The organism is Jeotgalibacillus soli (assembly GCF_000829435.1).
GTDB classification, from domain to species: Bacteria; Bacillota; Bacilli; order Bacillales; family Jeotgalibacillaceae; genus Jeotgalibacillus; species Jeotgalibacillus soli.
On sequence record NZ_JXRP01000019.1, the window covers coordinates 1 to 57,671 of the forward strand.

At 37.7% G+C, this 57,671-nt stretch carries 58 protein-coding genes, 1 other RNA gene and 1 pseudogene (1 of these 60 running past the window's edge); 10 read left to right on the forward strand and 50 right to left on the reverse strand.

Features of this window, described 5'->3' with window-relative positions:
* Nucleotides 1–1,643: 1,643 nt before the first annotated feature.
* Entirely contained in the window at nt 1,644–1,880 is a 237-nt protein-coding gene (locus KP78_RS14160; RefSeq protein ID WP_041090020.1) for a hypothetical protein, read from the reverse strand.
* Between the two features lie 828 nt (nt 1,881–2,708).
* On the reverse strand, nt 2,709–2,942 hold the full coding sequence (locus tag KP78_RS19380) for an HIT family protein (RefSeq protein ID WP_084220091.1): 234 nt from the start codon (nt 2,940–2,942) through the stop codon (nt 2,709–2,711).
* A gap of 265 nt (nt 2,943–3,207) precedes the next feature.
* On the opposite strand from KP78_RS19380, the gene KP78_RS14170 reads away from it, so the two are divergent.
* Nucleotides 3,208–3,609 carry a hypothetical protein gene (locus tag KP78_RS14170; protein WP_235420950.1) on the forward strand — a complete coding sequence of 134 codons (402 nt, stop codon included), beginning with the start codon at nt 3,208–3,210 and terminating at the stop codon, nt 3,607–3,609.
* Nucleotides 3,610–3,741: 132 nt separating this feature from the next.
* Here the strand turns inward: KP78_RS14170 and KP78_RS14175 are convergent, their stop codons facing one another.
* Together KP78_RS14175 and KP78_RS14180 are read right to left on the reverse strand one after the other, a co-directional pair.
* The gene (locus KP78_RS14175; protein ID WP_041090022.1) at nt 3,742–3,978 is read right to left on the reverse strand and encodes a hypothetical protein; all 237 of its coding nucleotides are present in this window, start codon (nt 3,976–3,978) and stop codon (nt 3,742–3,744) included.
* A 424-nt stretch (nt 3,979–4,402) separates the two neighbouring features.
* Nucleotides 4,403–5,374, reverse strand: a complete 972-nt coding sequence (locus KP78_RS14180) for an agmatinase family protein (protein ID WP_041090023.1) — start codon at nt 5,372–5,374, stop codon at nt 4,403–4,405.
* 257 nt (nt 5,375–5,631) lie between these two features.
* On the opposite strand from KP78_RS14180, the gene KP78_RS14185 reads away from it, so the two are divergent.
* The gene (locus KP78_RS14185; RefSeq protein WP_041090024.1) at nt 5,632–5,811 is read left to right on the forward strand and encodes a hypothetical protein; all 180 of its coding nucleotides are present in this window, start codon (nt 5,632–5,634) and stop codon (nt 5,809–5,811) included.
* Between the two features lie 199 nt (nt 5,812–6,010).
* On the opposite strand, the gene KP78_RS14190 is transcribed toward KP78_RS14185, so the two are convergent.
* Entirely contained in the window at nt 6,011–6,886 is an 876-nt protein-coding gene (locus tag KP78_RS14190) for a GAF domain-containing protein (RefSeq protein ID WP_041090025.1), read from the reverse strand.
* 185 nt (nt 6,887–7,071) lie between these two features.
* Here KP78_RS14190 and KP78_RS14195 point away from each other — a divergent pair.
* From KP78_RS14195 to KP78_RS14205, 3 genes and pseudogenes are all read left to right on the forward strand, one after another.
* Nucleotides 7,072–7,296: pseudogene (locus KP78_RS14195) on the forward strand (transposase); the annotation flags it as partial.
* Nucleotides 7,297–7,657: 361 nt separating this feature from the next.
* Nucleotides 7,658–8,788, forward strand: a complete 1,131-nt coding sequence (locus tag KP78_RS14200; protein WP_041090026.1) for an amidohydrolase — start codon at nt 7,658–7,660, stop codon at nt 8,786–8,788.
* A 297-nt stretch (nt 8,789–9,085) separates the two neighbouring features.
* Nucleotides 9,086–9,640, forward strand: coding sequence for a GNAT family N-acetyltransferase (locus tag KP78_RS14205; protein WP_041090027.1), 555 nt, complete (start codon nt 9,086–9,088; stop codon nt 9,638–9,640).
* Between the two features lie 61 nt (nt 9,641–9,701).
* On the opposite strand, the gene KP78_RS14210 is transcribed toward KP78_RS14205, so the two are convergent.
* Together KP78_RS14210 and KP78_RS19785 are read right to left on the reverse strand one after the other, a co-directional pair.
* Nucleotides 9,702–10,775, reverse strand: a complete 1,074-nt coding sequence (locus KP78_RS14210; protein WP_041090028.1) for an undecaprenyldiphospho-muramoylpentapeptide beta-N-acetylglucosaminyltransferase — start codon at nt 10,773–10,775, stop codon at nt 9,702–9,704.
* A 660-nt stretch (nt 10,776–11,435) separates the two neighbouring features.
* Entirely contained in the window at nt 11,436–11,600 is a 165-nt protein-coding gene (locus KP78_RS19785) for a hypothetical protein (RefSeq protein WP_157841509.1), read from the reverse strand.
* A 711-nt stretch (nt 11,601–12,311) separates the two neighbouring features.
* Here KP78_RS19785 and KP78_RS14220 point away from each other — a divergent pair.
* Entirely contained in the window at nt 12,312–13,676 is a 1,365-nt protein-coding gene (locus KP78_RS14220; protein WP_041090030.1) for an MATE family efflux transporter, read from the forward strand.
* 49 nt (nt 13,677–13,725) lie between these two features.
* Here the strand turns inward: KP78_RS14220 and KP78_RS14225 are convergent, their stop codons facing one another.
* Complete coding sequence (locus tag KP78_RS14225) at nt 13,726–14,508, reverse strand: SDR family oxidoreductase (protein WP_106388578.1); 783 nt, start codon at nt 14,506–14,508, stop codon at nt 13,726–13,728.
* Nucleotides 14,509–14,775: 267 nt separating this feature from the next.
* On the opposite strand from KP78_RS14225, the gene KP78_RS14230 reads away from it, so the two are divergent.
* The gene (locus KP78_RS14230; protein ID WP_041090032.1) at nt 14,776–15,402 is read left to right on the forward strand and encodes a glycerol-3-phosphate acyltransferase; all 627 of its coding nucleotides are present in this window, start codon (nt 14,776–14,778) and stop codon (nt 15,400–15,402) included.
* A gap of 40 nt (nt 15,403–15,442) precedes the next feature.
* On the opposite strand, the gene KP78_RS14235 is transcribed toward KP78_RS14230, so the two are convergent.
* The 13 genes from KP78_RS14235 to KP78_RS14295 form a co-directional block, all read right to left on the reverse strand.
* Nucleotides 15,443–16,225, reverse strand: a complete 783-nt coding sequence (locus tag KP78_RS14235) for a CAP domain-containing protein (RefSeq protein ID WP_041090033.1) — start codon at nt 16,223–16,225, stop codon at nt 15,443–15,445.
* A 323-nt stretch (nt 16,226–16,548) separates the two neighbouring features.
* The gene (locus tag KP78_RS14240) at nt 16,549–16,812 is read right to left on the reverse strand and encodes a hypothetical protein (RefSeq protein WP_041090034.1); all 264 of its coding nucleotides are present in this window, start codon (nt 16,810–16,812) and stop codon (nt 16,549–16,551) included.
* The gene (locus KP78_RS14245; RefSeq protein ID WP_041090035.1) at nt 16,812–17,759 is read right to left on the reverse strand and encodes a CobW family GTP-binding protein; all 948 of its coding nucleotides are present in this window, start codon (nt 17,757–17,759) and stop codon (nt 16,812–16,814) included. Before KP78_RS14245 ends, KP78_RS14240 begins: the two co-directional genes overlap by 1 nt.
* A 135-nt stretch (nt 17,760–17,894) precedes the next feature.
* Nucleotides 17,895–19,448, reverse strand: a complete 1,554-nt coding sequence (locus KP78_RS14250) for a lmo1851 family serine protease (protein WP_200889235.1) — start codon at nt 19,446–19,448, stop codon at nt 17,895–17,897.
* A 132-nt stretch (nt 19,449–19,580) separates the two neighbouring features.
* On the reverse strand, nt 19,581–20,285 hold the full coding sequence (deoD, locus tag KP78_RS14255) for a purine-nucleoside phosphorylase (protein ID WP_041090036.1): 705 nt from the start codon (nt 20,283–20,285) through the stop codon (nt 19,581–19,583).
* Between the two features lie 91 nt (nt 20,286–20,376).
* Entirely contained in the window at nt 20,377–21,150 is a 774-nt protein-coding gene (locus tag KP78_RS14260) for a sporulation protein (protein ID WP_041090037.1), read from the reverse strand.
* A 117-nt stretch (nt 21,151–21,267) separates the two neighbouring features.
* Nucleotides 21,268–21,501 carry a YozE family protein gene (locus KP78_RS14265; protein WP_084220092.1) on the reverse strand — a complete coding sequence of 78 codons (234 nt, stop codon included), beginning with the start codon at nt 21,499–21,501 and terminating at the stop codon, nt 21,268–21,270.
* Nucleotides 21,502–21,883: 382 nt separating this feature from the next.
* Complete coding sequence (locus tag KP78_RS14270; protein WP_041090038.1) at nt 21,884–22,387, reverse strand: PTS sugar transporter subunit IIA; 504 nt, start codon at nt 22,385–22,387, stop codon at nt 21,884–21,886.
* 92 nt (nt 22,388–22,479) lie between these two features.
* Complete coding sequence (msrB, locus tag KP78_RS14275) at nt 22,480–22,911, reverse strand: peptide-methionine (R)-S-oxide reductase MsrB (protein WP_041090039.1); 432 nt, start codon at nt 22,909–22,911, stop codon at nt 22,480–22,482.
* A 1-nt stretch (nt 22,912) separates the two neighbouring features.
* The gene (gene msrA / locus KP78_RS14280) at nt 22,913–23,452 is read right to left on the reverse strand and encodes a peptide-methionine (S)-S-oxide reductase MsrA (protein ID WP_041090040.1); all 540 of its coding nucleotides are present in this window, start codon (nt 23,450–23,452) and stop codon (nt 22,913–22,915) included.
* A gap of 21 nt (nt 23,453–23,473) precedes the next feature.
* Nucleotides 23,474–24,052, reverse strand: coding sequence for a YpmS family protein (locus tag KP78_RS14285; protein WP_041090041.1), 579 nt, complete (start codon nt 24,050–24,052; stop codon nt 23,474–23,476).
* Between the two features lie 22 nt (nt 24,053–24,074).
* Nucleotides 24,075–24,866, reverse strand: coding sequence for an SGNH/GDSL hydrolase family protein (locus KP78_RS14290; RefSeq protein WP_052474852.1), 792 nt, complete (start codon nt 24,864–24,866; stop codon nt 24,075–24,077).
* A 170-nt stretch (nt 24,867–25,036) separates the two neighbouring features.
* Nucleotides 25,037–25,879 (reverse strand): DegV family protein, encoded by an 843-nt coding sequence (locus KP78_RS14295; RefSeq protein WP_041090042.1) that lies wholly within the window; start codon nt 25,877–25,879, stop codon nt 25,037–25,039.
* Nucleotides 25,880–26,236: 357 nt separating this feature from the next.
* Between KP78_RS14295 and trhA the strand changes: the two genes are divergently transcribed.
* Nucleotides 26,237–26,872: a PAQR family membrane homeostasis protein TrhA gene (gene trhA / locus KP78_RS14300; protein ID WP_041090043.1), complete on the forward strand. Its 636-nt coding sequence runs from the start codon at nt 26,237–26,239 to the stop codon at nt 26,870–26,872.
* Nucleotides 26,873–26,903: 31 nt separating this feature from the next.
* On the opposite strand, the gene KP78_RS14305 is transcribed toward trhA, so the two are convergent.
* From KP78_RS14305 to KP78_RS14375, 16 genes are all read right to left on the reverse strand, one after another.
* Nucleotides 26,904–27,401, reverse strand: coding sequence for a dihydrofolate reductase (locus KP78_RS14305; RefSeq protein ID WP_041090044.1), 498 nt, complete (start codon nt 27,399–27,401; stop codon nt 26,904–26,906).
* Between the two features lie 14 nt (nt 27,402–27,415).
* Nucleotides 27,416–28,360 carry a thymidylate synthase gene (locus KP78_RS14310; protein WP_041090045.1) on the reverse strand — a complete coding sequence of 315 codons (945 nt, stop codon included), beginning with the start codon at nt 28,358–28,360 and terminating at the stop codon, nt 27,416–27,418.
* Nucleotides 28,361–28,464: 104 nt separating this feature from the next.
* A complete protein-coding gene (locus KP78_RS14315) occupies nt 28,465–29,061 on the reverse strand; it encodes a YpjP family protein (protein ID WP_041090046.1) in 597 nt (198 codons plus the stop codon).
* 253 nt (nt 29,062–29,314) lie between these two features.
* Nucleotides 29,315–30,097, reverse strand: coding sequence for a class I SAM-dependent methyltransferase (locus tag KP78_RS14320; protein ID WP_041090047.1), 783 nt, complete (start codon nt 30,095–30,097; stop codon nt 29,315–29,317).
* Between the two features lie 52 nt (nt 30,098–30,149).
* Complete coding sequence (locus KP78_RS14325; protein ID WP_041090048.1) at nt 30,150–30,584, reverse strand: BrxA/BrxB family bacilliredoxin; 435 nt, start codon at nt 30,582–30,584, stop codon at nt 30,150–30,152.
* A 12-nt stretch (nt 30,585–30,596) separates the two neighbouring features.
* Complete coding sequence (locus KP78_RS14330) at nt 30,597–31,730, reverse strand: conserved virulence factor C family protein (RefSeq protein ID WP_041090049.1); 1,134 nt, start codon at nt 31,728–31,730, stop codon at nt 30,597–30,599.
* A gap of 71 nt (nt 31,731–31,801) precedes the next feature.
* Nucleotides 31,802–33,682 carry an ABC-F family ATP-binding cassette domain-containing protein gene (locus KP78_RS14335; protein WP_041090050.1) on the reverse strand — a complete coding sequence of 627 codons (1,881 nt, stop codon included), beginning with the start codon at nt 33,680–33,682 and terminating at the stop codon, nt 31,802–31,804.
* The gene (locus KP78_RS14340; RefSeq protein ID WP_041090051.1) at nt 33,679–34,335 is read right to left on the reverse strand and encodes an HD domain-containing protein; all 657 of its coding nucleotides are present in this window, start codon (nt 34,333–34,335) and stop codon (nt 33,679–33,681) included. Before KP78_RS14340 ends, KP78_RS14335 begins: the two co-directional genes overlap by 4 nt.
* On the reverse strand, nt 34,332–34,868 hold the full coding sequence (locus KP78_RS14345) for a hypothetical protein (RefSeq protein ID WP_131272631.1): 537 nt from the start codon (nt 34,866–34,868) through the stop codon (nt 34,332–34,334). The genes KP78_RS14340 and KP78_RS14345 overlap by 4 nt, the downstream gene beginning before the upstream one ends.
* Nucleotides 34,869–34,949: 81 nt before the next feature.
* Nucleotides 34,950–35,096, reverse strand: a complete 147-nt coding sequence (locus tag KP78_RS20815) for a hypothetical protein (RefSeq protein ID WP_235420951.1) — start codon at nt 35,094–35,096, stop codon at nt 34,950–34,952.
* A gap of 18 nt (nt 35,097–35,114) precedes the next feature.
* On the reverse strand, nt 35,115–36,800 hold the full coding sequence (locus KP78_RS14350) for a formate--tetrahydrofolate ligase (protein ID WP_041090053.1): 1,686 nt from the start codon (nt 36,798–36,800) through the stop codon (nt 35,115–35,117).
* A 338-nt stretch (nt 36,801–37,138) separates the two neighbouring features.
* The gene (mntR, locus tag KP78_RS14355) at nt 37,139–37,558 is read right to left on the reverse strand and encodes a transcriptional regulator MntR (protein WP_041090054.1); all 420 of its coding nucleotides are present in this window, start codon (nt 37,556–37,558) and stop codon (nt 37,139–37,141) included.
* A gap of 88 nt (nt 37,559–37,646) precedes the next feature.
* Complete coding sequence (locus KP78_RS14360) at nt 37,647–38,519, reverse strand: metal ABC transporter permease (protein WP_041090055.1); 873 nt, start codon at nt 38,517–38,519, stop codon at nt 37,647–37,649.
* Nucleotides 38,520–38,521: 2 nt separating this feature from the next.
* Nucleotides 38,522–39,424, reverse strand: coding sequence for a metal ABC transporter permease (locus KP78_RS14365; RefSeq protein WP_041090056.1), 903 nt, complete (start codon nt 39,422–39,424; stop codon nt 38,522–38,524).
* A complete protein-coding gene (locus tag KP78_RS14370; RefSeq protein ID WP_041090057.1) occupies nt 39,399–40,154 on the reverse strand; it encodes a metal ABC transporter ATP-binding protein in 756 nt (251 codons plus the stop codon). The genes KP78_RS14365 and KP78_RS14370 overlap by 26 nt, the downstream gene beginning before the upstream one ends.
* A complete protein-coding gene (locus KP78_RS14375) occupies nt 40,155–41,099 on the reverse strand; it encodes a metal ABC transporter solute-binding protein, Zn/Mn family (protein WP_041090058.1) in 945 nt (314 codons plus the stop codon).
* Between the two features lie 355 nt (nt 41,100–41,454).
* Between KP78_RS14375 and cspD the strand changes: the two genes are divergently transcribed.
* Nucleotides 41,455–41,655, forward strand: coding sequence for a cold-shock protein CspD (gene cspD / locus KP78_RS14380; RefSeq protein ID WP_041090059.1), 201 nt, complete (start codon nt 41,455–41,457; stop codon nt 41,653–41,655).
* A 76-nt stretch (nt 41,656–41,731) separates the two neighbouring features.
* Here cspD and KP78_RS19385 read toward each other — a convergent pair whose 3' ends face one another.
* Nucleotides 41,732–41,908 (reverse strand): zinc-finger domain-containing protein, encoded by a 177-nt coding sequence (locus tag KP78_RS19385; RefSeq protein WP_084220093.1) that lies wholly within the window; start codon nt 41,906–41,908, stop codon nt 41,732–41,734.
* Nucleotides 41,909–41,931: 23 nt separating this feature from the next.
* The gene (locus KP78_RS14385) at nt 41,932–42,585 is read right to left on the reverse strand and encodes a reverse transcriptase-like protein (protein WP_041090060.1); all 654 of its coding nucleotides are present in this window, start codon (nt 42,583–42,585) and stop codon (nt 41,932–41,934) included.
* 330 nt (nt 42,586–42,915) lie between these two features.
* Between KP78_RS14385 and KP78_RS14390 the strand changes: the two genes are divergently transcribed.
* A complete protein-coding gene (locus tag KP78_RS14390; RefSeq protein ID WP_041090061.1) occupies nt 42,916–43,302 on the forward strand; it encodes a reverse transcriptase-like protein in 387 nt (128 codons plus the stop codon).
* A gap of 40 nt (nt 43,303–43,342) precedes the next feature.
* On the opposite strand, the gene KP78_RS14395 is transcribed toward KP78_RS14390, so the two are convergent.
* The 11 genes from KP78_RS14395 to KP78_RS14440 all read right to left on the reverse strand — a co-directional run.
* A complete protein-coding gene (locus KP78_RS14395; protein ID WP_041090062.1) occupies nt 43,343–43,615 on the reverse strand; it encodes a DUF6123 family protein in 273 nt (90 codons plus the stop codon).
* Nucleotides 43,612–44,511, reverse strand: coding sequence for a 5'-3' exonuclease (locus KP78_RS14400; protein ID WP_041090063.1), 900 nt, complete (start codon nt 44,509–44,511; stop codon nt 43,612–43,614). The genes KP78_RS14395 and KP78_RS14400 overlap by 4 nt, the downstream gene beginning before the upstream one ends.
* 16 nt (nt 44,512–44,527) lie before the next feature.
* Nucleotides 44,528–45,385: a sulfurtransferase gene (locus tag KP78_RS14405; protein WP_041090064.1), complete on the reverse strand. Its 858-nt coding sequence runs from the start codon at nt 45,383–45,385 to the stop codon at nt 44,528–44,530.
* A gap of 176 nt (nt 45,386–45,561) precedes the next feature.
* Nucleotides 45,562–49,188 carry a dynamin family protein gene (locus KP78_RS14410; RefSeq protein WP_041090065.1) on the reverse strand — a complete coding sequence of 1,209 codons (3,627 nt, stop codon included), beginning with the start codon at nt 49,186–49,188 and terminating at the stop codon, nt 45,562–45,564.
* 394 nt (nt 49,189–49,582) lie between these two features.
* Nucleotides 49,583–50,356: an SDR family NAD(P)-dependent oxidoreductase gene (locus tag KP78_RS14415; protein ID WP_041090066.1), complete on the reverse strand. Its 774-nt coding sequence runs from the start codon at nt 50,354–50,356 to the stop codon at nt 49,583–49,585.
* Nucleotides 50,357–50,780: 424 nt separating this feature from the next.
* Nucleotides 50,781–52,292 carry a carboxypeptidase M32 gene (locus KP78_RS14420; protein WP_041090067.1) on the reverse strand — a complete coding sequence of 504 codons (1,512 nt, stop codon included), beginning with the start codon at nt 52,290–52,292 and terminating at the stop codon, nt 50,781–50,783.
* 661 nt (nt 52,293–52,953) lie between these two features.
* Entirely contained in the window at nt 52,954–54,879 is a 1,926-nt protein-coding gene (locus KP78_RS14425; RefSeq protein WP_041090068.1) for an ATP-dependent DNA helicase, read from the reverse strand.
* Nucleotides 54,880–54,978: 99 nt separating this feature from the next.
* Nucleotides 54,979–56,115: a THUMP domain-containing class I SAM-dependent RNA methyltransferase gene (locus KP78_RS14430; RefSeq protein ID WP_041090069.1), complete on the reverse strand. Its 1,137-nt coding sequence runs from the start codon at nt 56,113–56,115 to the stop codon at nt 54,979–54,981.
* Between the two features lie 180 nt (nt 56,116–56,295).
* Nucleotides 56,296–56,688: RNase P RNA component class B (gene rnpB / locus KP78_RS19390), an RNA gene on the reverse strand.
* A gap of 116 nt (nt 56,689–56,804) precedes the next feature.
* A complete protein-coding gene (gene gpsB / locus KP78_RS14435) occupies nt 56,805–57,119 on the reverse strand; it encodes a cell division regulator GpsB (RefSeq protein WP_041090070.1) in 315 nt (104 codons plus the stop codon).
* Nucleotides 57,120–57,178: 59 nt separating this feature from the next.
* Nucleotides 57,179–57,671, reverse strand: partial view of an SLOG family protein gene (locus KP78_RS14440; protein ID WP_041090071.1) — the 3' portion only. Its footprint extends 74 nt past the window's final position; the window shows 493 of its 567 coding nt (coding positions 75–567); the start codon falls outside the window, past its right edge — the gene reads right to left on this strand; its stop codon occupies nt 57,179–57,181.

Below are 57,671 nucleotides of genomic sequence, written 5' to 3' on the forward strand. Positions count from 1 at the left end.
CTTAAATGTTACTTAAATCAAGAATTAACGTTGACGTTTTAGGTTGTTTAGTTTTCAAGGTTCAAGGTGTTTCTTGCGTGTCACTCTCTCAATTAACTATATAAGTATAACATTCTTTCGAATATTATGTCAACAACATTTAATTATTTTTCTCTGTTGTTTTACTATTTTCAATTGTTCTTCAGGAGCAAGGTATTCAATATAACATGCTAAACAATAGATTGCAACTATTTTATGAAAATATTATAAAACATATTAACAACATCACTTTCTCTGTTAACTCCTCTCAATAACTTGAATGACCAAACCTGACTATAATTGCACCTCAAGAGCGTTACTCTATCCAAATCCAGAACACGAGAAGGCACAAGAAGCTGCTGAACAACTGGATGAACAATTATTTTGCACTACTCATCTCTAGATCAGAATTTAGCGAAAGTAAATTCTCCCTTCTTACAAATACACTGCAATATATAGCCTTTGAAAAATTGGTACTTTACTGAACGATAAATTATATAGAAAATGTGCTGTAGAATCTCGACATACTTTTACCCTGATTAGAAGTAATGAGGTTCAAAAATCGAATAAGGAGAGTTTTTCATGTAATGTTTCAGTTTTTTTCTGTGAGTTTATGCTTGTTTGTTCTATAGAAGCTTCCACTTTTTCTATTACATTAGCATGGAATGAATGTTCCAAATTGCAAACTGGACATTTGTAAATCATATTAGGCAATCGAGATTGTGCCAACTTAAGCCGCTCCTCCAATGTCATCTCTTTATCTTTTGAACATGATCCACATATTTTCTCCATCTTTCAACCCCGCTTTTAATTTATAACTTCTGTTTAATATCAAAATCTCACGTCAAATGAAATTATAAAAATTCCTCAATTTTAATAATAACAGATGTAAAAGAAATTAGCTTTTTTATGACTAATAGCTCTTGTTAAATACCTTTGTCGGCATAAAAAATATTCCCTCCCTTATTTTCACAACCGTCATCACTGTCTCATAGGGGGAGGTTCTCTATATCATTTGTAGGTGACTCATAATCTCTTCAAACTACATAAGCAATTTGTTCGCAACTAGTTTATAAAGTTTTAGTTCGCACATAATTTCCACACGTTAGATAGCAGCATAAAAATAATTTAAAACGCAAGGCAGCAACTCCGGCTATAATAAAAAAATATCTTAAAATTTTTTTGCTGCTTTAAACCATAATCACCCTCTAAATATACTTATTTTTTAATATACTCACCATACGCTCATCTTATTGTAATAGAGGACTAAAATATAGCACCCAGCATCAGAAAATTACCATTACTTATTTGTTTCTATGCGATCAATACTATTTTTTCTTTTTTGCTTTTCAAAATAGTTTGACGCTACCTCAACCTAAAAAATGACCTCCATAATATTTATTGCTAACTTATCGTGTGCTCCATAATCGCCCAAATACACCTTGGGCAGTATTTTTCCTATGTTCAATTATTGATTTCATCTAATAATCGTATGATAAAAAGCCCAAGCTTTATACTCAGGCTTCACGAATAAGCCTGAGCAACGAGGAAGTTTTACTACTCGTCGAACCTGCCTATAAATTTAAAAGAAATATTACATTTAAATCCATTTGAAAGTCCGGAATCTATTCGAACGTCGGATCTTCTACGTCAGATAAGTTGATTAGAACACCTAAAATAAACACCCTTTGTGTAGCCTCTTCCGACAACTCATCGTATTCAGCATGCACTTTGTAATGATTTATTGTATCTTTATCATTTTTCAATTCTTCAAGATGCTCAGGGTTAATTTTTAATATGTTCGGTTCATATCCTTTTTCACTAAGGAAATCATCTTTTTTTCTTATTAATTCATCTATCATTTTACCGCCTCCATATTTCCCTTATACCGCAACTTTGTCATTATCAAACTTCATTCAGTGCGTAATATGGTCATATATCTCGAAATTTCATCAGATTTTGGAAGATGTTCTCGGTCGTTTTTTAAGCATAAAATCCTCATAGTGACCTTTAGGTTGATCGTTTAGAAGTGGTTACAAAAACGAGGTGCAGAAAGTGAAATAACTGAGTTTATAGGCTTTCTTATAAAATAGTGGTATTTCATTTATCTTAAATTGTTTTATTTACTTTAATCTATAATTGTTTTCTGTTTCGGAGTTGCTACTTTGTAGTATTAATTCTTCTTTCTAAGTTAGTTAATTCACCTCACCTAATAGCGCTATTTAAGAATACTGCTTCTTATCCTTTGTAATAATTTACCTTATCCTCTAATTAATTGATTAAAAAGAACGTTTTCATATTTTTTATTTCAATGCCTTTGGCAATAGTAGCTTGATAGGCGCCCTCCTAACATATATTAATTGAATAAAAGAACACCATTCTTTATTTAGAATAGTGTTTTTATTAATTGATTGAATGGTATTTACTTATATTATATTCTCATAAATTAAACACATATAAATTGATTCAAATACGCAAAATGACTATTTAGTTCACTTTTTAAAGCATTAATACTGTCTAATACCTTCATTTTCTGTATTCATTTCATTTTTGCATGAAGTCGCATTGGCCTAACATACTCTATTGAACGTCCAAAGTGGGACGTTCAGTCATAGCGTGGGACTATCCATGTATGAAAATTATAGGAAGTATCTTTATATTTCTCTCTGTGTTTTTCTGATTTTTGTTATTTAATTAATATAGTCAACTTTCTCTATATCACTTAATTCATCCATAGATTTGATGTGACGTTTCGAAGCCAAAATAATTAAACCTTCTATTGGATAGGCAGCATCCTGGTGGGCATGAAAGTATTCTGTTTCGGTAATAACCCCTCCGTTGGATTGAATGATCCCGCTTGTCAACGGACAGCTTAAGCATTTAACTGTAACCGTGTCACCATTTGAAAATAAAATAGTTCTCATGTTGCCTCCCAAATGATCATCATTGACATTAACCTGAATCGTTCATTGATCTCGTAAAAAATGGCTTTCGCAGCTTACAATTATTCGGACATTTTTTTATTCTTTCCGATCATAACGAAATGCTTGTCTTTAGCTTTTTAGGAATAATAATTTCCCAATGTAACGAATACAATAACATAGGAAGAGTTAAAAGCATAAAGGAGTTTTTACTATGCGTATAAAGCATCCTTTAAAAAAATATCTTCTCCTCTTATTAATTATATTAATGACTATATTGATTCTTTTTATATTACTGCCCTCTGACGCAGAAGAAGCTTTGGAAACAGTCGATTTATTTTACAGACTGGAACAAGAAGCTGACTTCTCAACATCCTGGGAATTGTTTCATTCTGAAATGAAGAATCGATTTCCAAAAGCCGGATATATTCAAGATCGGGCTCATGTCTTTATGAATCATTTTGGTGTAAATACGTATACGTATACATTAAGCGAGCCTGAAGAAATTGAAGATTGGAAAATGGATATTGATACTGAGTCGATATTTGTATACGAAATTATCGTCACACAAAGCTATATTGGTAAATACGGTCGTTTTGACTTTATTCAATATGTATACGTTTCGTTGGAAGAGGATGAATGGAAAATACTTTGGGATTACAATGAATAAAGTATAAGGCTGTTTTTCCTAGTTTTCCATTGATACGGGTGAGATTAGCAAATTCTTCTATAATCATTATCTCCCTATGAAGACGATCCTCTCAGTCACTAAGACCCCCTTTACTAATCTCCCCCCAAGCAATTACGCACTGATTTCGTTTTCAATGTCAATTTCAATGAATAATCCATTATTCATTGGGCTGGTTTTATCTATATTAGTCGAAGACAGTACTACTAATTGAATATATTCGCGTGTCAATGTGTACATTGGAGCTTGGATTCCCTGCATTATTCTCTCTCTTGCTATCTTTGCACAAATAATTTCTCCATCGTGTACAACAAGGTCTTTATCTTCCAACTCTGAGAATTTGATTGTCATTTTTCGCACCTCCAGAATATGATTGATCCAATATAGTCTATTACTAAAAAATTTATTTGACACTCCGTTAACCATTTATTTCAATACCATGTATAAAGTTTTCCCCATAAAATGCGCTTTTCAGTCATGATTATTAAAACATCTACATATTTTATCAATAAAGATGTATTATTCTATCTATTATGACTTTTTTTTTAAGAACGTTCAAGCAGTAATGATGGTTTTTATCTTATTGTAAGACCATTCGTTCCTTCAACTTCAGATATTCAGATCGTTGAGTCTTTTTTCATTTAGCTGCGAGAATAATAGAAAATAAATAAAAACGCATCAAACCATTTCATGGTTTGATGCGTTTTTTGTACACAATATAAGTTAACTGTTTCCTTTAATAGATCTTCCATTCTATACTTTCGTAAAGCGATTATTAGTTAGTGGGTTCTGAGTTTTTTTGTTGGTTTTCTACCAATCCAGCTAATACATATAGGACAATGGTGGAAGCAATATGAGATGAAAAATCATTTGTATCCTGCTGAGGGTATACTTCAACAAAATCCATTCCTACAACCCCTTTTTTAGAGAATTCGTGAATAAGCGTTAATAATTCGAAAGTGTTTAGACCATTTCCATCCACAGGACCGCCTGGATTAAATGCGTAGTCAAGAACGTCACTGCAAATCGTTAAATAAACTGCGTCCGCACCATCACTTGCTTGATGATAGATTTCATCCGCTATTTGGAGTAAATCCTTTGATTTTCTAATATCATTGATTGTAATGGTTTGAGCACCAGCTTCATTCGCGTATTTTCCACTTTCTGGTTTGTTGCGAGGGCCATGAATCCCGGTATGAATAATATTTTCATTCCTTACCCCTTCTAATTCATATAGTCTGGCAAAAGGAGTAGATCTTGCATACATATCACCATTATGTGTTGGCATGTTATCATAATGGGCATCCAAATGAATAATACCAAGCTTTTTTCCTTTAAACTCCTCTGATTCCGTCAATCCCTTAACAATTGGATAGGTAATTCCATGATCTCCCCCAAGGGCCACTGAAAATTTACCTGAATTCCAAATTCTCATCGAAAATTCTTTGATTCGCTCCATCGTTTTTACTACATCTGCCGGAATCACTTCTACATCTCCTGCATCACCCATTTTCAAGTGTTCAAACACATCGATATGATTCAGTTCTGGTAAATATCCACTATATCTAGCTGATGATAACCTCATTACCTTCGGACCAAGTTCACAGCCCGTATAATCACCCCAAGTTACAGCACCTTCCCACGGAACCCCATAAACAATTACGTCTGATTCCTCGATACCGCTCCCATCTGATGCATTAACCGCTCCTAAAAAGCATGGTGTATTCCCATAGATTTTTTCCGTCATCCTATCCACTCCAATATTTTAATTTTTGTTTTTTCTTCAACAAATAAAAACAAAGAATATTAATATTTCTTATACCAATTCTATTACCCTAAAAGTAATCCATTATGCGACTCTTTCTAATTCACCTTGGCTCCAATAATTTGAAGGAAGTTTCTTATTTTATTTACTTTCCCATTAATAAAGCGTTGTCTATTACACATTTATCACAACCAGTTTATTAATACGTACATATACTAAATTAGAAAGGAGGGAATTTAATGGGTGTAGCATTTTTGTACCTAGCAAGTATTTTAGCTGGATTTGCACTATTAAACGTACCTTTAGAATCATACCTTGGACCTCTAGATCCAATTCTTACATTTATCGGCATGTCAGCTGTTGTCTTATTCTCACTCGTTTTGATTTTTAAAGGGTTAGTCGCATTATTTGATAAATAGCGATTGTCCCATAGAGATTTAAACAAAAAATAAATAAGCCCCCTACCATAATATACATGGTATGAGGCTTATCAATTTGCTTTTTCCATACCTTTCTGTCACGCAATTTTTTATGACAATCATTTTTGAAACAAGCACGCATATTTTTTAGATCAAAAAAGCGACACGCAACAAGCGGCCGCCAAGAGACTTTCTCTAATTAGTTTATTACTGTCACTTCTTGCTCCGTAAAATACAGCCCGATACGTTTTAGTGCTCTTTCCAACGTCGACTCAATGATTAAATCATTGAAGCTCTTCACACTCATCTCAGTAACTTTCATCGCAAGATCGGGTCTTATACCGGTCAAAACTGGCGTGGTCCCAATGAGCTGAAGCATGTTAACAATATTTTCAATGAAGGAGCCGATCCTGTCGTTAATTCTTAATATGCCAGATAAATCGATAACTAAATAACTTAAATCCATTCTTTCACTGCTCATTAATGCCATTTTTGTAATAATTTCATATCGTTCCTGTGTAATATCTCCAATAATTGGAAGTATCGCTATCCCCTTGGTAATCGGTACAATTGGAGCAGAAAGATTTTGAATTTGATTATTTGCTTGCTCAAGCTCCAGAACAAAAGTTAATAGAGATGAAATCGTTGTAAATAACTCAATATGCTTCTCTGTAAATTCAAATGGTTTATTATCAAGCCCACAGATTGTTCCGTAATTCTTTCCATTTTCATAGTAGATAGGGATCCCTATAAAGGAACCTCCACCAAGATTCTCCGTAACCTTCATTCCGCTTGTTAGCTCATACTCAGTGATGTCCGGAATAACGAGAATTTCTCTTCCTTGATCAACACTTAAACGGCAGAAGGTTTCCTTAAAAGGCAGCTGAGATCCTTCCTTTAATAATACCTGATCCTGATTATATACTTTAACAATCGTATTTGTTTGCAAATCATTTTTTGCAATAAACAGTGTATTAATGTGTATGAATTGGCTCATTAGCTTTAATACATTCTCTGCTGCATCGTTAAAGTCACGATACGATTTAAGCATTGGAGGATCATTCTCGTTTTTCATGATCATACGCCTCTATCCCTTTCAAATACAAATATGTACATTCTATTATATTCCCTAATATAGGTCTAAGGAAACATAAAGAGTATAAAATATTTTGTGTAAATAACTAAAGACATAGAAAAAGGAAGATCTTTTCTTGCTAGAATTAAGTCACCACAACCAATCCTAGAAAAGAGGTCTTCCCTATGAATCAGTTTACAACAGAAAATGTCCAAACTCTAGCCCACAAACAAGATATTACAGAAGTTGTTCGTGCGCATTTAAAAATACCTGTGAATACGCTGCTGGAAACAGAACGAACAGAATTTCTAGACGATGAAAAATATGACCGCATCGGTTTTAACTCAGGCAATGCGTCTTATTCACGCACATTTCATACGGAATACGGCAATTTGAACATCCAAGCCCCATAGAATCGATTGAGTTAAGATCACCTCGTTCGAAAGTGAAGTAAGTGATGAGGGCAGCCATTTTATCGGTGAAGAAAAGAGAGTCGAAAGCATCAAAAAAATAAGGACTAAGCCTATAGAAATAAATACAGCAACATTGGGTGCTTTTGAAGATGTGCTTGTAATAATTATATAGGAAAAATTATTACCCAATCGATTTCGTTAAGTTGTTGTAACTGCTGCTCCATTTTAAATCCCTCCCTTTTTATAGGACGTATAAGAAGAAAATTTCGTTCGTTATTTTTTACTCTTTTCTAAGACAAGTGCATAAAATAGAATATATAAAACAAACAGCTATTACTTCTTGAAAACAGGTGAAAGAATGACTACACTCTTATTAAAAAATTCCATTGTCTACCCAATCACTTCTCCAATGATAAAGCAAGGGGATATTCTTATTCAAAATGGGCTGATCAAAGAGATGGCACCTTCAATTAAAAAACCTTCGTTATCTACAGAAGTGATTGATTGCAAGGGTATGCACTTATTTCCTGGCATGATTGATGTGCATACACACCTTGGATTATATGATGAAGGAACAGGGTGGGCTGGAAATGATGCTAATGAATCCATTGAACCTGCCACCCCTCATATCCGAGCAATTGACGGTGTATATCCTTTAGATGAAGGTTTTTTAAATGCACGTGCTCACGGGATAACAACGGTCAATGTTTTACCGGGCAGCGGAAATGTAATTGGCGGTGTAAGCACGGTTATAAAAACGTATGGGAAAACCATTCCATCCATGATTGTAAAGGAAGCATCCGGATTAAAAATCGCTTTAGGTGAAAATCCTAAAAGAATCCATTCCAATGGTAATAACGATTCCATTACCAGAATGGGTATTATGGGAATGCTCCGTGAAGCATTTTACCGGGCATCCTATTGCGATCAACTAGAGGATTTGCGTGTCGTACCTATCATTAAAGCCTTAAACAAAGAAATCCCCGTCCGAATACACGCTCATCGTGCCGATGATATTATGTCTGCCGTTCGCTTTGCAGAGGAATTTGATCTCGATTTAAGGATTGAACATTGTACAGAAGGTCATCTTATCGCGGATGAGCTTCAAAACAGAAATTTAAAAGTAAGCATCGGACCTACTTTAACTCGAAAATCCAAGGTGGAGCTAAAAAATAAATCATGGAAGACGTACCAGGAACTATCGAAAAGAGGGATTGATGTTTCAATTACAACTGATCATCCTTATACGCCAATACAGTATTTAAACGTATGCGCGGCTATCGCTGTTCGTGAAGGCTTACCTGTTGAAAATGCACTCGAAGGTATAACGATAGCTCCAGCAAGAAACTTAGGGATAGATGACAAAATCGGGAGTATTGAGGTAGGAAAAGAAGCGGATTTAGTCCTTTGGAACGAACACCCACTTCACTTTATGGCAAAACCCATTTTCACCATGATCAGTGGAAAAATCGTCTACAAAATTCAGTAATAAATTTTACACATTTCATACAAAAAATAGTTCAAAAAACTATTTTCAAATCATATTTTTTTTTGTATGATTACTTAGCAACTGTGTAGAACAAACTAGCTATAGTTTTAATACTATGATGCCATGGGACTGCTGTGACGGTCTTTAATGGAGGGAAGGCAAATGGTGCGCCACCAGTTTCTTGACTGGTTCTAGTGGGTTCGATTCCCACCCCGAAATTTTTTATGAACGCTATGAAAAATTTCGAGGGTAGTATCGAATCCTACTAGGATACTGCCCTTTTATGGAGGGAAAACCATGATCAAGAAACGAGAAATTACTGAAAGCCATATTCTTTTCGACTTAATGACGCACCCAGATGTCTTTCCTTTTGTTCGTCAAAAAGCATATTCTGCCGAAGAGCTCATATTTGTAACAAGACAAACCCTGGAAGCGGAAGAACGCGGTGAATTGATCTCTCGGACCATTACCGATGAGTGGGGAAATCCGATCGGTACCATCAACTTATTTGACATTAAGGATGGAGCTGGATTTTTAGGCACCTGGATCGGAAAACCGTATCACGGTAAAGGCTATAATCAATTAGCTAAAGAGGCATTTTTCCAGGAGCTTTTTTATGAACTAGAGATTGAAACCATTTATATGCGGATCCGGAAGGAAAACATCCGCTCTCAAAAAGCAGCTGAAAAGCTTCCATATGTAGTAAACGCAAACGAAACGAAAAAACACATATATGATCAGCTAAACAAAACTGGAGATATATATAATTTATTTGAAATTTCAAAAGATCTTTACACGCTTTATCTCAAACGTCATCATGCTGAAGACATTCATGAAGCGCTTGAAGCTTAATATTAAAATAAAAATCCTCATAGATGCACTATGAGGATTTTTATTTTATACGATTCACTCTTTATTTTACTAAAGCAAGCTTCGAAACTTCCTGAGCCATTTGTTCAATAGTATATGATACCGGAGCATTCTCCATTTTTTCAACCATATCCCACTGTTGATCACGCAGCTGCCTTATTGTTGTAATCAAACATTCTGCCGTTAACTCTTTTTCTTCAAGCTTCAGTGCAAATCCTTGCTGAACAAAAGATCGAGCATTTAAGATTTGGTCTCCCCTGCTTGATTCAAGCGGTAATGGAATCAAAAGCATTGGTTTTTTCAAGGCTAGGAATTCAAAGATCGAATTTGAACCAGCTCTTGAAATGACTAAATCCGTCATGGCAAGAAGATGTGGAAGCTCATCTGTGACAAACTCAAATTGAACATAACCAACTTTATTTGAGTCGACTAGGTTCCCTCTACCGCATAAGTGCACAACTGAAAATTGCTCTAAAAGCTGATCCAAGGAATCCCGAACAACTTCATTGATTTTATGAGCGCCTAGGCTCCCTCCCATAATTAAAAGAACCGGCTTACTTGCATTCAATCCAGTAATTTTCTCCCCTTTTTCACGGCTTCCTTGAAAGAGTTCTTTTCGGATGATGGCACCCGCACATGTAGAACGGTCTTCCGGTACATGCTGAAGCGTTTCAGGAAAAGTTGTAAATATTTTAGTCGCAAAAGGCACGGCCAATTTATTCGCAAGTCCCGGTGTGACATCTGATTCGTGGATGACAACAGGTACTTTTGCAAATTTTGCTGCGATGACAACTGGGACGGAAACAAAGCCACCCTTTGAAAAGATAATATCAGGTCTTTCTTTTTGAATAACTCGGTATGCCTGCAACACACCTGCTACAACCCGAAAAGGATCTGTTACATTTTTAAAGGAAAAATACCGTCTAAGCTTCCCACTAGAAATTCCATGGTATGGTATTTTGGAAAAGGCTGTATTAATCATTTCTTTTTCTATCCCAGTTTTTGAACCGATATAACTGATTTTCCATCCTAATTGTTTAAATTGAGGAATAAGTGCCACGTTAACTGATACATGACCGGCTGATCCTCCACCTGTAAATAATATACGCTTGTTCATTTGTTTACTCCAATCGTCAAGAGATTACTTGACTTTTCCCATTAATAATCTCATATCATTCTTGGTTATATATACGTTAAATATAATGCAACTTTTAGTGAAATTATGACTAAGTTAGCACTGCATTATATTACCCTATTTTACTTACGTGGTCAAAAAAAGGTCAGATGTAAATTTACCTAAAATGAAATGAGATGTCGTACTGATCAGATATATGCAAATTAATGGTTTTTATTCAGTCGTTACCATCTAAGCCTATTATTATCTGTTACACCTGACATCTCAGATACTCCCTACATAGAATCAAAAAAGTTATAATCCTTGAAATTTAATTGGATAATTCCCAAATTTGTAGAATAAAACTAATCAAAAGCCTTCACCCATGAATTGGAATCGAAAATATTTTCAACATCCAGCAAATCATTTTTCTTGTTAATTTTCTACAATGCTCAAGTATAAGGGCTTTGCCTATTATATTTGCAAATAAGACGGTTCTTCTATTTTGCCATATTTGTATTCTATTTTCACCATTTATCCTCGTTAATACAATAGCCTCGATTCCTAGAGAGAAACGAGACTTACACGTAGATAAACTAGCATTTAAATTATACCTTCTTATGCGACTTTTTAGGTTCGATCAACCTGAAAACCTCTCTTCCCTTACCGATAAAAAATTTCTGTAGCAAACAATCCGCATGCTGTTATCAGTAATGATAAATACAATCCTGCCATAAGAGCGGTAACAGCAAACATCCCAATCATCATACTGTAAAGCAACGTCATTCTTTTACGCCAGATGGCATGATGAACGATTGGTTTTTTCACAGCTAAAACCGTAAAGAATGATCTGGATAACAAATGAAACCGAAAACCATCCGATAAAACGTTGACTGGGGGATCCCGTAGTATGGTCCTGAATCATCCTAAATCCAATACTCCTTAGCAACAAATGCCACAGGATCAATAATTAAATCCATCGTTACAGCCAATAGGGCAGTTCCTTTTCAATATAGAATCGCTTTGACAAGTGAGAATGGGCTCTGAAAGCCATGAACGGAAGATTCCCATGGCTGTATAGATGACCATTACCCACGCAAACCCAATCTTAAGCGGAACGCCAAAATCTTTTTCATAGTAGTACGCCCCAAATATTCATCCATATTTTACTCCTAAAGATTCGGTCCACATGGTGAATGCCATAATAGCGATAGAAAATATGAGGCCCGGCCATTTACCTAACATATTCACGGCATATATGATCGCGAGTGTACCTGCTAAGTACAAAATACTGCGTTTGCCCATTCTAAAAAAGGTGGTAAAATGTCGAACCCAATTAAAATTACGCCTACAGCATACCAAAGCAAGAACAATCTTCAGACCCATTCCATTCCTTATTCCTCCAATAACAAAATAAACAAAGCACCCAATGCATTTACTGTAAAAATCTATGATATAATTCTATTGTTTTCATCAAAATATTATGGTGTTTTATCCAAAGTCTATAGGCATTACCACCATCAGAGAGCAGGCTAACATATGTATCAAACAAATTCCCTACAAGAAAAAGCAAAACAATTTACGTACATTTTAATTCCTATTTTAATTACACAGCTCGGACTTTTTTCAATGAATTTCTTTGACACAATAATGTCTGGTCAATATTCTACCGCTGACCTTGCCGGTGTGGCCATCGGTTCATCCCTGTGGGCTCCTGTTTTTACCGGACTTACTGGTATTCTCTTATCGATTACTCCCATCGTAGCGCAGCTGATTGGAGCAAAAAAGAATAAAGAGGTTCCATTTACAGTTATACAAGGCGTATACGTAGCAATTATAATGGCACTTATCATCGTGTGCGTAGGTTTTTTTATCCTTGATCCGATATTAAATGCCATGAATATAGAAGACGAAGTAAGAAGAATAGCCAGGAATTATTTAATTGCGCTGTCGCTGGGAATCGTTCCGTTATTTGTGTACAATGTACTGCGTTCATTTATTGATGCACTTGGATTTACTCGCGTGTCCATGTTAATTACGTTATTGTCATTGCCAATAAATGTTGCGTTTAATTATGTTTTGATCTTCGGCAAACTTGGGCTGCCCGCGCTTGGCGGAGTCGGTGCAGGAGTCGCATCAGCTATAACGTATTGGTTGATTGCTTTGATTTCAATTTATATTGTTCATACAAAAAAACCATTTAAAGACTATAATCTTTTCAATCGTTTATACGGAATCGCCTTATCGAAATGGAAAGAAATTCTAATCATAGGGATCCCGATTGGCTTCTCTATTTTCTTTGAAACAAGTATTTTCTCAGCAGTAACAATCTTTATGAGTACCTTTTCAACTGAAATCGTAGCCGCTCACCAGGCAGCGATAAACTTTTCCTCATTTCTTTATATGATTCCTCTCAGCATATCTATGGCATTAACCATAGTGGTTGGATTTGAAGTGGGAGGAAAACGAATGAAAGATGCTATGCAATACAGCTGGATGGGTATAAGTGCAGCTGTCATCGTTTCGGTGCTACTCGGGATTGCGCTCTTATTTTTACGTGAACAAGTGGCATCAATCTATGCAAATGACCCGGTTGTCATTGATTTAGCCGTTCAATTTTTATTCTTCGCCGTACTCTTTACACTGTCAGATGCAATACAAGCACCCGTTCAAGGAGCTCTACGCGGATATAAAGACGTGAATATTACCTTCCTTATGACCTTAATATCCTACTGGGTTATTGGTCTCCCTTCAGGATGGGTGCTGTCAAATTACACAGCACTTGAATATTTCGGTTATTGGGTTGGTTTAATTGCCGGATTAACAGCAGGTGCTGCTACTTTATCAGTTCGATTAATTCTACTACAGAAAAAACAGCTTAAAATTAAAACAGTACAAAGATAAATAAAGATCTCCTTCTATTTCTCTATCGTTGAGAATGAAGGAGATCTTTTTAATTTAATCGTCTATATACTTTTCCAAGTACATCCATCCCACCGGTAACAGGGACAACAGCACCTGTTATAAAATCAGATGAATCATCACATAAGAACGCAATTGCTCTTGCAATATCCTCTCCCGTACCTGGACGTCCTATTGGATTATTGCGATCGGAATCATGCTTGGCATCAATGATCGACTTTTCTTTCCAGTCACCATCAATATCTCCTGGACATACCATATTAACCGTGATTCCATTAGGAGCCTCCTCCAAGGCAAGCGTTTTGGTTAAAGAAGCTAAACCGCTCTTTGCTGCGGCAAACGCTGATCGATAAATCCATCCTGGTGCCGTATCAACCCGGTCATAGCCATACGTAATGATCCGGCCCCATTCCTTTTTTCTCATCATTGGCAAGATCAACTTACTTATATAAAATACCGAATTTAAATTTCCATTTATCATATAATTCCATTCTTCAATCGAATAATCAGACATACGTTTTCGTTCCTTAATATAGGGCCCGGCATTGTGAATAAGAACATCGATCGAGTCAACATCGTATGAAATTAATTTATCAATCATCTTTGTGCAATCATGAGCGTTTGATATATCTCCTTGAACTGCGGTCACTTTTTCTTTTGTTATTAACTGGAGTTCTTTTACAAGCTCATGTGCAGCTTGTTCATCCGAACGGTAATTTAATACGATTTGAAAGCCTTTTGCTGCAAATTCTTTTGCAACCATTCGTCCAATCCCTTTCACTCCGCCCGTGATTAAAACTGTCTTTTTTGGCACACATATCCTCTCCATTAATACATGATACTTTTAGTATGAAGGAAATGACCCAAAATGCAACTTTCGATATCGAGTGAAGAGAAGTTTTTGTGTTCATTCATGGTTTATTCTAATCAAATAGCCTCTGATTTATTTTACTGAGTCATTCAAGTCATCTTTTTCTTCATCCCATTATTTTAAATAAGTAAAGATCTTTAGATATTACAAGCAAAAACCTATTGCATAAATCGAGTATTAACTAAATAATGGATATATAGGAGGTGTTTTATGTCATGGTTAATAGTGGCACTGATTGGATACGGAATCGGCTGCCTTCATGGATCTCATCTTGTTGGTTCTTTTAAAAGGATAAATTTAAAAGAAACAGGGGTAAAAAATGCAGGAGCTTCAAACGCTACGATAGTTCTAGGATGGAAATATGGCTTAATCGTAGCATTTATTGATGTATTTAAAGGAACGATTTCATTGATCATTGTTCATTTATTAGTTGGATCTACTGTATCGATATCAATTTTGCTCGCATTGTTATATGTTAATGCTCTTTTCGTTATCATCGGACATAATTTTCCTATGCAAATGCGTTTTAGGGGAGGAAAAGGAACTGCTTCACTTGCTGGTGTCACGCTGGCAATCGATTGGCGCATCGCACTCATTTCAATTGGACTTTTATTTGTTATAACTTATTTCTCGGATTATTTAATTATCGGTGTTTCCGTAATGTATGCATCCTTTACAGCAACTACAATTCTATTTGATATGGGCTGGATTCCAGTTGTGATAACCATCATATTATGGTCTATTAGTTCATGGAAGCATATCGAAAATTTCCAGCGTTTAAGGAATGGAAATGAAACAACTTTATCGAGTCTTTTACACAAGAAAAAAGCAGTATAGCAAAAGAGCTGACCTGTATAAATTGGTCAGCTCTTAATTCTTATTTACCGATAAACATTTGAGTCCAGTAGTTTCCTGATTCAACATGTCCTACGCCAATATGCGTGAACGTTGAACTTAAAATATTTTTACGATGGCCTTCACTATTCATCCAAGCTTTTACAACTTCTTCAGGCGAACGTTGACCCATTGCAATGTTTTCCCCAGCACTCTTGTAGCTGATACCATATGATTTCATCATATCAAATGGTGATCCGTACGTAGGGCTAGTGTGAGAAAAATATTTTTTTTCTTTCATATCCAGTGATTTATCTTTTGCTACCTTGCTTAATGCCACATCAAGCTTTAATGGTGCTAAACCAGCTTTAGTGCGTTCAGCGTTTGTTAATTCTACAACCTTTTGTTCGAAAGCTGATACTGCTTTAGAATCAGCCGTTTGATTCGCTGTTGGTGCATTTGCTTTTTGTGATTGCTGTGGTGCTTTCGCCTCAGCAGCCGGTGCTGCTGGCTGTTTTACCTGAGCAGCTGGTTGTTGTTGCGTTTTTGGTGCCGCTTGTTGCTCTGCAGACGCTGCCGTTTTATCTCCATTTTGTTTCTCAAACTGTTTAATTAAAGCGTTTATATCATTCTCATTCCAATTCATGTTTCCATTGGTAAAACAATTTTGTTGTTGAACCTTCATTTTAGAAGCCAACTCTATTTGAACATTATTTTGTTTTACGTTTGCTAGATTATTATTTCCTGAAGCTGCTTGAGTTGATGCAGGAGCTAACATAAGCGATACCGCTAATGCTCCAGAAATAACGATTGTTGATACTTTCATTTTTTCTTCCTCCTTTTTTGTGTCGCTTTCGACACTCTCATCCTATCATCTGATTTTTGTAATATTAGTGGATCAATATGGGTTTTTTTATTTTTTTATAGATTGCTAATAGAAGAGGGAAAAAAGAAAACAAAAAAACAACGGAGACCATTGTTACCAATGGACTTTCCGTTGTTTTCCAAAATAGAGATTCACCTTTAGTTATTGGAAACAAATTCATCTGCACGGAAATATTGACGTAAAATAAGTATTGACGGTTTTTTAACGGGAGGAATTTATTACTGTCATTACATGAGTGTTACAATCCTTTAGAAAAGATTGCATTATAATTCAGTGTATATTTGAGTATATAGATTGATTAAGGCTATTTTTTCTTTTTCGTTTAATGGAGAATGGATAATGCGTTCAATACCTATTAAATACTTTTTATCCGGATGCATTCGTGTTCGCGGATGCGTTTGTTCATCAAGGAGCTCGATTTTAATAGCTCGATTCAATGCTTCTACATCAGATAAGCCTGAATGGCTTAAAGCTCGATCGTTCCACATTTTTTTGTATGCCGCAAGAAGATTGAGGTTTGTATTCATTAAATGATTTCTCCTTTTTTACATTCCTCTAATTTCCGCAGATCTTTGATAATGGCATTTTTGTCAAGACCTTCCCCAATTACAACTAAGTTGGTTGGCAATTTCATATCCTCAGGTAAATAAAACGGCATCCCAAAAGAATATTGGAATAAAACAGGATAGTTAGAATGGGAGAAAGGAATATATCCTTTCATGCGATATACCGTTTCTGGCAACGTTCTAATCCAGTCCTCAAATAAGCCCTGGTCAATTGCTTTATTAAATGTGTGCACGATCGCCTGAATTCGCAAATGCTTAATAACGTTTAAACGGCTGTAATCCTCAGCCTTTTCTACCTTTGATATTTGAGTTAGTGCATTTGCTGAAATTGATGAATGATTTGTCATGATGATCTGTGAAGTTGAATTAATCCCCTGCAGCTCACTCGATGCTGTTGCAAGCTGCATTTCTGATAGTAAATTCACTTTATTTAAAAGGATCAGACCCGCATAACGAATTTGTTCTCTTAAAAGCTGTAAAACCTGTGGAGATAGCTCTTTCCTGGTCATCCATTGATGAGCATCTACGACCGTAATTATTCCCTTAAATTCAAATCGATCAGCAAATAATGGCGACATAATGGCATCCACAACCTCAATAGGATGTGCAGCTCCAGTCGTTTCAACAAGTAAAACATCGAATTTCTCGTTTATTAACAAGCCCTGCAGTTGAGATTCTAATTTATCCTGTATGGTGCAGCATATACATCCATCCAATAACTCAGCAAGTGGAGTATCTTTATCAACTTCATTTGAATCAATAGATACTTGACCTAGTTCATTCATTAAAACCGCTGGGGTCTTCCCGAATTCCTTTTGAATCTTAACCATATGTTTTAGCAAGCTTGTTTTGCCGCTTCCTAAAAATCCTGATAAAATATAGACTTCAATCTTGTTTGATTGTTTCAATTCGTGTCACTCCTCTTTCCATTTATCGTATCTATATATTTAGCAAAACTCTCTTACACATGGACCAATGATTAATAGCGTACATAAAAATGCATAAAAGGGAAAAAGCCAGCGCATTTTCTGCGCTAGCTTTTTCTATGCAGCATCTTCTTTTTCTTCTGTATTTTCAGGCGTTATTCCTAATCCATTAAGAAGAAGATCAGTTGCTGCTTTTACTTGTGGATCATTCTCTTGCAAAAATTCTCTAAGTTTAAACATGATTGTTGCAGCCGTTTCGGCATTAATAACCCCTGTTACCTCCAGATCATTTTGCTCCTGGAAGGATTCTACTGCAGCAACTGTTTCTTCATCAAATAAACCATCAACATTACCTGGATTAAAGCCGAGTGCCTCCAACATTTGCTCTGCTACCTTTACTTGCTCTGATAACATGGACTTCTTTAATTCCACTTCTGCATTTAATATCGGTAAAAATGCGTACGCTGGAAGGGCTACTTCTTTATCAGGCTTTATTCCATCTTCATGAATCCAATTGCCGTCTGGTGTTAACCATCGAGCTGTCGTAAATTTCATATTTGAACTGTCTGAAAATTCTTCTGCTGTTTGCACTGTCCCTTTTCCAAACGATGTTTGTCCTACCAATGGAATACTTACGGTTTCGCTTAATGCAGCAGCAACAATTTCAGACGCACTTGCACTTCCTTCATCAATAAGGACTGTTACCGGCAGATCAATTTTTTCTCCCGCTTGTGCAGCCATCATTTGTTTTTCACCGCTCTTTTCCTCAACTTGTAGGATTGTTTCCCCTTCAGGAACAAAAAGATTGGCAATTGAAATTGCTTGAGGAAGCAATCCACCAGGATTTTGTCTTAAATCAAGGATTATTGCTTTCATGTCTTGAGACTCAAGATCTTCAAGTGCAGCTGTTAACTCATCATAGGTTGATTCGGAAAAGCTTGTCAGCTGAATCGTTGCGACCTTATTTTCATCCATTTCATAATAAACAGTATCGATCGGTATATCATCTCGAGTAATGGTGATATCCATTGTTTCTTGCATTCCTGCACGTTGAATCGTCAAGCTGACGTCCGTACCCTTTTCCCCTCGAATAAGCAAGACAGCTTCATTGGCGCTCATTCCTTGGATGCTTTTATCATCAACTGCAAGAATTTTATCATTCGGCAATATTCCCGCTTTTTCAGCTGGAGATCCTTTAATTGGTGACACCACCGAAATAACGCCGTCCAATGATTGGATTTCTGCTCCAATCCCTTGAAAACTTGAAGAAATATTTTCTTGGAATTGAGCAGCTTCCTCTTGATTCATATAATCAGAATATGGATCTTCTAAAGCATCAAGCATGCCATTAATAGCACCATTTACTAGTTCTTCTTGATCAATCTCCATGAAATATTTATCATTGATCGTATCATATGCCTCGTAAAGCTTACTAAATTCATTTCGCTCAGGAGTAACTACAGTAACAGCTTTTTCATCTCCGAATGATAATGCGAAAATTAAGACAATTGCTGTTGTCATAACCGTTAGAAAAAGAAGCATGACAAAATGGAACTTTTTTATATTTAGATATTTAGAAGGCTGGGTCTTTCCATCTTCTAATGGCGGATCTTGATCTAGCTGATCCTTCCCATTTTGATCCTTATCCAAGCTATTCACCACTTTCTCCATTACACATTACATATATATTTTTACATATGCCTCTTCTATCTTAACAGTTTTTCTAGCTAAGTGAAAGGATAGTAAATTTAACTAAAAACAAAAAGGAAAAAGGCTGGCTATCGTATTAGCCAGCCTTTTTCTTTATTCAGCAATCGCAGCGTCAAGAGCTACTTCAATCATGTCATTAAAAGTAAGCTGTCTTTCCTCGGATGAAGTTGCTTCACCTGTCAAAATATGATCGCTGACTGTCAAAACTGAAAGTGCATTTCTTCCAAACTTAGCTGCTAGTGTATAGAGTGCTGCTGTTTCCATCTCAATTGCCAATATACCATATTTTGCCCATTTTTCATGTTCAGCATTGTCATCATAAAAAATATCCGCAGTAAATACATTGCCGACTTTAAGATTCAATCCTTTATCCATACCAGCTTCATACGCATTTTTTAGCAGGTTGAAGCTTGCAGTTGGTGCATAATCAATTCCGTTAAATGTACGCTTGTTCATTTGAGAATCCGTAGACGCCGTCATCGCAATAATTACATCACGAACCTTTACATCCTGTTGAATAGCACCACAAGTTCCTACACGAATCAAGTTCTGAACACCGTATTCTTCCATTAATTCATTGATGTATATAGAAATGGATGGAACACCCATGCCAGTTCCTTGTACAGAAATACGTTTTCCTTTATATGTTCCAGTGTACCCGAACATGTTTCGTACTTTATTGTAACAAGTTACATCCTCAAGAAAAGTCTCAGCAATATATTTAGCACGAAGCGGATCTCCTGGTAGTAAGACTGTTTCTGCAATTTCACCTTGTTTTGCACCGATATGTATACTCATAAAAATGTTCCTCCCTTATACTTCTTTCATCATAATCATAACTATTGTAAGGCTTTTTAAGGCGTATTTCAACTTACTGCCAAATTTCATTTTATTTCGAAAACTGTTCAATTGTTTTCATTAATCGGGCAGAAAAATCAGTTAATTCATCTGTTCTAATTCTCATTCTTACGATCGATTCATCAAACCCAACTGCTTCAGCCATTAAACTCCTGATATTCTTTCCTTTCCGGTCCACCTCAAGTAGTAATTCGTAGGATTTTTCTGATTCCGGAAAGAAAATAATTTCAATTTCATCAAGAATCCCTTTAAACGGTCCTTCAACAGGAACAAACTCAAATTCTTGAATAAAAGGAACTTTGCTCTTGAATCGATACGGTGCTTCTTCACACTCCACTTTACGAATCGTAAATCCCAAAACATTCATCGCTTCTAACACATGATTCATCAAAGAGGTAGGTTGAACGGTTAAACAGTCATGGTCTGTTGGATCAACAGCATTTTTTATATCAAGACCAGTTTTCATCCATACTTTCGTTTTGCCAGCAGTAACTGGAGTAGTTAAAGGCATGGTGAACGTGAAAGGCACCTCTCTTATTTCATCCTTTTTTATGGTAAAGGGTTCTGTCAATTGCAGTTGATCAACCACTGCACGATCTTCGTATTTGCGGTCATTAGACTCTCTTGTATAGTTTGTTATGAGCGTTAAATAGATGGATTCAATGGTTTGATCAACATTCCCGCCCTTGATTACTACAATTCCATCCACTATCTCACCACATATATACACTGTTTTAGATAAATTAGTGTCAACTGTTGTTGCTCCAATCCCTAGAGAAGCTAATGCTTTATTAAATAACGACATTTTACGATCCCTCCTTTTTTAAATGCTATATTTCCGAGTTGCTATTAAGTATAATTATTCATTACTTACAGTGATGATCTCATTTTATAGAAAACTAACGTTTACTTAAGATAGCTTTTATGATAATTCATTTTTTATGGTAATTCTGTAATCTTCCCAAAGATCATCAAATACTGAAATTTGATCATTATAAACTTCAGTAAGTTCAACATATTCACTGATTTCATGATAATCTTCTGACATCTTTGGAAAATCGAGATCATCATACATCCTATTCGCAAATTCAGATTGTGGTGTTTTTGGTGATGGTTCACGGTATTTCATCACATAATGATAAAATGATCGATTCAAAGGTTACACTTCCTTTACTTTGCTGCTTTTTAGTATAGTGAAATTTTCCTTTTTTTGAGTTATCCATAAATAATCAGCTATTCAAGAAGAATAAGTGACAATTCTTCACAAAAAGTACTGCCAAAAAACTTTATTCTGATTCCTGTCCAAGGTCAATCTTCCATCTAAAACAACCAAATTTATATCGTTTGATATTTTTTCTCGTGAAGTTATTTGCAATTTTTAATTATTATTCTATACCCTGCTCAAATTTCGTTAACCACGTAAAGCTATATTGAGTTTTTGCAGTGGATAGAAGCTTGTATGAAATACGATAAAGAATAAAAAAGAGCTGATCCCCATCCTCGCGAGTTGCGTGGATAGATGATCAGCTTGAAAGGTCTTAAGCTTTCGCTGAAATTTCCATGACTATATCATTTCCTGCAGTGATCGTTGACACATCTTTTTTTGTGACCGATTCAAGATCATCACCGTTTGTAACGATAATTGGTGTGATGGTACTCTTGGCTTTTTCTTTAACCAGTTCAAGATCAAATGTGACTAGGGTGTCTCCAACTTTAACTTTACTTCCCTCGGAAACATGCGCTTCGAAGCCATTCCCTTGCATAGATACAGTTTCTAATCCAATATGAATGAGAATTTCCGCTCCATTTTTTGCTTTTAAACCAATCGCATGCTTGGTTGGAAATACCTGAATCACTTCTCCATCCACAGGGGATACTACTTTCCCTTCAGAAGGTTCAATCGCTATGCCATCCCCCATCATTTTTTGCGAAAAGACTGGATCAGGAACCTCTTCCAATGAAACGAATGTTCCAGTTAAAGGTGCATATACTAATATATCTTTCGGAGCTTCCTCTTTTTTACCAAACAGTTTCTTTAACATGATATCACTCTCCTACTAATCTTTTAAAGCATTTAACGTTTATTAATACGTGAACGGTTCGTATTGTATCATAATTGTGCATTTCTTCACAATTATTGTTCATCAAATAGCTTTTTATATACGCTATATCCTTCTTCATCAAGCCGTTCTTTTGGGATAAAACGTAAGGCAGCTGAGTTAATACAGTAACGTAAACCGCTCGGTCCTGGTCCATCATTAAAAACATGACCGAGATGGGAGTTTGAAGAACCGCTTCTTACCTCGGTTCGAACCATAAAATGGCTGTAATCACTTTTTTCAAGGATTTCTTTCTCTACAATTGGTTTTGTATAGCTCGGCCATCCGCACCCAGCATCATATTTATCTGTAGAGCTGAACAAAGGCTTCCCAGAAATAATATCAACATAAATGCCGTCTCCAAATTCATCCCAGTATTCGTTTTTAAATGGTGGTTCTGTCCCATTATTTTGTGTCACTTCATACTGCATAGGAGTTAGTTTTGACAAAATTTCTTCTTTTTTCATATTAATTTCCGCCTTTCGCTTGCTGCTTTATAAAGTCTGCTCTGCCTGATCCAATTTGATACGCATTATAATGGCTTGGCTGTTTTTTGTAATAATCCTGATGATAACGCTCTGCTTCATAAAAAGGACTGGCTTTAAAAATATCTGTTGCAATCGGAGCAGAAAAACGACCGCTTTTTTCAAGCTCCTGCTTGGATTTTTCAGCTTGAATTTTCTGTTCTTCATCATGATAATAGATGGCAGTTTTATAGGATTCTCCACGATCAAAAAACTGTCCCCCCCCGTCCGTAGGATTAATTTGACTCCAAAAAATTTCTAAAAGCTTTTCGTATGAAAATTGTGTTGGATCATACGTAATTTGAACGGCTTCACGGTGGCCTGTCGTTTCGCTGCACACTTCTTCATAAGTAGGATTGACAGTGTGGCCTCCTGTATAGCCAGATACTATCTTATGAATTCCCGGCTGCTCATCAAACGGTTTTACCATACACCAGAAACAGCCTCCTGCAAAGGTTGCTAACTTATATTGTTCTTGTTCCATCAGAAGAACCTCCCCATGTAATTATTTTGGTACATAAATCGAGAAAGAAATATCATCTTCGGGCAAATTAAAGCGGTTAGCCTTTACGTTTAAACCTGCTGCCACTTCAATTTCAGTCACTTCGACTAAAATTTGCTGTTCATTTGGCTGAATCGTTACCCACTCTGGAAATTCGTAAGAGTCCCTAATAAATTTTAAAACATAGCTCACAGGCAAATCTACTGCTCCCAATGAAAGCTTCTCTTGTTTTAACAGTAGATTCCCATTTTCTAATGCCTGAGCTTCAAACGTCATTTGAAAATCAATCGCGGTTGTAAAAATAGGAATCATTCCGTTTAGAATAACCTGATCTTTGAATTCAATCGAATAATTAATGGGGCCATTCAAGCCTTCTTCTTCAATAAATCTATTAGTAACCGCTGTAAGGTCATCTCTCGAAGCCGTGACAGTAAACTCAGCTTCTGATTCAGGTGAAACACCTTGTAAGCCTTCCTGTCCAGAAGAATCTATTGGTCGAAAGAGCTGAAATAATAAGACTCCAATAGCAACAAGAATGACCGTCATTATTGTTAAAAAAGCAAATTTCCATCTATTTCTCATCAAATCCCTCTTTCTGCTCAACCTACTCATTCATCAGCTCCATTAAACCTTCTTCAATTCGTTCTGCGATTAATGAATACCCTCTATCATTAGGATGGAAGAAGTCGGTATGAAGTAAATTGTCTTCACTATTTTTGAAAATATCAGCAACCTCTACAAAGGATGTGTGATCCCAACTTGAAGCAATGTCACTCGCTGCATGATTCCATTCTTCCACAATCATATCCATTTCTTGAACATCAGCAGAAAAAACAAAAAAAGGATTATAAATACCTAATAATACAATAGATGCTTCTGGATTCAATGAACGTATTTCACTAAATACTTCACTAAGCCGCTCCTCGTACTGAACCCTGGCAGCCGAAAAGTCATCGTATGTTAATGAAGGAAAGTTTGCACGAAAAACGCGCATTACATCATTGCCTCCAATGGTCACGATTACGGAGTTTGCACCTTCAATCGATTGTCGTATTTCTTGATCTTCCTGCACTCTTTTCAAAAGCTGGTCTGAACGGTTTCCTCGTTTTCCAAAGTTAATAATCTCTACCTCTTTGATTATGTCCTGCTCTTCTAGCTTTTGTTCAAGCAAAGGAACATATCCACCTAGACCTGTACTGTCCCCCACACCTTCTGTCAATGAATCGCCTATTGAAACAATCGTCAGATCGACCGGGATAAAGGTTTCATCCGGAGAGGGTTTCGTTTCGAGTAAAACCTCACGTTCTTCATTTTGTTCATTCGAAGAAGGTATCGTACAAGAGGCAAGGAAAACTGATGAAAGGATCACCAACCCTGCTTTTGTGAATGACTTCACCACATCTTCCACCTTCTTTCGCTTACTATACAGCTATTATATCACGCATAGCATAGAGTAAAACAAATTCGGCTTCTATTAAAGCCTATTATAAAAATCTGTGTTAATTCTTTCTATTCATAATAAAAAGCCTATGCCCCATTGTTATGGCAGCACAGACTTTCACTATATTATTCTGTGTAATACATAAAACCGATTGCACCTTTACCAGTATGCGTACTAATAATGGGTGTTGTTTCTTCAATCGTTATATCTTGGTACCCTGTTTTCTCAAGTATTTTTTCCTTAAGGGACTGGGCTAGAGCAAGTCCATCTGCATGAACGATTCCCACAGCTTTAATCGTTTTGCCTTTAACGTTCTCCATAAAATGGTTTGACAGGTACTTAACGACTTGCGAGTGACTTCTAGCCTTTGATACCGGTGTATACTCTCCGTTTGCTAAAGAAGCAATCGGTTTAATATTTAATAATGATCCAATCATTGCACGGCCTTTTCCAATACGTCCGCCCTTAACTAAATTCTCAAGTGTATCCACTACTACAAATAAATGAGTAGATTCACGAACTTCTGTCACCCGCTGAAGGATTTCTTCTTTAGAAGCTCCAGCTTGCGCCATTATCGCTGCTTCTACAACCTGAAAGGACAATGCTTTCGAAATAAAACGTGAGTCCACAACTGATACATCAGAAGAAGTCAGACTCATTGCACTTTCAGCTGATCGAACGGTGCCACTCATATTCCCAGTCATATGAATTGAAATGATTTGACTTCCATCCTGACCAAGCTCATCATAGACTTTTTGAAATGCTCCAGCTGAAGGCTGTGAGCTCTTAGGCAACTCTTTTGAGTGCTCCATTTTTTTCATAAATTCTTTAGGCGAAATTTCGACACGATCAATAAAAGATTTTCCATCTATCGATAACGTTAAGGGTACAATTTTAATACCATATTTATGAACTATTTCTTCGCTAAGATCTACAGTTGAATCCGTGACGATCCTTATCTTTGTCATTCCATACACATCCTATCATCTATCGCTATTTATTATTATACAGTTAAATGATAGCGTTTCAAAGACTATGTTGTCGTTGTAATCGTTAAATAATCATAAAATAGTAAAATTAACCGTAAAGAATAGTGTAATGTGCTTTTACTCAAAGAACAAATTAGTTTTTCCGAATAATATGTTTCATCATAAGGGTGATAATATTACATTCATTGCACTTTATTGTCATGCGAGATACAATACTAGAATAGATTTTATCTTCATTCTATATTCATTGAGCATCCTCTGTCTATTTATGACGAAAATAAATATTTTGCAGAATAAAGGTATTAATGGCCTTCGTAATTAAAAGGAGCTGAAGTGATGACAACATTTGATTACAAAGATTGGAAGGAAGAATTAGCTAATGCTGTCACCCATGCCGTTGGATTTGTTTTAAGTATTCCCGCATTGGTGTTTTTAATTATAATAGCCGTTGAACGAGGTACAGCATGGCATATTGTAAGTTTCACTATTTTCGGGTCTACGATGTTAATCCTGTTTCTTTGTTCCACACTACTTCATAGTGTTCGAGGTATAAAACTAAAAAAACTATTTGCCATTATGGATCATTCAGCCATTTACCTGCTTATCGCAGGTACCTATACACCCTTTATGCTTGTAACATTAAGAGGGGCACTTTCATGGACGATTTTTGGAATTGTATGGGGACTTGCCATTCTTGGCATTGCCTTTAAATGCTATTTTGTAGATCGGTATGAGGTTGTTGCAACCATTTTTTATCTATTAATGGGCTGGCTCATCATGATTGCCATCGTTCCACTTTATCATGAGCTGACTGGAGCGGGCTTTGCTCTCTTATTGACAGGCGGATTGTTTTATTCAATAGGGGCTATTTTTTATATTTGGAGAAAGCTGCCCTACAACCATGCTATCTGGCATTTATTTGTTATTGCCGGCAGTGCATTTATGTATTTTTGTGTCCTATTCTACGCATAAAAAAGCTGATCCAATTGGATCAGCTTTTTTATTATAATTTTCCTGCTCGATCAAACACTTTAAATTCATAGTCATACGGATTACGTTCGTCTCTGATTCCTTTTACTGAAGAAACTTCTACCCATTCACCAGTATCATATACTGGAAATGCTGTATCTCCTTCAACGTCCACATTGATCACTGTTATATACAGACGATCAACATAGTCTATTGCTGCTTTATACAGTTCACCTCCGCCAATGACAAATGCTTCTGATGCATAATCAGTTTGAAGTGCTTCTAATCCCTGTTCTAACGTATGTACAACGTCAGCCCCCTCATGCAGCCAATTTTTTCGAGATGTTAGCACAATATTCGTTCTTCCTTTTAATGGTCCGTTCATCGCTTCAAACGTTTTTCTTCCCATTAATAAGCGCTTGCCAAGCGTTTTTTCTTTAAAATATGCCAAGTCATTCGGAAGATGCCACGGCATGTCATTCTGGTGACCAATAATTCGATTGTTTGCATGAGCAACAATAATTGAAATCATCTCTCTACTCCTCTCTACACAGCGACGGGTGCTTTAATGGCCGGATGAGGATTATAATCCAGCAATTGAATATCCTCTAACTGTAAATTGAAGATATCTTTCCCTTGCATGTTAATTTCCAATTTCGGAAGCGATCTCGGCTCGCGGGTTAGTTGTTCTTTAACCTGATCCATATGATTGGAATAAATATGTGCATCACCAATTGTATGGATAAATTGTCCAGGTACTAAATCACACTGCTTAGCAATCATATGCGTCAATAGTGCATAACTCGCTATATTAAATGGAACCCCTAAAAATAAGTCCCCGCTTCGCTGATAAAGCTGACATGATAATTTTCCGTCTGCAACATAGAATTGAAATAAGGTATGACACGGAGGCAATGCCATTGAAGGAATATCCTCAGGGTTCCAAGCACTGACAATATGCCGTCTGGAGTCAGGGTTATGCTTTATGGAATCAATGACATCATGAAGCTGGTCAATTATATCACCATTTGACTTTTTCCATGCTCTCCACTGTTTACCATATACATCACCCAACTCACCATACTTCCTTGCAAATTCCTCATTTTCAAGAATTGACGTCAAAAATTTCCGCTTTTGATCATCATAGATTTTTTTGAATTCTGGATCTCGCTGGGAACGAAGGCCAAAGTCTGTCATATCAGGACCGTAGTATCCTGGAGATTCCACCCAATTTTTAAATGCCCATTCATCCCATATATGATTATTGTGCTCAAGGAGATATTTGATATTTGTGTCTCCTTTTATAAACCATAGCAGCTCACTTGCAATGAGCTTAAAAGGAACTTTTTTTGTCGTAACGAGGGGGAATCCCTCTGACAGATCAAACTTCATTTGGTGACCAAAGGAGCTGATTGTACCTGTTCCAGTCCTGTCACTCTTCTCTGTTCCTTCTTCCAACACCTTGTAAAGAAGATCTAAATACTGCTGCATCGACTATCGCTTCCTTTCTTCATTTTTCATTATACAAAAGAAAGGAAGCAAAAAATACCCTCAAAGGAGTTGCAATGTCCATTGAGGGTATTTCTTCTGAGGATTTAATGAACCATTTTTGATCCGAATTTAGCAGGTGTATCTTTCCCCCAATAAACTGTTGCAAGAGTGTGATGCGATTCAAATCCATCATGATGGGAATGATAATGAAAATTAAATGAATATCCTTCTAGAGGAGGCTGGTCTCTTCGCACATGAAAACGAATCACATCTTCTCCCGTTTTTTCATCCATGATATTAAAAATGCGTTCCCCGTCACCTTTTCCAATAGAAGGTGAGATAATCAAGTGCTGATATTGAGCATTCGGGTAAGCAACAACTACTTCCTGTATCGCTTGTTCCATTTTCGGCAAAATAATAGTTTGGAATTCATTTTCAATTCTAGGAAGTATTCGATCACCTAATTTTATTTGTGTTAGTACGTCAGCCTCTTCTATTAACTCTTGTATTACTTCTTCTTTAGAGGTGATGGTTTTAATCTGTGTCTCACTCTGCTGAACTGTTTCAATGGATGAGACTGATTTGTTAGATTGATTGGAGTCGTCCTTTGGCTGGTCTGCCAGTAAATCATTCGGCGTGACCATTCCAAAGGTAATGATTGAAATAAGAACAACAAGTGACTTTTTAATCCAGTTTGGCATCTTTCGCAAATCCCTTCTTGTTTCTTGACTATTAAATACATTATACTTGAATACGAAGAAAACCGCTTTAGGTTTCACAAAATTTACAATTTTTATTAAGGATATTCTTAATTAAGAGATTTGCAAGGAGGGAATCCTATGGAAAGTATTTTAATTAGCTCTGGATTTTTACTAATGCTCGCCTATTTTGTTTATCTCCAATTTGCTGAATAAAACAAAAAACGCTTCGATCTCGAAGCGTTTTTTGTTTTATTTATACATTTAGATGAACATAACCGTAATGTGTTTTCGAAGAAGGACGTTTGATCACTGTCATCCCAAGTTGATTAAATCTACTTGATCGAAAGTGATCCTTTAGAACAATGCGTTTTCTAGCAACACGTTTGGCCTCATTTACTGCTGAAAATAATGTTTCATCGGCATAAATGGCGTGATCTCGAAGTTTTTCAATTCCATTTGATAACGAAATTTCTTCTTGGAACATTGGATCAAAATAAACGACATCAATTGAACGGTCTTCGCAGCTTTTCAAGTAATTTAAATGATTTGCCGCTATAACATCAATTCTTTGCATCGCTTCTTTTAAACCCTCGTTATCCGTTTTCCAATACTTAAGTCCTTGCTTCAGAAAATATGCAATCACCTTATTTTTCTCGACCCCTGTTACTTTACCGGTTGGCCCAACAGCCATTGAAGCCACGATCGCATCAGAACCAAGCCCCAAGGTACAATCTAAAAAGAAATCGCCCTCCGCTAAAAGAGACACCTCTACTAAAGGATCAGTCTCCCCTTTTTCCATTCTTTTTACACGAAAGGCACTGGAGTTGGGATGAAAGAAAAACGGGTCAGTCCTATGGCCATCATAAAATTCAAAGCGTTGTTTACCTATTACAATAATGGGCTGATTCACTTTTTGCTGCATCGATTGAATGGATTGTTTGTTACGATCCCAATACGATGCATGCAATTCAATGGCTACTTCTTTAGCAAGCTGTATTTGTTCTTTCGTAGTACGACCTGAAGTTGTAATAATCAAATGAAATCACCCTCATCCAATCAAAAGAAAAAACGCCGCTATGGCGCCTCTTTCAGCAATGGACATCCATTGCTCCTTTAATATTTTCAACGATTTCCTCTACTGAGTGATCTTCAATATCCTCTCTCGGAATAAAATGAACGACCTCTGAACCTTTCAATAAAGCAATAGAAGGAGATGAAGGCTCGTAGCCGCTGATATGTTCTCTCATTTTCGCTGTAGCCTCTTTATCTTGTCCGGCAAATACCGTTACCAAATGGTCCGGTTCTTTTTCATGCGTAATAAGTGCTTGTGTCACCGCTGGACGTGCAAGTCCTGCCGCGCAACCACAAACAGAGTTAATGACCACAAGAGACGTTCCTTGGAGATCCGTCATGAATTCCTGTACTTCATCTTTTGAAGTTAGTTCTCTAAATCCCGCTTGTGTTAACTCTTGCCGCATTGGCTTTACTAATTGCTTCATATATTCTTCATATGCCATTGACATTCTTAATTCCCCCTATACTCCATTTTGTCTTGCTTCCGTCATCTGTTTCCATACTGATCCTTTGGCTTCTTCACCGCTTTCAATACGCTCGATCGCCATCATTACTTGCAGCTTTACTTCAAATTCAGGATCAGTGGCAGCAGCTTTTAATGCTTCAAGGGATGCAGCAGTTCCCACTTCATATAAAAACATAGCTGCTCTCCATCTTACAAGCTTGTTTTTATCTTTAAGGGCATGGGCCATTTCTTCTTCTGCCTCAGGAAATCCGAGATCAGACAGACAATCACCTGCTGTGCGGCGAACGGTCACGCTTTTATCTTTTAATGCTTTGTACAAGGAAGGCAGAACTCTTTCATCCTCAATCATTCCCAAATACACGACCGCCAATCTTCGAACGGACGGCTTTTCATCCGTTAAAGCTTCATTTAACATTGGCAGATCATCAATCGTTGGCTCTGGCATCTGATCAAGAAGCTGATAACGTCCCTTCCAGTCTTCTGAAGCCCTTAACAATTGAATCGTCACCGGGATCGACTCTCTTTTAAACGGAGCTTCTCTGTTATTTGCTTCCTTAGCAGCTGTTACGATGGCCTGTACTCTGCTGGATGGATAAGAAGCGAGCAATTCATCAATAACTTCCTGTCCAATCTGATCAAGCTCACCATATCGTACACCATAATCTTTCCATTTACGCAATAGGATAACGTTATCACCTTCCAGCTGTACTTCTGCCATCGCTTGAGCAAAATAATCAGGCAATCCAAATCTCTTTTCCTGAAGTCCATCCACCAGCTTTACCTGTAGGGGAATCGTTTTAAATTGAAGAACCTGTACTTGAACTTCACCAAAATGCTCATCAATTTGTTGTGATGCGTTTTGTTCTTCACGCTCCTCTCCAAATGCTTTCCGTACATGAGGAAGAATAATCTGCCAATCTACTTTCGGGTGCCGTTCAACAGCCAGAAAGTCTGCAACATGATAAACTCCCTTCACTCCATCGATTTCAAGAATTGATTGAACCACAGGAGGAGCACCCGCTGCATTATCTTGCTTATAATTATTGCTTTTCCCGCCTGGTAATGCTAGATCCAAAATTACTTTCATTGTATTTGGGCTCGGGGTTGGTTCGATCGATACTATATTCAAAGAACCGCTCCTTTCAAAAGACATTTTACGTTATTTTAACATACACTTCGTTAGGAATCGAAAAGATCGACTCACTCATTAAATTCTGACAAATATGTCCATCTTTCTATTAATTCTTCTAGTTTTTCATCAAGTGCAGCTTGTTCATTCATGATACGGTGTGCTTTTTCAAAATCACTACCGATCGTTTGGAGCTCTTTTTCAAGAAAGGCTTGACGTTCCTCCACCTGTTGGATTTGATCGTCTATCCCTTCCCATTCTCTTTTTTCTAGATAGGACATTTTTTTCTTTTCTTTTTTTATAGGAGCCGCTTTTTGCTCAGTGATTGCTTCTTTTATTACGACTTTTTGACGCTCTGATTCCGCTCGTAGAAACTCAGAATAATCACTTTGAACAAAATCAATCTTGCTCTCTCCGGATAACACGATTAGCTCATCTGCTGTTTTATCCAAGAAGTAGCGATCATGCGAGACGGTAATGACAACACCGCTAAACTCTTCAATATATTGTTCTAAAACCGTTAATGTTTCTGTATCAAGATCGTTGGTTGGCTCATCAAGAAGCAATACATTCGGTTTTCCCATCAGCAATTTAAGCAAATAAAGACGTCTCTTTTCTCCTCCTGAGAGCTTGCGAATAGGCGTTCCATGGACACTTACTGGAAACAGAAAACGTTCGAGCATTTGAGCAACTGAAGCCCTTGATCCGTCTTCTACCTCTATGACTTCCGCCTCTTCCCTAATATACTCGATCATTCTCTTATTCTCATCCATATTTTTAAGTTGTTGTGTAAAATAGGCCATTTTCACAGTCTGACCGATCCTCACCGTACCCTCATCAGCTTCAATAAGTCCTGCCATAATGTTCAACAGCGTCGATTTCCCTGTACCGTTACGACCAACAATACCAATTCGTGCTTTAGGCTGAATGAGCATATTCACATTGGTAAAAAGCACCTTTTGGTTAAAGGATTTGGAGACTTGCTCCAATTCAATTACTTGTTTTCCCAAGCGGCTAGATGCGATCCCAACTTTCATCGAATCTTCACTCGATTTTGATGAAACCTGTTCGTCAAGCGATTCAAAGCGCTGAATGCGTGCTTTTTGTTTTGTCGTTCTTGCTTTTGCTCCTCTTCTCATCCAAGCTAACTCATTACGGTATAGATTTTGCTTTTTCTGCATAGCCTGACCTTCTTGTTCTTCTCTTAACGCCTTCGCTTCAATAAAGGATTGATAGTTGCCATTATAAGAATATGCTTTGCCGCTATCCAGCTCCACCATCCGTGTAGAAACCTGATCCAAAAAATATCGATCATGCGAGACAATGACAACGGCACCTCTATATCGTTTCAGAAAATCTTCAAGCCAAACAATCGCTTCATAATCAAGATGGTTCGTCGGTTCATCCAGCAAGAGAAGATCTGGTGTCTCAATCAGAACTTGCGCAAGTGCAACACGCTTTTTTTGACCACCAGAAATAACTTCCACTTTTTTATTTACATCTTGTATTCCAAGCTTTGACAGGATCGTTTTAGCCGCAGCGTTAGCATCCCAGGCATTTGATGCGTCCATTTCCTGCTGAATTTTCATGAATTTATTTTGTATGTTTTTCGATAAAGGGTTCTGTTCATATTCTGCCAGCGCCTTTTCATACTCTCTCATTAACCGAATAATGGGGGCATCACTTTGAAAAACGGCCTCTAATACCGTTAAGTTATCATCAATATCAGGTTCTTGAGCTAGATATCGCACTACGTAATCAGAAGGATGATCAAGTTTTCCTTCATCCACACCGTCAATACCTGCAATAATCCGTAAAAGACTTGATTTTCCTGTTCCATTCACACCAATAAGTCCAATTCGTTCATTTTCAGTAATCTTCAGCGAAAGACCCTGAAATAGCAGCTTTTCCCCGTACGACTTTTCGATTGATTCAATCACAAATTGTTTCACGCGAGTCCCTTCCATTCCTTAAAAAATTGATTTAAAAATATCTTCATAAAATGATGCCTTTCCATCGCTAATTCTTTTCCTGTTTGAGTAACCATTAAATCCTTCAACTTAAGAAGCTTTTCGTAGAAGTGATGGATGGTTGTTGATTGATTTAAACGATACTCTTCTTCGGTCATGTCCTGTCTAGGCTGAATAAAAGGATCATAAAGGGGAAGTCCGTTACTCCCGCCAAAAGCAAATGTCCGTGCAATCCCAATAGCCCCTATTGCATCCAAACGATCTGCATCACGAACAATCGCTGATTCCTGTGAAGGCAATAAAGTTTCATTCCCACCCTTAAAAGAAACCGCTTCAATGGCTTCATTCATTTCTTTACGTACGTCAATGGTTAATCCAATATGTGAATATACCTTATTTAAAGCATTTTTTCCATCTTTAGGGGTCACATGGAGTTTAGGGTCTCCAACGTCATGTAGCAATGCAATTAGCTCAACGGCTGTTTTCTGGTTGCAGCATTCTTTCTCACAAATAAAAAGAGCCGTCCTTCGGACACGATCAATGTGATGCCAATCGTGTCCAGAATGATCGCGCTCAAAAAAAGGCCGAATAAACTGCTCTGCTTTCAGCAGCTGCTGAGGGGTGATTGTATTCATCCATTTGCCGCCTTTCCTAACATATCGATGGTTTCGATGGTAAAATATACCATATCCTCCACATCACGAAACATTTCCTCTGTAATCGTTCGATCAAAATGGATAGCCATTTCGCAAACAGCAGGATGACGGTTTGATGTAATCTGCCTCCATTCATGGCATCTATGCTCACCCCACTGCTTGCTAAAAACCTCTTGTTCATTCTTTGACCATTTCAATCCTTCTTTTCGAAAGGTTAGAGATATTGCTGCGCCTGGATATTCCTCTTGGGAAGCTTCTGGCAATAATTCTATTGCTAATTTCTTTAAATCAGCATAAAGCTGCATTTCCGCTTCAATGCTATTGTTCGCTGAAGTAAATGTAATAATAAACGTTCTATTGAGTGTAGCAACATCAATTAAATCAGATCGATTTGTGATGGAAATGGTCCCGTCAAGATCTCTGTCATAAATGGTGCCTTCAAGAACGGTCTTAAGATTGTCAAATGCAGTTGGATCAAACAATCTATACACCCTTTCATGCCTTGTTGTCATCGTGTTACTCTATCAAGATGTCGAAACAATCTACTTATATAAATATAAATGAATATTGCCAGGAGCGCTGCTCGTTTGTCTTTATACTAAAGTACCTGAATCCTCGTTTTCACTTTCTTTTGTCCAGTTCCAGCGGTTAAACTCACAAAGCCATAATCCCCACTGCCCAGCTGGCAAGAAGCACCAACCGCAGCAGTAAGACTTATGCTTCTTGAGCAAGCTAACCATTGTCTTCAGCTTTTCATTTTAAAATAAGCCTACAGCTTTACCTTCAAGTGATACATTCATTTTTAGCGCTGCTGGATTTTTTGGTAAACCTGGCATTGTCATAACGTCCCCGGTTAGGGCTACAATAAAACCTGCACCTATTTTCGGAAGCAGTTCACGAATATGAAGGGTAAAATCCTTTGGACGACCAAGCTTTGCTGCATCATCAGAAAGGGAATACTGTGTTTTCGCCATACAAATCGGAAGCTCACCCCAGCCATAAGATTCAAATTGTTCAAGCTGTTTCTGTGCTTTGTTAGAAAAGACTACCTCTTTCGCTCCATATACTTCAGTCGCAACTTTTGAAATTTTATCGGCTAAAGAGTCTTGCAGGCTATAGATCGGACTAAAGAATGAAGGCTTTTCCATTGCTGCAAGGACTTGTTCAGCCAGCTCTAATCCACCTTCTCCTCCTTTTTCCCATACCTCTGTAAGTGCATAAGGTGTTTGCTTATTTCGGCACCACTCCGTTAATACCTTCGTTTCTTCAGTTGTGTCTGTTATAAAACGGTTAATCGCTACAACATGCGGAAGTCCAAATGCTTGGATCGTTTCAATATGTTTTTCCAGGTTTTCTAATCCTGCCTGCAGTGCTGGAATATTTTCTTCTTTTAAAGCAGTTTTGTTCTGTCCACCGTGCATTTTTAACGCACGAATCGTAGCGACAATGACGATAGCATCCGGATGCACTCCAGCAGCGCGTGTTTTAATATTAAGAAACTTTTCAGCTCCTAGGTCTGCTCCAAAACCTGCTTCTGTCACAACATAATCTGCCAATTTCAATGCAGCACTTGTTGCCATAACCGAGTTACAGCCATGTGCGATATTGGCGAATGGCCCCCCGTGAACAAGTGCAGGAGTTTGTTCAATTGTTTGTACCAAATTTGGTTTAAGCGCGTCTTTCAAAAGTAACGTTAATGCACCTTCTACCCCTATATCTGCCACTGTTATTGGTTCTTTATCATATGTATAGGCTACTACAATTAATGAAAGTCTTCTTTTAAGATCTTCAAGGTCAGTCGCTAAACATAATACGGCCATTATTTCTGAAGCAACGGTAATATCAAAGCCATCTTCTCTTGGTACACCCTGAACCGGGCCGCCTAGTCCAACCACAACTTTACGCAAAGCTCTGTCATTCATGTCAAGCACACGTTTCCAAATAATCCTTCTTGGATCAATTTTACACTCATTACCTTGATGGAGGTGATTATCGATCATCGCAGAGAGTGCATTGTTTGCCGTTGTAATCGCATGGATGTCACCAGTAAAATGCAAGTTTATATCTTCCATTGGCAACACTTGCGCATACCCGCCTCCAGTTGCCCCACCTTTCACTCCCATCACTGGTCCAAGAGAAGGCTCTCTCATTGCAATCATGGCACTCTTACCTTTCTTTTGAAGAGCATCTCCAAGTCCAACTGTAACCGTTGACTTTCCCTCACCTGCAGCTGTTGGATTTATGGCTGTGACAAGGATAAGACGTCCATTTTTTGCGGTTTTTAGTCGTTCAATTGCTTCATAGCTTAATTTTGCTTTATATTTACCAAAAAGTTCGATATCATCCTCTACTAACCCGATACCACGAGCAATTTTCGTAATATTTTGCATTGTTGCCTGTTGAGCGATTTCTATATCCGATGGTACAGTTTTATTTGTTGTCATTTTGTCCCTCCAGCTACTGTAATCTTTCCTTATCATAACATGAACAAGATATACTGTCCGTTACCCATTTGTTGAAAAACAGATAATTTTTATAATTATTTTTTAAAAGTAAAAATGGCCAAAAGTACTAGCGTTTGCTTCGTTAAATGATTGAAAATTCTAATCATTTTTATCATCATTTCTGCCCAATTACATCAAAAATATATATAGATTTACGCGCGCAATCTTCCCGTTCTTTATTCGATTATTGAGCATGATTTTTTATTGGTAAATTCAGCCAAGACACTGATACAATAAAAAACATATATGGAAAAAACCTCCCTTGAATGGAAGGTTTTTTATGATTCATCTTTTTCTTGTAACGCATGAAGCTGTTTTGCAAGCTCTGGCCGGTCATCAAAAAATTGAACAAGATCACCAATGCGATCAATAGAATTCCAGCTCAGATGATGTTCAATACCTTCAACATCATTATATACATTTTCTTCTTTCACACCGATCATTTGTAAAAATTCTTCAAGCAGCTCATGACGATATACTAATCGTTTCCCAACCTTACTTCCTTTTTTCGTCAAAACCAATCCCCTGTATTTTTCATACACAAGGTAATCATCTTTATCTAGCTTTTGAACCATCTTAGTGACGGAGGAAGGATGAACGGATAAGCCTTCTGCTATATCAGACACGCGGGCATAACCCTTGTTTTCGATTAATAAATAAATTTGTTCAATATAATCCTCCATGCTTGGCGTTGGCATGTGGGTCCCTCCTATACTCATCTCCGAAAAAAGACGTTATCACCAAGAGTTTACTATATGCGCTAATGGGATACAACAACGGCCTTTATTAAATCGTTTCTCTCTTTTTCTTCAATACTGCAATTCGACCATATCGAGGAGCGAAAACATAACTAAACAAAAAAATCAGACCGGTTGCAAACGCCATTGATCCGGAAATGGAGGTGTTTAACCAGATAGCAATTACATATCCTAAGATACTTGACCCCATGCCAAATGAAGCACTTAATACAAACATTAGCCAAAGCCGATCTGTCCAAAGATTAGCAGATGCTGCAGGTGTAATAAGCATGGCGACGACCATAATCGCACCTACTGCATCAAATGCTGCAACAGTAGTAATTGATACCATTGACATAAATAGATAATGCATGACTAGAACGGGTATACCAAAGCTAGCCGCGAGGGCAGGATCGAAGGTAGTTATTTTCCATTCTTTATAAAACAATAAAATTACCATTAAAACAAGGGCCGTGACGGTAACAAGGAGCACAACTGCAAGCGGAACTTCGCCAACAAGCGGAACATCAATTAAATTCCACGGAACAAAGGAAATTTCTCCCATCAATGCATGATTAACATCAAGATGCACATTGCCAACACTTGTAGCAATTAGAATAACACCAATTGAAAATAAAGTTGTAAACACAACACCGATCGCGGCATCAGACTGCAGGCCTTTTGACTGAAACCATTGAACGATCCATGTTGTCAACAAGCCTGCAAGCATGGCCCCAATCAGCATGCCCGTTCCTTGCAGCGATTCGCTAATCATAAAAGCGATAACAATCCCCAGCAGCACAGTGTGACTAATGGCATCTGCCATCATGGCCATCCTGCGCAAAATTAATAGTACGCCGATAATGCCGCAGCTAATCCCTACAAGTGATGCTGTTAATAAGATCCATCCAGTATAGCTCATGTTTAATCCTCCTTCACGTCATGTGAGGATTTGAGTGACTTATATTTTGATAATTTCATACGCTGTATCCATAGTCCATTTTTCGACCCTAAAAACAAGGAGACTAAAAAGATCACAGAAGACGAGACAACAATAAACGGTCCCGTCGGTAATCCCTCACCAAATGCACTGATCAGCGTACCCAGGCCTCCGGAAATCCCTCCAAAAACAGCAGAAAGTACAAACATGATCAGCAATGAATGTGTCCAATATCTTGCACTTACAGATGGAATAATGAGTAATGCTGCCATTAAAATAACACCAACCGCTTGAATTCCAATCACAATGGTTACCACCAGCAAAAAAGTATAAAATGACTCATAAAATTTTACTGGAATCCCCATCATTTTGGCATGATTGGGATCAAATAAAACAACCTTCCACTCCTTAAAACGGAAAACGATTACCAGCATGACAATGATCGCCAATACCCCCATGATCATAGCGTCAGAGCGGATCATAGAAGCTGCCTGCCCAAAAATAAAACCATCTAAGCCACTTTGCTTCCCTTGTCCTACCTGGTTTGCAATGGTAAGAAGCATAATCCCTCCACCGAAAAATACAGAAAGTACAATTCCCATAGCAGCATCTTCTTTTATTCGTGTTGATTGATGTATGCCTTGAATTAAGCAGGCAGCAATCAGCCCACTCAATCCGGCACCTATGATCAGGAACATTAAATCTTTTTCACCCGTCATTAAAAATGCGATCATGACACCTGGTAAAGCAGCGTGGGAAATGGCATCACTCATCAGCCCTTGCTTTCTAAGATTTGACATGGTTCCCATCATACCGGCAGCCATCCCTAACATAACTGCACTGACAAATACCCATTGAAAATTACTGCTTAACAGGATGTCTGCCATTGAATCCTCCTTCTAGCCACTGAATCGCTCCTCCATATGTTTTACTTAGATAATCCGTTGTAAAAACCTTTTCAGTCGGACCATGTGCAATTAGTTTCTTATTCATAAGCAATACTTGATCAAAATACCTTGGTACAGTTTGCAAATCGTGATGAACAACGAGTACTGTATGCCCTTGTTCCTTTAGTTCATGCAAAACACTCATAATGGTTTGTTCTGTTTTTGCATCTACACCTGCGAATGGTTCATCCATAAAATACAAATCAGCCTGCTGAACTAATGCCCTGGCCAAAAATACTCGCTGCTGCTGCCCCCCAGAGAGCTGGCTTATTTGCCTTGTTGCATAATCAGTCATTGCAACCTTATCTAGTGCTTCCATTGCCTTTTGACGGTGTTGTTTGCCTGGAATACGAAGCCAGCCTATCTGTCCATACAATCCCATCATCACAACATCTAATACATTAGTGGGAAAATCCCAATCGACGGCACCTCGCTGTGGAACATATCCAATTCTCTTTTTTTCTGTCTCCAGCTTTTTGCCGAAAAATTCGACTTCTCCCTGAAGCTTCGGCTGTAAACCTAATAATGTTTTTAACATCGTAGATTTGCCGGCACCATTAGGACCAATAATACCTGTCAATGTTCCTTTCCGGACCGAGAAAGAGAGTGAGTCCAATACGACCTTATTTTGATAAGCAGTAGATAAACGTCGAACATCAAGTACATTCATTTATTCTCCCTCCTTAAGGAGTGCTTGTGATATCGTTTCGATATTGTGTTTATACATCCCGATATACGTTCCTGTTTCGGTACCTTTTGCACCCATTGCATCAGAATATAATTCTCCGCCAAGCGTAACAGAATGCCCGGCTTGGGTTGCTCCTTCTATCACAGCTCGAATGGAACGTTCACTGATACTGCTCTCAACAAAGACTGAAGGAATCTCCCTTTCCACTAACAAATTAACAATTTCCTGTATATCTGAAACACCGATTTCATCCTCTGTGCTCAGACCTTGCAGTCCAAGTACTTCAGTGTTATACATTCGTCCAAAATAACCAAATGCGTCATGTGCAGTCACAAGAACACGCTGCTCATCCGGAATTGTTGCCATCGTTTTCAAGCTTTCAGTTTTTAATTCTTCCAATTGTGAAAAATAAGCCTCTTTTTGTACATTTAGCTCCGCTTTATTATTTGGCAGCAATTCCTCTAATTCTTTTGTTGCATGATCTAACGCGGTCATCCAAATGTCTATATCAAACCAAATATGTGGATCTGTAACAGCCGGTTCATCTGGATCATTCAGTAAATCCTGAGCTGAAACCGCATCCGCTAGCGCCAATACCGGTCTATCTTTTCCAATCTGTTCAAACACTTCATCCATTCTTCCTTCCAAATGCAACCCATTATAAAAAACAATATCCGCATTTTGAAGTGCTTGAATATCACGTTGAGTCGGTTGATAAATGTGTGGATCAACTCCTGGTCCCATAAGGGTCGTTACCTCTAAGAACTCTCCGCCAATTTGTGAAATTGAATCACCAATCTGCGAGGTCGTCGCAACCACTTGGATTGGCTGGTCCTCCCCTCCCTCTTTTTCTGCCACATTGCAGCCGACCAGAACAAATGACATAACCATGATGCTCACAAATCGTTTTAATGCTTTTGAGTACATACTGTTTACCCCTTTCTTTACCTCAACCTATTTTATTGGTCTAAGGCAACTTTTACGGTAAAAAAATAAATTTCACCTAAATATAAATTTTTAGTAGAAGTTATAAATGTTTCCTTAAGGCAACTTTAATTTTTTTTAGCACGCTTGTCAAGAATTAAATCCAATTAATCATTATTCAATATTTTGAAAATTCAAAAGTTGTCTTGACTCTTCTTAAACTTGTGTTGTATAGTAAAATCATCATTTAGCAGATTATGTACATTTTATGTCAAACCTGTGAATAGATAATCTGTAAATGAAAAATACACTCGCTTGAGCACGGTGCTGTGCTTCGTAAGTTGTAGGAGGATTTAACATGCAAAATGGCAAAGTAAAATGGTTCAACAACGAAAAAGGGTATGGTTTTATCGAAGTAGAAGGCGGAGATGATGTATTTGTACACTTTACTGCCGTTCAAGGTGATGGATACAAATCACTGGAAGAAGGTCAAGAAGTGTCGTTTGAAATTGTTGAAGGCAACCGTGGACCTCAAGCTGCAAACGTTGTAAAGCTCTAATAAATTCTTGTAAATTTTGGCTGACGATACACTTCGTCAGCCTATTTTCTATTTGAGTATAAGAAATCATTGATGATTAAGCCAAATACTTTCCATATTTTTGTATTTTCTCTCCCACTGTACACTGCTGAATACAAAAACTGTGAGCATGTGTTTTTCCATAATCGGCTCTGAGCTGTTTTTTAACTAAACAATCCTTGCAATAGGTGTTTAAAAGCTCCTCTACTTCATCAATCACCTTTCTTCTTTCCACTATATTCATCGCCCTTTCATTGGTTACATTTCGTTATGGCTGCGGATCGAAATTCCTTGCACTGCTTGGGAAGCTAATTTATCCGCATCTTTATTTTCATTTCGTTTTACCGCAATGCCTTCAAGAACTATATGATTTCTTCTACACTCTTCTTCAATACGGTCCAACCATCGTTGAAGAGCGGGTTCATAGCAGGGCCACTCTCCATTTAATTGGTTTATTACAACAAGAGAATCTCCTGTCACTTTGACAAGCTGATGTTCGATACGCAGCTCAGAACACAGCTGTATAGAACGGTACAGAGCCGCATATTCTGCTTCATTATTTGAGTTGATCTCCTCTAGCTGATCATTCTCCCGAATACGATAAGACATGTCATCTTCATCGTATGTCAATACGATTCCTATTCCTGCTTTATGATCACTCAACCTAAAACTTCCATCGAAGTGGATCGAGACGTTGGTTTTTTCACCTTTTACTTTTTCCGTAAGCTTTTTAAATTCTTTTAACGTCCAGGAATGTCCAAGATTATCTTCAATAACCAGATCCTTCATCCTTCCTGTTTTCTCTAAATCTTTTATATAAGGTAAAACGTACTTTCCTTCGATCCAATCAGAAGAAAAGGCGACTGACGGCAACGCTTGGTGGTAATAGTTAAAGTGAAGCCTAACATCCATCATTTCTCCTCCTATCTGTCAGTTGATTTCCATTTTACTCTCTTCTAGTTTATGATGGCAAGCCTCACGTTCAAGGAGAAAATCGATTGATCTTGGATCGATGGATAAAAATAAAAAAAGAATGGCACTTGTGGTTCATGAATGTTTTGACAACGTTCGATTTAGATTATATTTTTATTTATACTACTACGATTCGATCAAAATCAATTATTAACTTTATCGGTTCTATGTGGTTCAGCATTTATTCGTTATTTTATTCATACACGCTTATATCTAAAAAAAGATGTTTATTTTCGTGGACAAGCCTGTTGCGTTAAAAGGAGGAGTTCGATGATTGAATTATATATTGATGGCGCGAGTGCCGGTAACCCAGGTCCAAGCGGTGCGGGTGTTTTTATAAAGAACGGAGACCAGTCACAAAAGCATGCCATCCCCCTTGGAATTATGAGTAATCATGAGGCTGAATACGAAGCCCTAATTCACGGGCTAACCTTGTGTTTACCATATCGAAAACAAATTATTTCCTGCCGAACAGATTCTCAGGCGGTTTTTGGTGCTGTGGAGAAAAGATTTATTAAGAACAAACGCTACCTTAATTATTTTGAACAAATGATTCCTCTACTCGACCAGTATGATTTATTTTTTATCAAATGGATTCCTAGTAAAGAAAATCATGTTGCTGATGAACTGGCAAGAAAGGCAGTGTTTTATAAATAAAAATTGCCCCCCGTGACGTAGTCTCAACGGGGGGATGTATTTACATTTTTATTCCTTTATCTTTAAAGTGCTTTAGCATGGTTCCTCTTGATTTATACTTGGTTCTTACCAACTCTTCTAGGACTGACATATAGAAGCTGCTATCAAACCGCTGCTGAACTTTCAAGGTTACTTCGATCGCTACTTGAATGATGATATCGGAGGCTTCTGTGTATTTTCGCCCAAAATAAATAAATCCAATCGCTTCGTCGCCTAATTTAAATCCTTTCGTTTCTAAATCAGCCAAAAAATCCTCTAACGATTGATGCTTCATTTCGAATCTCCAGCCGCATCAAGGCGATCTGATAAAAACCTTTTCACTGCTCTTAATTCGTACTCGTCGATTGCAGCGGAAGCGAAGGACGGGACGCCATTCCATTCTCCAAATGTAGTCAGCCCTTCAAGAGGAACTTCACAGTGTATAGCTGCCAGATTTCTTGATAGATGAAGCATCTCCATATCCTGTTCAATTTTTTTGGCCAGAGAAGGAGTAAGCTTGTTGATATTTTGAATAATCCCCTCAATCGTACTGTACTCACGAATTAGCTTAAAGGCCGTTTTTTCACCTATACCTTTAACACCAGGAAATCCATCACTTGGATCCCCCATTAATGCTTTTACGTCAATAAATTGAGCTGGTGTGATTTCATATTCTTCCATAAAACGAAACCGGTCAAATCGCTCATAAGTACCGTAGCCTTTTTTTATCAGCCAAATTTCAATGTCATCATCAAGCAGTTGAAGCAAATCCTTATCTCCACTAACAATGGTAACCTTCGAAGAATCATGAACACTTTTTGCAATTGTACCTATGCAATCATCCGCTTCATAGCCGGAAAGACCTATATTGACAAATGAGAATTTTTCTGCTATTTCCTTTACTAAATCAAACTGTGGAATTAACTCCACAGGCGGCTGCTGTCTATTTGCCTTATATCCATTATATAAGTCGTTTCGAAATGTTTTTTGTCCCATATCCCAGCAAACCGCAACATGCGTGGGTTGGATTTGATTGATGGCCGTTAACGCATGACGCAAAAATCCTTGTATCGCATTCGTAGGTATACCGTTGCTATTGACCATAAATTGGCCCGTTATGGCAGTGGCAAAATATGAACGAAATAATAGCGCCATTCCATCAATTAGTAATATATGCTTCTCTTTTTGCATCATGATGCCCCCTTGCTTACCCCTTGTCCTGACTTCCAGCTATCTCACCTGTTTCAATTTCATTTTCTTCATAAGAAATCCAGTCGCTATAGCTACCTGGATATAATTTAACATTTGTATAGCCAGCTTCCTCTAATGCCAGAACATTCGGTGTAGCCGTAATTCCACTGCCACAATAGACAATGAGAGGTGTTGTCTTTGAAAAGTCAGAAAAGCGTTCCTCCTGTTTTTCACCAGAAAGAAACAGACCATCCTTTAATCCTTCAACCCAGTCTTTATTGACGGCACCTGGAATATGGCCAGGCACACGATCAATCGGCTCCTGAATGCCCGCATAGCGTTCTTTTGCACGAGAGTCAATAAGAGTCGCCATCGTTTTACCTTGTACGATATCTTGTATACCTTCATGATTTATAATCATATTTTCTTGTATCATTGGTATAAAAGTCTTCTCTTTCACAGCTGGAATGACATGATCAAGTAAATATCCGTTTTCTTTCCATTTGCGAATTCCGCCATCTAATACATACACCTTATCATGACCAAAATAACGTAATAACCACCAGCAGCGTGAAGCAAAAGCTCCCTCACCACCGTCATATGCAATAACCGTTGTTGCATGATCAATCCCTGCTTTTTCAAGCAGTTCCTTCAATTGATCTTGTTGCGGCAGTGGATGACGACCTCCATGCTTTCCAGCTTTTCCAGATAAGTCCTTCTCTAAATCGAAATAAACGGCTCCCGGGATATGCTCTTTCTCATATAGCAATCTCCCTTCATTTGGATGTTGCAAGGAAAAACGACAGTCAATAATTCGAAGCTGCTGATCACCTAAACGGTCGTATAGCCAGTTAACATCTACAACATTTTTCATCTATCGTTCCCTCTCTTTCTCCATTAGTTTTTTCACATGGGGTTTTGGTTCCCAACAATTAAACTGGTAATGTGGTTTTGTATCAAAGCCTAGTCGCCCGCATAGATATCGCATTCTATTTGCTGTTTTATCAGCAACAAAATGTATGCATGTAGCACATGCATGAAAGTCCTTCATTAAACATGTACTCCTTCTCTAATCGTATGTAAGGCCTCTTGCCAATAACCAACCATTTCTTTAGATTGCAGCCCCTCAATTGATCCATTGATTTGATTGATAAGATCTGCCATCCATCTATTATACAGCTCAATTCCTTCTATAGAAAGATAATCACTTATCCATTGTTGAAGGTGATGAGTGACAGCATTTATTTCATTAGTAGAACGATTTTGGAGATTTTCCTCTAAACGATCCCGCATGATTCTTTTTTCATTTTTTTCAAAGAAGGATTTCGTATTTTTAAACAAGGAAAGCTCCTCCTTGAAATCCTGCACATTCGTTTTTTCAAACCAATTTAAAAAAATCAACAGGTCTTTTGAGGTTAAATCCACATTAGGGAGAATCAATTCATCCTGTGATATACTGAGCGATTCTATTTCAAGCTTTAACTGATCATGAAGCTGATGTTGAATAAAAATAGCCATTCTATGATTAATTACACGCAATTCTTGGGAAAAATCAAAACCAAGCATTTTTAGCAATGAAGCCAATGCTTGTTCAAGTGCTTTTTGATTTGACTGGTGAACGAATAAAGTTGGGTTAAATGACTCTTTGAAAAAATCAGAAAATCGATAAAAGACTCTTTGTTTCATATAATGAAGCAATTCAGCCAGTTCTTGTTCCGTTCTTTTCTTTACCGAATGTAAATCCGGCTCAGACAGACGGCTTTGGATGCGTTTCTTAGCTTCTTCAAGCTTTTTAAGTCTCTGGATCTTTTGTTCTTCGTTTTGGGAGGCTTCCTTAACTAGCCGATCTAATCGCCTTGTAATCATTTCGCAATCTTGTTCAGCCGCTAAAAGCGCCATCCCTTGTAAATCATACTCAAGAAAATGATTGAATTCGCTTTTGAATAACTCGATTCCTGACTGATGTACAATCTCTTTTTTAAAACTGATTGCTTGGATACTCGATACCCCGTAAATACGCGGAAAACGAATCCCAAATGCCGTTAATTGATCTTGAACATAGGCCAGAACCTGCTCTTTTTCTTTTTCTGAATCCGCTAGATCAGCCGCATTTACAATAAAAAACATTTTATCAAGTTCAAAGCTTTCTTTTACTCTGCCTAATTGAATGAGAAATTCTCGGTCTGCTCTTGCGAATGCATGATTATAATAAGTCACAAATAATATTGCATCTGCATTTCGAATATAATCAAAGGAGACATCTGTATGACGAGCATTAATCGAGTCAGCCCCCGGTGTATCTACCAGCGTGATTCCTTGTCTTGCAACCGGTGAATCATAGTATAAATCTATGGATTCAACAAAGCATGACTGATGTTCATTCGCAACGAATCCCTCAAATTCGGAACGATCCGTTTCCATGGCAGCACCGAGCTGTTTTTCATAAGCAGGCCATCCTTTTAAAAATGCACGAATAAAACTTTTTTTCGTTTCAAGGCCATTGATTTCACCTGTTTTTTCCATCAGCTTATGAGATGCATCGAAGGCAGCCACTAGGCTTTGCGGTTCATAACCAAACCCTTGCATAGCCGATTGAAGATCACGTAATAAATGCTCTTTTGTTTTAAAATAGATCGTCACCGCACCATGCTTACGTTCTTCTGTTGGTGGTTTAATTCGATTAATGGCAGCAGTAGTCGGGTTAGGTGAAACAGGCAACACCTTCTCACCAAGAAGTGCATTCGCAAAAGAAGATTTCCCAGCGCTAAATGCACCAAATAATGCCACTGTAAAGTCTTTTGACTGTAAACGCTCAGCCCGACGGAAGAGTTGTTCCCGCTGATGGTCAAATCCTTTTAACGATGTAATGGCATGACCAGTGCGAAGAAGTTTCGAAATGATCTCCCCTTCATCATGATCAGTCACATTTCTACTTTCTTCAAGAGAGACTACTTTCTCTATTTCTTTATCAGTTTTCTTAAAGTTCAGGATAGAAAGATCACGAGTCTGTATTATTAGTGCATTGGCTGCTCGCCATTTATTTTGCCATGCATTAATCGTAAGATCAGCTTCATCATAATGGATCTTTTTTTGTTTTTCGCAGGTTTTTTTTATCCGATTTTTATGCTGAAGCAAGCTTCTCAATGCATTTGCTTTTTTCTGAATGGTCATCAATTTTATTTCTGATTGTATACTCTTCTGCTCAATCAAGTCATGATAGTCAGTTAGTATTTGCTGTTTTATCTCTTCAAGTATATTCTTGGCTTTCACTCTAATTCCATTCGCAAGGCTTTCACAATAATGGAGTACATATTGTCCATTCACCTCTGCTCCTTTTTTATGAAACTGAAGCAGTAATTCGTCCGTAATAAGAAGATTTATCTCCTCAATTCTTGCCGACCAATCCGAGTCAACTATTCCCGCTTTTTTTAATGCTTGATGGCATGTATTTTTCATATGCCATACTAGCCGCGCCTGAACGGTCTTTTCTAAGGAATTGATAAAAGCTCGCTTGCGAATGTTTCGTTCCTGCTCTGTTTTTTTTGAAGAAAACAATAATCCGATTTTAAAAGAGGGCTGTAACGTTTCGAGAAAACGAGAAGCTATATCCCTAACATCTGCAGGCATCAAATAGGCATGGTCGAGAAGCTGTTCACGTTCTTTATCGAATGATTGACTCCATTCTTCCGTAGATGTAAAATGCTTTTCATTTATCAGCTCTTCTTCTAGTTTAAAAATGGTTTCCTGTTTCAAAAGGTCCTCATCAGATAGCCACTCCTGATAGGTATCGAGCATATCTACATATTCGTTCTCCATATACGTTTTGTGTTCATCCATTAGGAGAGATAATGATGCCTTTGCCGTTTGCAGAATAACTTCATCACGCTGTAAAAGAAGCTCCTGAATGTATGATTGAACCTTTTGCAGCTCATTTTCAGGATGGGTTTTGTCTTTTAGCGAGGTATAGTGATAAGCAATAGGTGATGCACCCCAAGACTCGAATGCATCTGTTGTTGACTGTTTAAATACTGAAAAAGGTAATTCTTCTTCACGATGTTTATCAATTTGATTAATAATGGCATGCACAGAAACGCCATGCTGTGAAAGGTTTCGTATGTATTCAAAATTCATTTGGGACTGAACATGATTATAGTCCATGACATAAAACACAATGTCAGCTAAATGAATAGCAGATTCTGTTGATTGTTTATGGGCATCGTCTACCGAATCAATACCCGGAGTATCCATAACGGTTACATTATCAGGTAATTTCGTATTGGATCTATAAAGGTCAATTTTATTAATTTGAAGTCCGTCTCTTCCCAATTCGCCAATAACGGTTTCATTCAGTGGAGGAAGAAGTTCAATTATTTTTCCCGCTGTTGTTGTAACGAAAATTTGATTTTCATCCGCTGCATGAATAGCAATTAAGTTCGCACTCGTTGGAATGGGACTTGACGGTAAGATTTCTTCATCCATTAGTGTATTAATCATCGTTGATTTTCCGGCAGAAAAGTGGCCGCAAAATGCGACAATTAGCTGTTTTTTCTCTATTTTCTTTGCTAAAAGCTCTGTTTTTTTTGCACGGGCTTCATCTTTATTCTTAAGACAAGTATTGTAGAAATTAGCGAGCTTCGCCAATAACTCTTTATCAGACAAGCTTTCTTCCTTAACCATTGTCAACAGCATCCCCTTTACCAAAGCTTATCTTCATTGTAGCGGATTTTCTTTATGAATCCTATATCGAAAAAAGTCCTAAAAACATGAATTGAATCATTCCTAAATAAACATTGGATAGCGGGCTCGATGAAATAAATAACTCAAAAAACGAAAAATTCAAATTGACAAATATAGGTTCACCCCCATAAACCTATATTTGCAATCAGACAAAAACAAATGGGTATTTTAATTGGAATAACCAGAGAAGCGAGTGGAAATATCTCGATAAATAGCGATTAACAGCATTTCGTCCAACTTGATGCTTTAATGTTCGGAATGCCCCTTGTAGTTGAAATGCCGAAAGCTTTCATTTGAGAATTAGGTAACATGATCACTGGTGCATTTGTTGAGATTAAAAACCTTGAATAGTCATGCCTCCATCAACAAATAGTGTCTGACCAGTGACATAGCTGCCAGCTTCAGAGACCAATAAAATAGCCGGACCAACTAATTCGTTTAGCTGACCGATTCTATTTAACGGTGTAACCGCAAGAATATCATGTAAGTATTCATCATTTGTTAGAAGCTGCTCCGTTAATGGAGTTTCAAAATACCACGGTCCAATGGAATTGACCCGGATATTGTCCTTTCCCCATTCGAGTGCAAGGACCTTGGTCATTTGAATCAGTGCAGCTTTAGAGGCCGCATATGCAACACCCGTTCTGAGTGCCACATGACCTGCGACGGAAGAGACAGATAATATACTTCCTCCCGTACCTTGTTTTTTCATGATCTTGCCTACCTCTTGAGACATCATGAAGGCAGACTTTACATTTGTCTCCATTATTTTAGTCCATTCCTCATCTGTTACATCTGCTGCAGCCGAACGAATATTTATGCCTGCATTGTTAACTAATATATCAATAGACATAACACTCTCTTTAATTTCTTCCACACAAGCTGTAATCTCTTCCCTGGATGTAACATCAACTGTCATAACGTATGCCTTCACGCCCAATTGACGAATGGTATCTGCCGTATTTTCAAGGTCGTTTTTTGTTCTTGATATGAGAACGACATCCGCTCCAGCTTCTGCTAACCCAATCGCTAAAGCACGTCCAATTCCTCTCCCAGCTCCAGTTACTATTGCCGTCTTATGATCAAGTCGAAAAGATGGTAAATACATCAATTCATTCCCTCCTTGGTCGTTTTTACTTGCTTCATTATTTATAGTTAGTCATGGAGTGGATAAAAATTCATGCTTATTCATACACATGTATCCAAACACTGTTTAGTGCTTTATTAATTCTTATCAATATAATTGCTGCCTGCTTTCCTTCATGTGTGCTGCCAGCAAAATAAAAATGGATCTCATCATTATAGACAAAATTGCATGTTGAATTTTTTATTTTTAAAAATTTTCCTATGTTAAAGATAATGGTTTATTTTTGCACGATGTTGATTGGAGCGTTAGATGTGAGACACCTACGGGAAAAACGAGTCAAAGGAAGACCTCACAGGCGCATAGCGCCGAGGAGGCTTCCGGACCGCCCGAGGAAAACGAGCACCTGAAGCGGAAATCAACAGGCAAGTTTAACAAAGCCTAAAATTTATAAAGAATAAATCTTTGTATACTTTTCTGTTAAATAATCAATTAAATATTGAGCATTTAATCCCTCACCAGTCGTGTCCTGTAAGATTTCCAACGGTTTTTTCATTTTACCAAACTGGTGAACATGTTCTTTCATCCACTCTTTTATCGGTGTTAATTCTCCTTTTTCCAACAGATCATTATAGTTAGGAAGGTCCTGTACCATTTTGTTCTTAAACTGCGCAGCATACATATAACCAAGTGCGTATGATGGGAAATAGCCAAACGATCCACCCGACCAGTGCACGTCCTGCAAAACACCTTCAGCATCGTTGGATGGACGTACTCCCAGATATTCTTCATATTTACTGTTCCAGATTTCCGGCAGATCTTCTACCATGATTTCATTATTAAATAATCCTTTTTCAATTTCATAGCGAACCATCACATGCAGAGCATACGTAAGCTCGTCTGCCTCTACTCGTATCAGCGAAGGTTTAGTTTCATTGATTGATCTAGTAAAATCCTCTACTGAAATTTGATCAAATTGTCCGCTTCCATGCTGCTTTAATAAATCATAATAACATTTCCAAAAAGAGAGGTGACGTCCTACAAAATTTTCATAAAAAAGGGACTGAGATTCATGAATCCCCATTGAAGTCCCTGCAGCTAAAGGTGTCCCCACCAATAATGAGCTAATATTTTGTTCATAAAGTGCATGTCCGCCTTCATGGATTGTACCAAATATTGCCCCTCGAAAATCATTTTCATCATACCTTGTTGTTACACGTACATCTCCCGTATTAAGGCCGATGGCGAAAGGATGTACTGCCTCATCCAACCTTCCTGCATCAAAATCATAGCCAATTTCTTGGAGTATTTTTAAACTGAATTCCTTTTGCTTAGCTACCGGGAAATGCGTATACAAAAAATCTGTTTCTGGTTTATCTCCTGATTGTTGAATGTTCTTTACGAGAGGAACAATTGCTTCTCGAACTTGGTTAAATACTCGATCCAGTACATCGACGGTTACACCTGGTTCATACATGTCTAATAATGTGTCATATGGATTTTCATCCTTATCCCAATACTGAATAAATCGTTTATTTGCTTCCACTAGTTTTTCCAAATACGGTTGAAACATAGAAAAATCAGATTTCGCCCTCGCTTCTTCCCATACGCTCTCTGCTTTTGACTGTAAAATTACATATTCACGGTATTCATCTGCAGGTATTTTTTTGTTGCGTTCGTATTCTTTTTGACAAATTTCTAACGTTTTAACAGTGACCTCACTGAGCTCGTTTTTATGAGAGGATAATCCAGCAATAAATGATGCCATTTCATCTGACGTTGACATCGCAAAAACATCTGAAGAGAGTGTGCCAATTACTTGAGAACGCTGATCGATCGCTTTCTTTGGAGCACCTGTACGAAGATCCCAATAGATTAGAGCGATGGCTTCATTGTATGCCGTCATTTTATGAACGTAGCTAATAAATTCTTTTTCTAATTGTTGAAATCCTGCGGTCATTTTTATTCCTCCTCCGATATATATGCCGACTCATTTTATCATATTTTTCTGAATAAAAGACAGTAAGAAAAAGAGAACCTATCGGGATTACGGGTTCTCTTTAGGTGAACTTCTTATTCACAACTGCCTGTTGTAAAATAAATGAACAACTGAAAAAACACTATTTCGTATTCTTATCGTTTGTTATTAATAAATTGTGTCAAGTCTTTTGGTACTATCAAGCATCGAAATGAAAATGAAACTGTAAGAAAATGATGTTCGACTAACAAAGAATGAAAACATTTATTTTTATTGAAAGTCTTCTATATTCGGTTATAAAGAAAGGTGAAAAAATGTGAATATAGTACGCTCTGTCATTGGCTAGCACCTTTTACGCTACCACAGATTAAAGTTGAAATAGCTATAACGCTAACCGCCATCTCTCCCTTTAGGTGATAGGCGTAACAAATACTAGAATCGCGTTCTTCTAAAAAAATTTCGCTTGTTGGGTGAATCTAAGAAAAAATACATGCTATCCAGTGAATTATTTAATATGAGAAAAATCATTAGGTTCCTTTATTTCAATAACAAAAGACCAAATCCTAATTGCGATTTGGTCTTTTGTTATTAACTACTTTACAAAACTCTCGCGAAGAGAACACCGTTACGATCGGTCTCTTTTTTAGGGCTGAAGTGTTTTTGGCGGAACTGGCAACACAGCTGTAAGCTCATCCATCCATCTGGCATCTTCAGTTTTGATAAAAATGTGTATAGATCCAGCATCAAATGAAGTTCGAATCAGCCTGCCGATTCCCTGTTGAAATCTCAACAGCATATAAGGAAGATCGACATCCATAAGCGGATCATTTACATGCTTTCGCTTTGCCTCAAAGACAGGATCTTTTGGCGGGAATGGAAGAGAATCAATAATGACCTGACTTAACGATTCCCCCGGAACATCGAGTCCTTCCCATAAATGATGAGAGCTTAATATGCTTGATTCATTCAGTTGAAACTTTTCGACCAAGGTACTTATTTCTTCGTCACCCTCAAAATAGATTGGCGATCGGTTTATTCCATGAGATGAGGCAAACCTGAACAGATCCTGATCTTCTTTTGAGTTAAATAAAAGGAGACTGCCCTTTTGATGAGCATTTAATAATTCTACTTGAATGTCGCCTTTTGAAATTTCATCAATAATATGAATGTTTACGTCCATTGATTCTTCATAATCGAACGGTGAAGAAACAGAGAAGGCATCATACTTGTCGATCCCCAGACTATTGGCTAAATAAGAAAAATCTCCTTTAACAGCCAGAGTGGCTGATGAAAAGATAAAGGGAATTGATTTTGAGAAAACCTCTTCACGTAAAATGTCTTCTACAAGTCTTGGCATAATGACAAGTGTTTCATCTGATCCAGATTCTTCAAGCCAAATAATAGCACCATCATCTTCTACAAATAACTTTAATGAAAATAGCACCTGTTCAAGGTATTCTTCAACTATTTTTAAATCATATTCGTCTATTACATATAGCTCTGACTCAAAAACAAGCTCTTCTAGAAGCTCATCTATACTGGCCTTTAACGTCATAGAACTTGATATAAGATCAGGATGACGGTTTATGGAACGGCGTTCAGACGCATTCTCACGATCTGTATGACGACTAATTTTTGCAAACCAATCATCATGCTGTTCAATAATACGGTCGACTAGATAAAGTGTCTTTTCTCTTATATTATTACTTGATAATTTATCTAATACGACAGATAAATTTGATAATGAGGTCCGATAAGTTAAGGCTTTTTGTGCTGCAAATTCAAGTAAATGACCCTCATCAAAAATAACGGCACTAGCTTCTGGTAAAAGTGGGAGCTGCCCTTCTCTCTTTCTAGCATCCTTTGTCCAAACATGTTCCATATAAAAATCGTGCGAACACACGATTAAATCCCCAGCCGCACGGTAAAATTCGCGATTCAATGTCTGACCGCATCGATGTCTAAGTTCACATGAAAGACAATCCTGAAGAGAATCATAATTAACTTGCTTCCATTGTTCATCACCTAGAAAAGGGTATTCCTTTCGATCTCCATATGGGTAAAACGACGTCATCGACCCTTTTCCATACACAAACTCAGGAAGCTGGCTATAAACGTCATCAAGATCTTCATCATCCGAATGCATCGACGCTTTTTCAAGCTTTTGCAAACAAAGATATTGCTCTCTGGATTTTGCTAAGCGCACATCAATTTCAAGTCCTAGTAGATCTTCTATCTTTTTGATATCACCCGTTTTTTTCACAAGTTGTTCAATCAGTGTTTCGTCAGAGCAAGCAATGATTGCTGGCTTTCCAGTGTATCTTGCATAGCAAATTGTGTACAAAAGGTATGCAAGGGTTTTTCCTGTGCCTACTCCGGCTTCAGCAAACATAACTGATTTTTTTTTGAAGGCTTGTTCAAGCTGGAAGGCCATATACACCTGTTCATCTCGCAGCTCTAAACCTTTCTCAGGAAAAATATCGTAAAAAACATCTCCAATCCAATCTCCTAATGCCTCGTAGAATGATTGATCTCCGGTTAAAGGAAAAGGTAATGATTTTGTAGCCACTATCCATCGGCTCCCTTCAAAATAAGTAGTTCAACAGCTGGCCGCTCTTATTAACATAGATAAGAAAGGCATGCGATTTGTCAATGCATGCCCTTTACATCATAATTTTGGTGGTCTTGTTCCCCAGTATTGATAATAATCAGTTCGAATAAAACCGTTAAATAGTTTACGTTTCTTAGTTGCAGGCTTTCCGTAAAGCTCTTCGAAAGAAGGATGAGATGTGATAATGTATTTAGACCAGGTTGGGTATGCTTCAAACGCTTGTCCCATATCTTTGTACATTTGTTCTACTTCGCGTTCTTCTCCTAGCCGCTCACCATACGGAGGATTCCCCACGATCACGCCATATTCTTCATAGGCCGTAAAATCTTTTATTTGCATTTGCTTAAATTGTATAAGATCTCCAAGACCAGCTTCTTTGGCATTTTCTATGGCGACATCAACCATGCGATGGTCGATGTCAGTCCCGTAGATTGTTAGCGGCTGATCATATTTTGCAAGGTCTTCAGCTTCCTGTCTTGCTTTTTCCCATATTGCTTTTTTCATCCAAGGCCATTCTTCCGAGATGAAGTCACGGTTAAAGCCCGGTGCAATATTTTGACCGATAAGTGCCGCTTCTATTGCGATTGTACCTGAACCGCAGAACGGATCATGAAATGCACGATCTGCACGCCAATTCGTTAATTGAACAAGAGCAGCAGCCATTGTTTCTTTAAGAGGCGCTTCTCCTTGATCCACTCGGTATCCACGCTTGTGAAGACCAGTACCGCTAGTATCGATTGTTAATGTGGCAATATCATTACGGATCGCCACTTCAATTTTAAAGGTTGGACCAGACTCATCAAGAAAACTCATTCTTTTATAGGATGCTTTTAATCGTTCAACGATTGCTTTCTTTACGATTGCTTGGCAGTCTGGTACACTGTATAGCTTTGATTTGATCGACTTACCAGCTACCGGAAAGGCTGCATCTACAGGCAGCATCTTTTCCCACGGCAGTGCTTTCGTCTGCTCAAATAACTGATCGAAACTAAAAACCTTGAATTCTCCAACTATTATTTTTACCCGATCAGCTGTCCGTAACCATAAATTTGTTCGTGCTATCGCTTCTTCATCGCCTTGAAACAGAATTTTCCCATTTTCAACCTGGGTATCGTATCCTAATTTTTGAACTTCTTTTGCTACAACCGATTCAAGCCCCATTGCAGCAGTAGCAACCAATTGAAAAGTAGTCATTTTTTCACCCTTATTTCGTTTATTTCAATGAAATTGATATAAATTCATTTGTTTTTTTAAAACATCTTATCTCTATACATGAAAAAAAGGCGGACCCGCATATACCTATACGAATGGCCCTGCCTCCTAAGTCTTCACTTCATAACAATTTTTTAATCTTTGGTACAATCAATCATGATGATCTGTAAGCCATGTTTTGTTCCCAGTACTACAAACGCGTAAATACGCTCGTACTTGGGCGGCAATCATCTATCTATCAGCATGTTTGTTATGCTGATCCTTCCCCTTGTTCAATTCCTTGGGGAAAGTGCCCCTACCATAGTTTGAGTTTCTCACTCGCGGGGTTTACCTCGTTCCACTTCCACCATTTCTGATGGAACTACGTCACTGTGGCACTTTCAAGAGGTTCATACCATATTCCAAGGAACTTAGGTATCACCTCTGCCGTCAAACCAGTCTAAACCGGAATGCCCTGGCTTATTTTTTGGCCAGGCACGAACACTACGGGCATCTCAGCACCGTGTGAGCATGGACTTTCCTCTGCAGCAAATGCTGCAGCGATTGCCCGATCATCATGATGGATTCGCCAAGAATTTATTATACATGATCGAATTGTTAATAGCAAACAAAAAATGGACTAGTCTGCAACTAGACCATTTGCTACCCCTATCTATGTAAGTTGTAAGTGATTATCGATCTTCGTAAAGCTTTCTCCCAAATACTTCTTTTTCAAGATTTGATAGTCGTTTTAAAATATCAAAATTGGTTGTACCGGCTGTTGACGGTGCAGGTGCCTGTGTACGTTTCGGCGGTTCGTTTACCTGTTGCTGCAAGCGTTGGTTTTCTTTTTCTAGATCATTAATTCGTTCTTGAAATGCTTCATAATCTTTTATTATTTGATCGAGAAATGCATCAACTTCTTCAGGCTTATACCCTCTCATTGCTGTCTTAAATTCTCGCTCTAGTATTTCCTTTGCTGTTAATTTCACCATATTTTCACTCATCATTTTCACCCCTACAGTCATAACCACTATCTATATTTTTTCAAAAAGCGGACGACTTGTCAATCTGTATTAAAAGATCTGTTGTTCCATTGCTCTTCTTCAACAATCAACTGAAGATCTTGAAAAGTCACTTGAATAATTTCATACGAGTGATTTTCCTGATATTGCTTCGCAAGCTGCCATAGGTATTTAGGAGAGCCATCATGCTCCTCATCATAAACCATTAGCAGTCCGTCAGATTTTGTAATTAAGAATTTATTTTTATTGCTTAATTGTTGAGGGTTTTCATAAGGCTTTTTTGATATTGCCTCCACAAAATCTGCCTGATTGGCAATTTGTTTGTACATCTCCTGATTGGCTTCATTCCATTTCAATTCGTGATCAGCGTATGCGGTTAGTATAGCCAGGCTCAAATTTGGATATAGCTCTTTTAATTCCAGTACAACCTCGCCTGCCCAAAGCTCCACCCCCAACTGACCAGATATAATAACCCATTCCAGCCCTTCCTCTATTCGTTGAAGGAGAATTTGTTTAATCGCTTTCTTTATATAA

Bases quoted from the DNA above. Each gene is read 5' to 3' on its own strand.
- KP78_RS14160 (WP_041090020.1), bottom strand. From the start codon at position 1,880: ATGATAGATGAATTAATAAGAAAAAAAGATGATTTCCTTAGTGAAAAA.
- KP78_RS19380 (WP_084220091.1), bottom strand. From the start codon at position 2,942: ATGAGAACTATTTTATTTTCAAATGGTGACACGGTTACAGTTAAATGC.
- KP78_RS14170 (WP_235420950.1), top strand. From the start codon at position 3,208: ATGACTATATTGATTCTTTTTATATTACTGCCCTCTGACGCAGAAGAA.
- KP78_RS14175 (WP_041090022.1), bottom strand. From the start codon at position 3,978: ATGACAATCAAATTCTCAGAGTTGGAAGATAAAGACCTTGTTGTACAC.
- KP78_RS14180 (WP_041090023.1), bottom strand. From the start codon at position 5,374: ATGACGGAAAAAATCTATGGGAATACACCATGCTTTTTAGGAGCGGTT.
- KP78_RS14185 (WP_041090024.1), top strand. From the start codon at position 5,632: ATGGGTGTAGCATTTTTGTACCTAGCAAGTATTTTAGCTGGATTTGCA.
- KP78_RS14190 (WP_041090025.1), bottom strand. From the start codon at position 6,886: ATGAAAAACGAGAATGATCCTCCAATGCTTAAATCGTATCGTGACTTT.
- KP78_RS14200 (WP_041090026.1), top strand. From the start codon at position 7,658: ATGACTACACTCTTATTAAAAAATTCCATTGTCTACCCAATCACTTCT.
- KP78_RS14205 (WP_041090027.1), top strand. From the start codon at position 9,086: ATGATCAAGAAACGAGAAATTACTGAAAGCCATATTCTTTTCGACTTA.
- KP78_RS14210 (WP_041090028.1), bottom strand. From the start codon at position 10,775: ATGAACAAGCGTATATTATTTACAGGTGGAGGATCAGCCGGTCATGTA.
- KP78_RS14220 (WP_041090030.1), top strand. From the start codon at position 12,312: ATGTATCAAACAAATTCCCTACAAGAAAAAGCAAAACAATTTACGTAC.
- KP78_RS14230 (WP_041090032.1), top strand. From the start codon at position 14,776: ATGTCATGGTTAATAGTGGCACTGATTGGATACGGAATCGGCTGCCTT.
- KP78_RS14235 (WP_041090033.1), bottom strand. From the start codon at position 16,225: ATGAAAGTATCAACAATCGTTATTTCTGGAGCATTAGCGGTATCGCTT.
- KP78_RS14240 (WP_041090034.1), bottom strand. From the start codon at position 16,812: ATGAATACAAACCTCAATCTTCTTGCGGCATACAAAAAAATGTGGAAC.
- KP78_RS14250 (WP_200889235.1), bottom strand. From the start codon at position 19,448: ATGGAGAAAGTGGTGAATAGCTTGGATAAGGATCAAAATGGGAAGGAT.
- deoD (WP_041090036.1), bottom strand. From the start codon at position 20,285: ATGAGTATACATATCGGTGCAAAACAAGGTGAAATTGCAGAAACAGTC.
- KP78_RS14260 (WP_041090037.1), bottom strand. From the start codon at position 21,150: ATGTCGTTATTTAATAAAGCATTAGCTTCTCTAGGGATTGGAGCAACA.
- KP78_RS14270 (WP_041090038.1), bottom strand. From the start codon at position 22,387: ATGTTAAAGAAACTGTTTGGTAAAAAAGAGGAAGCTCCGAAAGATATA.
- msrB (WP_041090039.1), bottom strand. From the start codon at position 22,911: ATGAAAAAAGAAGAAATTTTGTCAAAACTAACTCCTATGCAGTATGAA.
- msrA (WP_041090040.1), bottom strand. From the start codon at position 23,452: ATGGAACAAGAACAATATAAGTTAGCAACCTTTGCAGGAGGCTGTTTC.
- KP78_RS14285 (WP_041090041.1), bottom strand. From the start codon at position 24,052: ATGAGAAATAGATGGAAATTTGCTTTTTTAACAATAATGACGGTCATT.
- KP78_RS14295 (WP_041090042.1), bottom strand. From the start codon at position 25,879: ATGACAAAGATAAGGATCGTCACGGATTCAACTGTAGATCTTAGCGAA.
- trhA (WP_041090043.1), top strand. From the start codon at position 26,237: ATGACAACATTTGATTACAAAGATTGGAAGGAAGAATTAGCTAATGCT.
- KP78_RS14305 (WP_041090044.1), bottom strand. From the start codon at position 27,401: ATGATTTCAATTATTGTTGCTCATGCAAACAATCGAATTATTGGTCAC.
- KP78_RS14310 (WP_041090045.1), bottom strand. From the start codon at position 28,360: ATGCAGCAGTATTTAGATCTTCTTTACAAGGTGTTGGAAGAAGGAACA.
- KP78_RS14315 (WP_041090046.1), bottom strand. From the start codon at position 29,061: ATGCCAAACTGGATTAAAAAGTCACTTGTTGTTCTTATTTCAATCATT.
- KP78_RS14325 (WP_041090048.1), bottom strand. From the start codon at position 30,584: ATGTCAATGGCATATGAAGAATATATGAAGCAATTAGTAAAGCCAATG.
- KP78_RS14340 (WP_041090051.1), bottom strand. From the start codon at position 34,335: ATGAATACAATCACCCCTCAGCAGCTGCTGAAAGCAGAGCAGTTTATT.
- KP78_RS14345 (WP_131272631.1), bottom strand. From the start codon at position 34,868: ATGACAACAAGGCATGAAAGGGTGTATAGATTGTTTGATCCAACTGCA.
- KP78_RS20815 (WP_235420951.1), bottom strand. From the start codon at position 35,096: ATGGTTAGCTTGCTCAAGAAGCATAAGTCTTACTGCTGCGGTTGGTGC.
- KP78_RS14350 (WP_041090053.1), bottom strand. From the start codon at position 36,800: ATGACAACAAATAAAACTGTACCATCGGATATAGAAATCGCTCAACAG.
- mntR (WP_041090054.1), bottom strand. From the start codon at position 37,558: ATGCCAACGCCAAGCATGGAGGATTATATTGAACAAATTTATTTATTA.
- KP78_RS14360 (WP_041090055.1), bottom strand. From the start codon at position 38,519: ATGAGCTATACTGGATGGATCTTATTAACAGCATCACTTGTAGGGATT.
- KP78_RS14365 (WP_041090056.1), bottom strand. From the start codon at position 39,424: ATGGCAGACATCCTGTTAAGCAGTAATTTTCAATGGGTATTTGTCAGT.
- KP78_RS14370 (WP_041090057.1), bottom strand. From the start codon at position 40,154: ATGAATGTACTTGATGTTCGACGTTTATCTACTGCTTATCAAAATAAG.
- KP78_RS14375 (WP_041090058.1), bottom strand. From the start codon at position 41,099: ATGTACTCAAAAGCATTAAAACGATTTGTGAGCATCATGGTTATGTCA.
- cspD (WP_041090059.1), top strand. From the start codon at position 41,455: ATGCAAAATGGCAAAGTAAAATGGTTCAACAACGAAAAAGGGTATGGT.
- KP78_RS14385 (WP_041090060.1), bottom strand. From the start codon at position 42,585: ATGGATGTTAGGCTTCACTTTAACTATTACCACCAAGCGTTGCCGTCA.
- KP78_RS14390 (WP_041090061.1), top strand. From the start codon at position 42,916: ATGATTGAATTATATATTGATGGCGCGAGTGCCGGTAACCCAGGTCCA.
- KP78_RS14395 (WP_041090062.1), bottom strand. From the start codon at position 43,615: ATGAAGCATCAATCGTTAGAGGATTTTTTGGCTGATTTAGAAACGAAA.
- KP78_RS14400 (WP_041090063.1), bottom strand. From the start codon at position 44,511: ATGCAAAAAGAGAAGCATATATTACTAATTGATGGAATGGCGCTATTA.
- KP78_RS14405 (WP_041090064.1), bottom strand. From the start codon at position 45,385: ATGAAAAATGTTGTAGATGTTAACTGGCTATACGACCGTTTAGGTGAT.
- KP78_RS14410 (WP_041090065.1), bottom strand. From the start codon at position 49,188: ATGGTTAAGGAAGAAAGCTTGTCTGATAAAGAGTTATTGGCGAAGCTC.
- KP78_RS14415 (WP_041090066.1), bottom strand. From the start codon at position 50,356: ATGTATTTACCATCTTTTCGACTTGATCATAAGACGGCAATAGTAACT.
- KP78_RS14420 (WP_041090067.1), bottom strand. From the start codon at position 52,292: ATGACCGCAGGATTTCAACAATTAGAAAAAGAATTTATTAGCTACGTT.
- KP78_RS14430 (WP_041090069.1), bottom strand. From the start codon at position 56,115: ATGACTACTTTTCAATTGGTTGCTACTGCTGCAATGGGGCTTGAATCG.
- gpsB (WP_041090070.1), bottom strand. From the start codon at position 57,119: ATGAGTGAAAATATGGTGAAATTAACAGCAAAGGAAATACTAGAGCGA.